At 40.8% G+C, this 57,671-nt stretch carries 49 protein-coding genes (1 of these 49 cut by a window edge); 24 read left to right on the plus strand and 25 right to left on the minus strand.

All coding sequences use genetic code 11. The annotated features are described in order from the left end of the window. From V7783_RS04765 to V7783_RS04775, 3 genes are all read right to left on the minus strand, one after another. A protein-coding gene (locus tag V7783_RS04765) for a hypothetical protein (RefSeq protein ID WP_335677717.1) crosses the window boundary here: on the minus strand, positions 1-108 show its beginning. Its footprint begins 318 nt before the window's first position; 108 of the gene's 426 nt are visible here — the first part of the coding sequence; the start codon lies at positions 106-108; its stop codon lies off the left edge, out of view. Between the two features lie 17 nt (positions 109-125). Next, positions 126-905 carry a hypothetical protein gene (locus V7783_RS04770; protein WP_335677718.1) on the minus strand — a complete coding sequence of 260 codons (780 nt, stop codon included), beginning with the start codon at positions 903-905 and terminating at the stop codon, positions 126-128. Positions 906-1,157: 252 nt separating this feature from the next. After that, positions 1,158-1,466 carry a hypothetical protein gene (locus V7783_RS04775; protein ID WP_335677719.1) on the minus strand — a complete coding sequence of 103 codons (309 nt, stop codon included), beginning with the start codon at positions 1,464-1,466 and terminating at the stop codon, positions 1,158-1,160. A 220-nt stretch (positions 1,467-1,686) separates the two neighbouring features. Between V7783_RS04775 and V7783_RS04780 the strand changes: the two genes are divergently transcribed. Continuing rightward, positions 1,687-2,919 (plus strand): Vgb family protein, encoded by a 1,233-nt coding sequence (locus V7783_RS04780; RefSeq protein WP_335677720.1) that lies wholly within the window; start codon positions 1,687-1,689, stop codon positions 2,917-2,919. A 262-nt stretch (positions 2,920-3,181) separates the two neighbouring features. Here V7783_RS04780 and V7783_RS04785 read toward each other — a convergent pair whose 3' ends face one another. After that, entirely contained in the window at positions 3,182-5,305 is a 2,124-nt protein-coding gene (locus tag V7783_RS04785; RefSeq protein ID WP_335677721.1) for a TonB-dependent receptor, read from the minus strand. 643 nt (positions 5,306-5,948) lie between these two features. Next, the gene (locus tag V7783_RS04790; RefSeq protein ID WP_335677722.1) at positions 5,949-8,534 is read right to left on the minus strand and encodes a cellulose-binding domain-containing protein; all 2,586 of its coding nucleotides are present in this window, start codon (positions 8,532-8,534) and stop codon (positions 5,949-5,951) included. 448 nt (positions 8,535-8,982) lie between these two features. Here V7783_RS04790 and V7783_RS04795 point away from each other — a divergent pair, with 448 nt between their 5' ends. The 3 genes from V7783_RS04795 (at position 8,983) to V7783_RS04805 (ending at position 13,354) form a co-directional block, all read left to right on the plus strand. Then, positions 8,983-11,052: a TonB-dependent receptor gene (locus V7783_RS04795; RefSeq protein ID WP_335677723.1), complete on the plus strand. Its 2,070-nt coding sequence runs from the start codon at positions 8,983-8,985 to the stop codon at positions 11,050-11,052. Continuing rightward, entirely contained in the window at positions 11,052-12,185 is a 1,134-nt protein-coding gene (locus tag V7783_RS04800) for a PepSY-associated TM helix domain-containing protein (protein WP_335677724.1), read from the plus strand. Before V7783_RS04795 ends, V7783_RS04800 begins: the two co-directional genes overlap by 1 nt. Before the next feature lie 167 nt (positions 12,186-12,352). After that, entirely contained in the window at positions 12,353-13,354 is a 1,002-nt protein-coding gene (locus tag V7783_RS04805; RefSeq protein ID WP_335677725.1) for a family 43 glycosylhydrolase, read from the plus strand. A 77-nt stretch (positions 13,355-13,431) separates the two neighbouring features. On the opposite strand, the gene V7783_RS04810 is transcribed toward V7783_RS04805, so the two are convergent. Next, positions 13,432-14,580 (minus strand): hypothetical protein, encoded by a 1,149-nt coding sequence (locus V7783_RS04810; protein ID WP_335677726.1) that lies wholly within the window; start codon positions 14,578-14,580, stop codon positions 13,432-13,434. A 153-nt stretch (positions 14,581-14,733) separates the two neighbouring features. Between V7783_RS04810 and V7783_RS04815 the strand changes: the two genes are divergently transcribed. Both V7783_RS04815 and V7783_RS04820 read left to right on the plus strand, forming a co-directional pair. Further along, complete coding sequence (locus V7783_RS04815) at positions 14,734-14,982, plus strand: hypothetical protein (protein WP_335677727.1); 249 nt, start codon at positions 14,734-14,736, stop codon at positions 14,980-14,982. Between the two features lie 192 nt (positions 14,983-15,174). After that, complete coding sequence (locus V7783_RS04820) at positions 15,175-16,002, plus strand: delta-class carbonic anhydrase (RefSeq protein ID WP_442961343.1); 828 nt, start codon at positions 15,175-15,177, stop codon at positions 16,000-16,002. Between the two features lie 35 nt (positions 16,003-16,037). Here V7783_RS04820 and V7783_RS04825 read toward each other — a convergent pair whose 3' ends face one another. The 3 genes from V7783_RS04825 to V7783_RS04835 all read right to left on the minus strand — a co-directional run bounded on the left by V7783_RS04825 (position 16,038) and on the right by V7783_RS04835 (position 19,827). Continuing rightward, on the minus strand, positions 16,038-16,715 hold the full coding sequence (locus tag V7783_RS04825; protein ID WP_335677729.1) for a response regulator transcription factor: 678 nt from the start codon (positions 16,713-16,715) through the stop codon (positions 16,038-16,040). After that, positions 16,715-18,271, minus strand: coding sequence for a sensor histidine kinase (locus tag V7783_RS04830; RefSeq protein WP_335677730.1), 1,557 nt, complete (start codon positions 18,269-18,271; stop codon positions 16,715-16,717). The genes V7783_RS04825 and V7783_RS04830 overlap by 1 nt, the downstream gene beginning before the upstream one ends. A gap of 194 nt (positions 18,272-18,465) precedes the next feature. Next, on the minus strand, positions 18,466-19,827 hold the full coding sequence (locus tag V7783_RS04835) for an MFS transporter (RefSeq protein ID WP_335677731.1): 1,362 nt from the start codon (positions 19,825-19,827) through the stop codon (positions 18,466-18,468). A 156-nt stretch (positions 19,828-19,983) separates the two neighbouring features. On the opposite strand from V7783_RS04835, the gene V7783_RS04840 reads away from it, so the two are divergent. Both V7783_RS04840 and V7783_RS04845 read left to right on the plus strand, forming a co-directional pair. Next, positions 19,984-20,319 (plus strand): zinc ribbon domain-containing protein YjdM, encoded by a 336-nt coding sequence (locus tag V7783_RS04840; protein WP_335677732.1) that lies wholly within the window; start codon positions 19,984-19,986, stop codon positions 20,317-20,319. A gap of 250 nt (positions 20,320-20,569) precedes the next feature. Further along, positions 20,570-23,077 (plus strand): DEAD/DEAH box helicase, encoded by a 2,508-nt coding sequence (locus V7783_RS04845; protein WP_335677733.1) that lies wholly within the window; start codon positions 20,570-20,572, stop codon positions 23,075-23,077. 12 nt (positions 23,078-23,089) lie between these two features. Here V7783_RS04845 and V7783_RS04850 read toward each other — a convergent pair whose 3' ends face one another. From V7783_RS04850 to V7783_RS04865, 4 genes are all read right to left on the minus strand, one after another. Next, the gene (locus tag V7783_RS04850) at positions 23,090-24,826 is read right to left on the minus strand and encodes a SulP family inorganic anion transporter (RefSeq protein WP_335677734.1); all 1,737 of its coding nucleotides are present in this window, start codon (positions 24,824-24,826) and stop codon (positions 23,090-23,092) included. An 88-nt stretch (positions 24,827-24,914) separates the two neighbouring features. Continuing rightward, a complete protein-coding gene (locus V7783_RS04855) occupies positions 24,915-25,433 on the minus strand; it encodes a tellurite resistance TerB family protein (protein WP_335677769.1) in 519 nt (172 codons plus the stop codon). Then, on the minus strand, positions 25,360-25,569 hold the full coding sequence (locus V7783_RS04860; RefSeq protein ID WP_335677735.1) for a hypothetical protein: 210 nt from the start codon (positions 25,567-25,569) through the stop codon (positions 25,360-25,362). Before V7783_RS04860 ends, V7783_RS04855 begins: the two co-directional genes overlap by 74 nt. Before the next feature lie 118 nt (positions 25,570-25,687). Beyond that, entirely contained in the window at positions 25,688-26,278 is a 591-nt protein-coding gene (locus tag V7783_RS04865) for a LysE family translocator (protein ID WP_335677736.1), read from the minus strand. Positions 26,279-26,378: 100 nt separating this feature from the next. Between V7783_RS04865 and V7783_RS04870 the strand changes: the two genes are divergently transcribed. From V7783_RS04870 to corA, 3 genes are all read left to right on the plus strand, one after another. Next, positions 26,379-26,828: an Lrp/AsnC family transcriptional regulator gene (locus V7783_RS04870; protein WP_335677737.1), complete on the plus strand. Its 450-nt coding sequence runs from the start codon at positions 26,379-26,381 to the stop codon at positions 26,826-26,828. Between the two features lie 346 nt (positions 26,829-27,174). Beyond that, on the plus strand, positions 27,175-28,842 hold the full coding sequence (locus tag V7783_RS04875) for a methyl-accepting chemotaxis protein (RefSeq protein ID WP_335677738.1): 1,668 nt from the start codon (positions 27,175-27,177) through the stop codon (positions 28,840-28,842). A gap of 172 nt (positions 28,843-29,014) precedes the next feature. Further along, positions 29,015-29,971 (plus strand): magnesium/cobalt transporter CorA, encoded by a 957-nt coding sequence (gene corA, locus V7783_RS04880; RefSeq protein WP_335677739.1) that lies wholly within the window; start codon positions 29,015-29,017, stop codon positions 29,969-29,971. A 111-nt stretch (positions 29,972-30,082) separates the two neighbouring features. On the opposite strand, the gene dps is transcribed toward corA, so the two are convergent. After that, on the minus strand, positions 30,083-30,595 hold the full coding sequence (dps, locus tag V7783_RS04885) for a DNA starvation/stationary phase protection protein Dps (RefSeq protein WP_335677740.1): 513 nt from the start codon (positions 30,593-30,595) through the stop codon (positions 30,083-30,085). Positions 30,596-30,932: 337 nt separating this feature from the next. Here dps and V7783_RS04890 point away from each other — a divergent pair, with 337 nt between their 5' ends. From V7783_RS04890 to V7783_RS04910, 5 genes are all read left to right on the plus strand, one after another. Further along, positions 30,933-32,300: an alkaline phosphatase PhoX gene (locus V7783_RS04890; RefSeq protein WP_335677741.1), complete on the plus strand. Its 1,368-nt coding sequence runs from the start codon at positions 30,933-30,935 to the stop codon at positions 32,298-32,300. 153 nt (positions 32,301-32,453) lie between these two features. Then, positions 32,454-32,939: a hypothetical protein gene (locus tag V7783_RS04895; protein WP_335677742.1), complete on the plus strand. Its 486-nt coding sequence runs from the start codon at positions 32,454-32,456 to the stop codon at positions 32,937-32,939. After that, complete coding sequence (locus tag V7783_RS04900) at positions 32,860-33,288, plus strand: GNAT family N-acetyltransferase (RefSeq protein WP_335677743.1); 429 nt, start codon at positions 32,860-32,862, stop codon at positions 33,286-33,288. Before V7783_RS04895 ends, V7783_RS04900 begins: the two co-directional genes overlap by 80 nt. Before the next feature lie 308 nt (positions 33,289-33,596). After that, positions 33,597-34,682 (plus strand): catalase family peroxidase, encoded by a 1,086-nt coding sequence (locus tag V7783_RS04905; protein WP_335677744.1) that lies wholly within the window; start codon positions 33,597-33,599, stop codon positions 34,680-34,682. Beyond that, a complete protein-coding gene (locus tag V7783_RS04910) occupies positions 34,669-35,202 on the plus strand; it encodes a cytochrome b (RefSeq protein ID WP_335677745.1) in 534 nt (177 codons plus the stop codon). The genes V7783_RS04905 and V7783_RS04910 overlap by 14 nt, the downstream gene beginning before the upstream one ends. 58 nt (positions 35,203-35,260) lie before the next feature. Here V7783_RS04910 and V7783_RS04915 read toward each other — a convergent pair whose 3' ends face one another. Together V7783_RS04915 and V7783_RS04920 are read right to left on the minus strand one after the other, a co-directional pair. After that, positions 35,261-36,040 (minus strand): DUF2189 domain-containing protein, encoded by a 780-nt coding sequence (locus V7783_RS04915; RefSeq protein WP_335677746.1) that lies wholly within the window; start codon positions 36,038-36,040, stop codon positions 35,261-35,263. Positions 36,041-36,121: 81 nt separating this feature from the next. After that, positions 36,122-38,278, minus strand: a complete 2,157-nt coding sequence (locus tag V7783_RS04920; protein ID WP_335677747.1) for an exonuclease domain-containing protein — start codon at positions 38,276-38,278, stop codon at positions 36,122-36,124. 640 nt (positions 38,279-38,918) lie between these two features. On the opposite strand from V7783_RS04920, the gene V7783_RS04925 reads away from it, so the two are divergent. Further along, entirely contained in the window at positions 38,919-39,104 is a 186-nt protein-coding gene (locus tag V7783_RS04925) for a hypothetical protein (RefSeq protein ID WP_335677748.1), read from the plus strand. A 107-nt stretch (positions 39,105-39,211) separates the two neighbouring features. Here the strand turns inward: V7783_RS04925 and V7783_RS04930 are convergent, their stop codons facing one another. Next, positions 39,212-43,174 carry a S8 family serine peptidase gene (locus V7783_RS04930; protein WP_335677749.1) on the minus strand — a complete coding sequence of 1,321 codons (3,963 nt, stop codon included), beginning with the start codon at positions 43,172-43,174 and terminating at the stop codon, positions 39,212-39,214. Positions 43,175-43,239: 65 nt separating this feature from the next. Then, positions 43,240-43,779 carry a hypothetical protein gene (locus V7783_RS04935; protein ID WP_335677750.1) on the minus strand — a complete coding sequence of 180 codons (540 nt, stop codon included), beginning with the start codon at positions 43,777-43,779 and terminating at the stop codon, positions 43,240-43,242. A 364-nt stretch (positions 43,780-44,143) separates the two neighbouring features. On the opposite strand from V7783_RS04935, the gene betI reads away from it, so the two are divergent. From betI to V7783_RS04960, 5 genes are all read left to right on the plus strand, one after another. Beyond that, positions 44,144-44,734, plus strand: a complete 591-nt coding sequence (betI, locus tag V7783_RS04940; protein WP_335677751.1) for a transcriptional regulator BetI — start codon at positions 44,144-44,146, stop codon at positions 44,732-44,734. A gap of 1 nt (position 44,735) precedes the next feature. Next, positions 44,736-46,199, plus strand: a complete 1,464-nt coding sequence (gene betB / locus V7783_RS04945; protein ID WP_335677752.1) for a betaine-aldehyde dehydrogenase — start codon at positions 44,736-44,738, stop codon at positions 46,197-46,199. Beyond that, complete coding sequence (betA, locus tag V7783_RS04950; protein ID WP_335677753.1) at positions 46,199-47,869, plus strand: choline dehydrogenase; 1,671 nt, start codon at positions 46,199-46,201, stop codon at positions 47,867-47,869. The genes betB and betA overlap by 1 nt, the downstream gene beginning before the upstream one ends. Before the next feature lie 132 nt (positions 47,870-48,001). Then, positions 48,002-49,219 (plus strand): BCCT family transporter, encoded by a 1,218-nt coding sequence (locus V7783_RS04955; protein WP_335677754.1) that lies wholly within the window; start codon positions 48,002-48,004, stop codon positions 49,217-49,219. 9 nt (positions 49,220-49,228) lie between these two features. Continuing rightward, the gene (locus V7783_RS04960) at positions 49,229-49,936 is read left to right on the plus strand and encodes a TorF family putative porin (protein WP_335677755.1); all 708 of its coding nucleotides are present in this window, start codon (positions 49,229-49,231) and stop codon (positions 49,934-49,936) included. A 55-nt stretch (positions 49,937-49,991) separates the two neighbouring features. On the opposite strand, the gene V7783_RS04965 is transcribed toward V7783_RS04960, so the two are convergent. The 7 genes from V7783_RS04965 to fldB all read right to left on the minus strand — a co-directional run bounded on the left by V7783_RS04965 (position 49,992) and on the right by fldB (position 55,841). Beyond that, complete coding sequence (locus V7783_RS04965) at positions 49,992-50,807, minus strand: substrate-binding periplasmic protein (RefSeq protein ID WP_335677756.1); 816 nt, start codon at positions 50,805-50,807, stop codon at positions 49,992-49,994. A gap of 175 nt (positions 50,808-50,982) precedes the next feature. After that, a complete protein-coding gene (locus tag V7783_RS04970; RefSeq protein WP_335677757.1) occupies positions 50,983-51,621 on the minus strand; it encodes a hypothetical protein in 639 nt (212 codons plus the stop codon). Between the two features lie 9 nt (positions 51,622-51,630). Next, complete coding sequence (locus V7783_RS04975) at positions 51,631-52,632, minus strand: 5'/3'-nucleotidase SurE (RefSeq protein WP_335677758.1); 1,002 nt, start codon at positions 52,630-52,632, stop codon at positions 51,631-51,633. Between the two features lie 119 nt (positions 52,633-52,751). Beyond that, positions 52,752-53,843 carry a hypothetical protein gene (locus V7783_RS04980; protein ID WP_335677759.1) on the minus strand — a complete coding sequence of 364 codons (1,092 nt, stop codon included), beginning with the start codon at positions 53,841-53,843 and terminating at the stop codon, positions 52,752-52,754. After that, on the minus strand, positions 53,840-54,682 hold the full coding sequence (locus V7783_RS04985) for a hypothetical protein (protein ID WP_335677760.1): 843 nt from the start codon (positions 54,680-54,682) through the stop codon (positions 53,840-53,842). The genes V7783_RS04980 and V7783_RS04985 overlap by 4 nt, the downstream gene beginning before the upstream one ends. 171 nt (positions 54,683-54,853) lie before the next feature. Continuing rightward, a complete protein-coding gene (locus V7783_RS04990; RefSeq protein WP_335677761.1) occupies positions 54,854-55,264 on the minus strand; it encodes a hypothetical protein in 411 nt (136 codons plus the stop codon). A gap of 55 nt (positions 55,265-55,319) precedes the next feature. Beyond that, the gene (gene fldB, locus V7783_RS04995) at positions 55,320-55,841 is read right to left on the minus strand and encodes a flavodoxin FldB (protein WP_335677770.1); all 522 of its coding nucleotides are present in this window, start codon (positions 55,839-55,841) and stop codon (positions 55,320-55,322) included. Positions 55,842-55,921: 80 nt separating this feature from the next. On the opposite strand from fldB, the gene xerD reads away from it, so the two are divergent. Next, positions 55,922-56,875: a site-specific tyrosine recombinase XerD gene (gene xerD, locus V7783_RS05000; protein WP_335677762.1), complete on the plus strand. Its 954-nt coding sequence runs from the start codon at positions 55,922-55,924 to the stop codon at positions 56,873-56,875. A 65-nt stretch (positions 56,876-56,940) separates the two neighbouring features. Further along, positions 56,941-57,669, plus strand: a complete 729-nt coding sequence (dsbC, locus tag V7783_RS05005; RefSeq protein ID WP_335677763.1) for a bifunctional protein-disulfide isomerase/oxidoreductase DsbC — start codon at positions 56,941-56,943, stop codon at positions 57,667-57,669. The last annotated feature ends 2 nt before the right edge of the window (positions 57,670-57,671 follow it).

Genomic DNA, 57,671 nt, shown 5'->3' on the forward strand with positions numbered 1-57,671 from the left:
AATCAGCACACAACCAATATTATTTAAAGGAAAAGATTTCGAAAATGAATAATCACTAAATAGTAATAATGACAGCACTATAAAGGTATTAATTTTTTTAATAAGCATGATTGAAGCCAATAATGTTAAGGGTAGAAGATGCCTTTTCCTGGTCGAATATCGTTCGCAATTTGCCAACGAAGAATTTTTTCTAACTCCCAGCCTTTTCTACTTATTTCACCAATAGTTGCATCTTCTATTTCCCTTAAAATTAGACCAAGCTTTTCAGTAATACTAAAATGCTCATCTAATTTATCTAAAGAGTAAGCTACCGCAAGACCAATAAATATAGCTACAGCCAATGGCAGTGCAGCTATCGTAGTTGTTGTTCCTATTGCTACTGCTGCAACAGCCGCAGCTATACTAGATATACCTATTTTTATTAAGGATACAGCCATATCTGCTAGTAAGTTACTAAGTAATATTTCATCCTCTAGAATATGTTCAAGTATCACAATAGGAACAGTAAAGAAGATAGTTAGTCTTGCGCCTGAACGAACATGTTTTACGATAGCTGAGGTTTTACCTATCGCCATGTCAACGACACGGGCGTTTTGTGCTGTCTTAGTAAATATTGTTCTAAATTCAAGTTTGCCTTTGAAAATAATGTATTTCTCGCCTCGAATATACTTCTCATAAACTTGACCATTAACTCCAAGGTCACGAACCATTTGAATGAGAGTTCTGGTATCTAAAGCTGCTGATGCATTACCCGCGACAACTCTACTGTTGGATATCGCGCTATTTTTGGTGATTTTATCATGCATCTCTTCAAGTTCATGGGGCTTTAATAAATAAATTACTTGATGATTTTTGCGGATGGCTTCGACTAACTTTTTATTATCCTTAACTTGTGAGCTATTCATGTTTTATCCTTTTAACATTATATATTGATAAATGTACCTAATGTAGAGTTAAAAATCAAGAGTCAGATAGTGAGCCGGTTTATAACCTTTAGGTTAGATGAGCATAATTCATAAAGTTTGAAAGCGGATGGCTAAGGTAAACATTTTATTCCACTTTAGGCCAAGCTTTAGTCTTATAATAATGTTTCTATGACTGAATCGATTATAATTGTCACTATGTTAAAAAATATACGAAAATGACAAAAACCTGATTTAATCATCAGGCCCTTTGAGGGTAAATACCAAATGCTTGCGCATGTCTTTTAAAATCACGCCTTTTTTAAGCATCGCACCACTTAAGCGTTTTTGCCATTTTAAAAGCTCTGGCTCTGCGGCGGCTAGTGCCTGTTCATCTTCAAACTGAAAGCACATAAGTAACGAACCCGGAAATAAGTGGTACTCAACATCAAACCAGCATTGCAGCATACCTGGGAGTTCATTGCGGCCTTGTTCTTCTATTGTGTCGGCAACATTCAGTACAAGTGCTTGTTGCTTGATTTGCACGGCAGAGAGTTTTTTCATTGTTGTGGGTCCAAGTTAGAGGCTAAAAATGTAGCTTTAAAGGGGGATTATAACTGAGCTTTTAAACTGGCAACAGTATGATAAGACTTGTGTAGTAAATGATGTTCAGGTGTGGCAATAAGTTGTTAATAGTGACAGCGATTATCGCTTTTACGCATAAATCTCGTTGATGATACCTGTTTATACCCTATGCTTTAAATAATAAAAGCATGGGGGCGTTATGAGTAAGGATAAATCTGTAGTTAATAAATATGTAGCTGTAATGGCTCTATCGGGAGTATTAATTTCACCAGTATCTGTTTTGGCCAAAGAACCGAAGCAATTAGTTGAGCAGTTATGCAGTAGTTGCCATAGCCTTAAGAATCTCGAGCGCAGTACGGGTTACAGTCAAGAGCATTGGAAAACGCTTATTAGCTACATGGTTGATACAGGCTCAGACACGCAATTAACTCAAGATGTAAGTGCTTATCTAGCAGAACATTATCCAGTTAACGCTAAGCGTGAGTCAAAGGTTGTGGCTGGTGATATAAAGCTGCAGTTTAAATACTGGCAAGTGCCCACACTTGGGCAACGTGCGCGGGATCCCGTACAGGGTGAAAACGGCATTATATGGTGGGTTGGCCAATGGGGGAATATTCTAGGTAGGTTAAACCCTAAAACGGGTGATATGAAAGAGTACACATTGCCCAGCGGTACGTATGCACACAGTGTCTCACTTGATAAAAACCAGACCCCTTGGTTTTTAGGCAATAAAAATGGCACCGTTGGCTACTTAGATTTAGCAACGGAGCAGTTTAAAGTTTATAAAATGCCTGATAAAAAAGCCTGCGATCCGCATACCGGTGTGTTTGATGATGCTGGGACGTTTTGGTTTACCCTACAACACAGTAATATGATTGGTAAACTCAATCCTAAAAGTGGTGATATTAAATTAGTTACTTTACCAACCGCGGGCTCGCGGCCTTATGGTATCAAGCTTGATTCAAACGGTACTCCTTGGGTGTCGTGCAATGGCAGTAATTGTTTGATTAAGGTCGATAAAAGCTCTATGAAACTGACCGAAATTAAACTACCTGGCGCGAATACTCATACCCGCCGACTTGCCATAACGCCGGATGATATGGTTTTTTACGTTAATTCGGGCATGGGTAAACTGGGTCGCTATAACCCAAAAACGACTAAAATAACTCAGTGGGATAATCCCAGTGGCGAAGAGAGTCACCCGTATGCTATTGAGTATGCAGATAATGCAATTTGGTTTAACGAGTCAGCTAAGCGGCCTGAAACCTTAGTTAGGTTCGACCTTGCAACTGAAACCATGCAAAGCTGGCAAATACCCAGTAAAGAGGGGGTATACTCGGGCTTAATAAGGCATATGCGAATGGGTAATAATGGGCTTATTATTCATCAAACAGCAACCAATCAGTTAGCTGAGATTACCTGGAGCAAATAATTTTACGATATTACTGACCAACCTATATGTAGACTCCTTTTGCTGTTCAGCTTTTGGGGTTTACACTGTTAAATAATTAACAGCATTCGCTTGCTAGCTAGTCACTTACCCTCAAAATTAGTTTAACTTTTATAAAGCTTAGTTATGTGTTGCTCAAAGCTTTTTAGCTAAACAACTACATTACTTATTAAACAAACCCCCGCATGTAAATGCGGGGGGGGGGGATTTTTGTTGTTAATTTAATCTTGTGGCTAAGCGTTTTTTAAAAACGCGCTCTTACGCCAAGGCTAACTGAGCGGCCAGGAAGAGGGGCTTCGTCTTTTAAATATGATGAATGCACTCGTGCTTCTTGGTCTGTTAGGTTATCGGCCTTTAAATACACTGTCATATCAACCTTCCCTAAATCAATATAGTAGTTGGCAGCAGCTGATACCATGGTATAGCCATCGGTTGGTGTTTCGTTAGCGGCTATCTTATTTTGTTTACTGTTGCGAATGACTTCAACTTCAGTGTGCCAGTTACCATACTCATAATGCAGTGATGAACCAACGCGTAAAGGTGGAATGCGTGGTACGTTTCCACCTTTATCCAACTTCGCACGGGTATAATCCGAAAACACATCTAATCGCCACTGTTCGTTTAAGTGCCAGTCTACTTGTGCTTCAAACCCATAGAGCTTTGCGTCTTGTTGGGCAAAGAGTACAACAGGTAAACCGTCGGTTTCTTCGTCAGAGCCTACGCCGTTGTTTAGTTGTTGTTGATAATCTTGCGCCGTAATAAACTCACCATCACTGAGCACAAGGTTGCTTACATCTTCGTATATGTAGTCATTCACTTGGTTTTGGAACAGGCTTAAGCTTGCATTCCAGTTATCAGCATTATAGCGATATGTAGCGTCTAAGTTGTTTGATACTTCTTTATCCATACTCTGGGCAACTTGAGCTACTGAGTAAGTACCATCATTGTTATTAACAACATCAAAAGCACCGCCTACTTCATATGTACCTGATCCTATGTGTGGGCCATAGGCATAAATTTCAGATGAAGAAGGCGCGCGTTGTGAGTATGCATAATTAAAGGCTAATGAGTGCTTATCCGTAAGACTCCAAACTACTCCAGCAGAACCAGATACTGCGGTATAATCTTGGTCTTCAAAAGATATACTGTTATCAACTGCTAGCTCATCAAAAAACTGGTTGTTTACTTTATGGGTAAGCTGTTCGACTCGTGTGCCAATTTGCCATAGTAAAGCACCTGTTTGCTTTTCTTCCATGACAAATGCCGCTAGGCTGTCTGTTTTTGTTGGTGGGGTAAAGGCTTCTTCGCCAATCGCTTCAAAGTCACTGTTGTTGTAATGCAAACCAACGATGCCGTGCCAGCCATATACCGCGCTGTGCTCTGCCCACAGCCTAGACTCGATACTTTCATTCTTAAACGTGGTGCCTATTTCTGTGCCTTCTATTTCTGAGTGCTGGTAATCAGTATATGCATTTTGCCAATGCACTGATTTTATAAAACCGTCAAGGTTATTCCAATCAACGACGCCTTGATAGCGGTCTTGTTTTAATTTAATAAATACGCCATCTTCACCTGGTAAACCGTATTCTGAATCCATTGAGCCATAAGCAAAAGCTACGCGTGTATCGTCAGTTATCCAGCCAGCACCTAAATTATAGCCATGTGCATCGATTGCTGAGTTTGAGAGTTTAGTGCTACCGCCATCTTCATTTATATCAGCAGGGACAGGTATTTTATAGTCACCGGTATTACGATTGTAGGCATCAATATGAACAGCAAAGTCACCTGATCCAGCATTTAAATCTGTGGATGTTGTTTTTGAATCTGCTACGTTATCGTACTGAGCAAATACCTCTCCACTAATACCTTGTTGTCTTTCTACAGGTAGGCGATTATCAACCACATTAACCACGCCGCCAATAGCACCGCTGCCATAAAGTAAGGTGGCTGGTCCGCGTAATACTTCAATTTGTGTTGCTGTTGATGTTTCCGTTGATACTTGGTGATCGGGACCAACGCGCGAGGCATCAGATGCACCTAATCCGTTTTGTACAACCTTGATTCGAGGTCCATCTAATCCTCTGATAATTGGACTGCTGGCAACAGGTCCAAAATAAGAGCTGTGTACGCCGGGTACATTTTTCAAGGTTTCGCCTAAGGTTGCGGCTTGGTGTTGATCAAGTTCTTCGCCACTTAAAATAGATACAGGTGTACTTGATTGAAGTACGGTACGTTTGATTGGGGATGCAGTAATAACAATTTTTTCTAAATCGCTTTCATCTTTTTGAATTTGTTTCTCTGCTGCCATAGCATGTGAACTGATAGCAGTTAATACCGCTAAAACTAATGGTGAATACTTAATTTTCATTATTTTATCTCTAAAATTTGCACTAAAACGGGCTGTTTGCCTGATGACAAACAGTCTGTGTAAAACGATTTTTAATAGTAAATTTTAAAGCGTACTCGGTGGATCGCGGTTTCCAGTGGTTACAACTGATCCGCCAAATAAAGAGGGCAGAACAGTTAAAACAGCACCGTATAGGTTTGTTTCAGGTTCAAAAACGCTGGCGGTAGGGGATAAAAAATCGTCAAAATCAAACGAATTTATGCAGAGTTGGCATTCAGTGCTATTTTGCACTGCGTGCACGGTTGAGTGCCACGGTGAAAAAACACTAAACAGCAGCAAACACACCATTAAATATTTTAAGAGTGTTTTATTATGTCTGAGCGAGTGTAAATTCATGTATTTCATTAGGTGATAGTATAACGTTGTTTTTTTTACAATGTCGAGGGAAGATATGATGAAATGTAAAAAACTGCAATTTAACCTATTTGTAAGTAGTCTTGAAGACGACCTTGCTGTGGTTTTTGAGTACCAACAAAAGGCTATAAATGGGTCATGCGATATTAGATATAACTCTCAAAGTCAGGGAAGGATAAATAAATATGCCCGCTAATTTTTAATTAGCGGGCATATTATTGTGTTGTTGTGGGATTGTTTAATGTTTCGCTTAAAGCGGGTTTAACCCCAGCTTTTGTAGTACTAGTTTAAAGTTAGCGCGGCGCTCTTCAATCGCGTGTACTTCACCACTCACTGGGCAATGATCATCAGGGCAACCACGGTTTACAATACCAGATACCGCATCCACAAAGGCGGTGCCTTGTAAGCCACCATCCACATAGTTTTTCAGCTCTGTGTAGTAGTCCCAACCGGCGTATGGGCCACCTGTATTGTCATAGGCTTGTACTGAATTAACCCAGAAGAATAAACCGGCAATCCACTTAATTTCTTTATGTTCTTCTGAGCTACAAACCAGTCCTGGGTTTGAACATAAATCTAAGTCTGCGTATAGCGGGCTTTCTGGTGCAGCTGCAACAGTTACGCCGTCAATGGTTGTGCCAATGGTATCAGGGTCAACATGTGAGCGGCCAACAAAGTGATTTAAAGTACCGAAGTTTTGACGGCCTGTGGTTTGAATTACACCACGACCCCACCAGCCACAGCCTTGCACACTTTCATCACTACCATCCCAAATAAAGCTGCCGGCTTTTTGACCTACGTATTGCTTACATTCGTCGCGCTCGTAAACTTGTTTAGAGGTATCGATAGCGGTTGGTACGGTATTACAGTGGCCGGCATTGGTCCAACGACCTACTTTGCCATTAACTAATAAACCTTGCTCTGCAAGTACGGCATCGGGAGCCACAAATATGGGGGCTGGTGCGCCATACCATTTAGCATGTGTGGTGGCTGTTTGCTCCATCTTTTCATCGCGTGGGCATGAGTATGGATGATCGTTTCCTGAAACCGGATTAGTACCGTAATCAGCATATTTTTGCCCTAATTGACCACAGCTGGCGGTCATTGGGTAGTCGACGGCTGCGCCGTATTTTACCTCTGACCAATTGTTCTCATCACAGGCATCGAAACGTATGGTTTCTTGCATGCTTTGTGATAAAAACGCTGCAATAGCTACTTTAGCGTAAATAGCATTGGTGGCATCGTCTGCTGAGCTGTCAATTAGCCAGAACTTTTCGCCAGCAACACCCACGTTATGCATTGAGTTTAAGCCCGTTAAAAAGTCAGCCCATTTATAAATAGTTGAAGGAACCCAAGTTGAATTGGGGGTTTCATACAAGAAGACTTCACTGTCCATCACTGTTTCAGCATTAGTTAAATCACTGTTCAATGATGCGATACTAGTTAGAGATGAGACATTAGCAGGTGTACCAACATAATAAAGAGGCACAGGGCTGCTCTGATAGCTGGCTATTTTATTTGTTAAATCAGTGCTGTCAGTATCAAATAAGATAGCAAATAGATTACTGTGCGCGGCTTTGCGGATATTACTTTCGCCTAAAGTGTTACCCATAAAGTAAGTTGCAGCCTGTGCAGTAGGTACTGATGACAGCATCGCCGGTGCTTGTACAAAATCGGTTACTTGTTTTACGTATTCAAGGGCGTTATGCCATTGATCGCTAGTTAAGCTTGCGGAGCTACTTGATTTAGTAAAGGCAATAAAATCTGCTTTAGATGCACCTTTATACAGCGATAAGGTATCAAGTAAGTCAGCTGTATCCTTTGACGCTGCATTCCATACTGAGCGCTTACCTGAATGAGTATCAAAAGCAAAGTCACCAATGCTTAATGACCAACCAAAAGTCGCATTAGGTGCGATTGCTGTCATGATTAAGTTTTGTGCCTGCGCCCAACCCATGGCGTCATCGGTTAAGGCGTCAATGTCGGCAACGTTGATACTGCCGCTTTTATTTGTTGTTGCTAAGGCATCAGTTAAAGCTTGTTTAACACTTATCGTCCCTAAAGAGACGCCTTTATCTAAGGTAATATTATCAAGAACATTGCTTTGTAGAATGATAGATGTAGTGCCAGCTTGTGCAGCTTGGCCAATGGCAGCAACAAAATCATTAGTAAGTTTAGTGATATCCGCTAAATCAGCACTGCTAATTAGATTAACGCTAAGATGAGCTGGCGCCGAAGATGCTGGGCTTGCAACCACAAAGTCACTAGGCCAACCAGGCATTTCTAAATTAACCGGATCATTGGCATTGGGTAATGAAAGCAGTGGTGCTGTGCCTTGTTCAGTACCGTCGCAATTTACTTGCCAGTTCCAGGTGTCATCGCTACCTGGGCGTGAAGATGTTTCCCATTTAGCGGTGTAAGCGATATATTCATCATTCACCAGTGTATCGCCAGCTTTAGCGACAGTACCTTGGCTCCAAATACTGTAGTCTTTACATATCTCACCTAGTTTCGGGTCTGTTGGAATGGTGGGATCTGTAGGGTCAGTTGGATCCGTAGGATCTCCACATTGATGTTCGAAGGCCCAACTACCATCACTCCCTGGAATTGAATTTGTATACCACTTCGCTTTGTAAGCACTGTTTTCATGCTGCATTAAATCCCCTGCGTTGGCGTGGCTAGGGCTGCCTTGCCAATCTAATTGTGGGAAGTCTGGGTAAGTGTTTATGCCGTCACAACTCGCTGCAAACGCGTTGCTTGAAATAACAGCGCTAGTAGCAAGTGATACAGCAATAAACGTTTTACTGGGTTTAAACCCAATCAGGTGGCTCTTCATTTTTACTTTCCTTACTTTAATTTTTTAGGGCAACGTTAGCGAGTTGGACACTCAGTTTTAAGTAACTTTTAGTTATCATTTATTTAACATTTAACCAAAGCTAGCACGCAGTTGACAACGCTGTCAAATGCCTTGAAAAATAAAATTAAGCTGGCTTATGCTAGGTTTTAAGTGCTGCTAAATCTTATTTCATTGATATTTAATGATTAATTTATCTATATTTGGTACGAAAACGGAGGTGATTAAAAAATTATTTTGTGAACAAATGTTAATTATTTCGTAAGTTTAATTTTATGACTTTAACTGTTTATGCGTTACTCGTGATGCTTAGTTATCTTTGCTGTAAATGAAGGCTGCGACAATATGTCACACCCTGTGAAACGTGCTTAGCTTGTATAATATTACGAATAAATTTTAATACTATCCTATGTTTATATTCGGAGTTGTCATGGCACAGCAATTTTTGCCTGTTGTTACTGTTCTTTCTTTACTCGTTACCTATTCAGCAAATGCACACGTCCAGCCGCAGGCAAAGTCTAATCCAACTAAAAAATTAGGAGACACCAGTTTTGTTGTGGGCGATACAATTAGTGTTGTTGGCACACGATTCATAGACAGCTCCAGAGCACTTACTTCTGTTGATAGAATGTCGGCAGAGGTCGCTCAAAATACCGATTTTGATTATGCATGGCAGTTAGTGGGTAAAATGCCTGGTGTTATGTTGACTGAGTTTAATCAAGGCACTACCAGCGGCAAGTTGTCGTTTCGGGGCTTTAACGGTGAAGGCTCTGTGAATGCAATTAAGCTGTTAATTGATGGCATTCCTGCCAACACTAATGATGGCATTCCTGCCAACACTAATGATGGCAATATGCCGTTCATTGACATGATTTTCCCTATTGAAATAGATGCGGTAGAAGTTATACGTGGTACTAATGATCCCCGTTATGGGCTGAATAATATTGCCGGTAATGTCGCATTTGCAACCCGTAGTGGTGGCAATTATATAGATGGTCGTCTAACTGCTGGCAGTTTTGGTGCGTATCAAGGAGAAGCTGCATTAGGCATTGAAAGCGACAAGTTTAAACAAAATTACGCAATAGGTTATCGTGAAAAAGAGGGCTATCGTGATCATTCAGCGCTTGATAAAAAAAGTATCTCAGGAAAGTGGGGGTATGATATTTCAAGCGATACAGAGGTCACTGCAAGTGCTCGTCATTATGAAGCGAACGCTGAAGAACCTGGTTATTTAACCGCAGATGTTGCTTACTCAACACCTGATGTTAGCAATGCCTACAATGAAACAGATAAAGATTCCCGCAGCATCAGCCAATACAGTTTAGGGTTAGAGAGCCAGTTAGCTGAAGAAACTCATTTTAATGCCCTTACTTGGTTAAATGAATATGAAGACGACCGGTTTGTTAAATTTTCAGCGCAAGCCTCGCAGCAAAACCGTTTTAGTAAAGAGAAACACTATGGTGCAAGCACATCGTTAACTTATACGCCTAAAGTCGCTGCTTTGAATACGCTTTTGTTTGAAGTAGGAGCAAGTATAGAGAAACAAGATGTGGTAACAAAACGGTATTTAACCGACGAGCGAGTGATTGTTGAGCAAACACGTGATCAAAACTTTGATCTGTCAGTACAAGGGCTTTATGTACAAACTATGATTGAGCCGACTAAGTGGTTACGTATTACGCCAGCTTTACGGGTTGATTGGATCGATGGTGGGTTTTATAACGCGTTAACCGACGAGCATGCTGAAATTAACGATTATGGCGCAATTAAGCAGCCAAAATTATCGCTCGCAATTATGCCTGCTGAACAACTAACCATTTTTGCTAACTGGGGGAAAACGTATCAGATTGGCACAAACTCTGGTGCTTATTTGATTGGTGCGAGGCAAAATGATCTAGACCCTTCAATGAACGAAGGGCTGGAATCTGGTGTGAAATGGAAGCCAAGTCGAGATAGTGAAATACGGATTGCTTTATGGCAGCAAACAGCGACTGGTGAATTTAAGCGTAAATTGAATGATCCGCTCGGGGATTTTGATAATTTAGGGGCAACTAAACGCAAAGGTGTTGATGTTCAAGCATCGTGGAATCCTACCAATAAACTTTCGTTATGGGGCGCACTTGCGTGGCAGCAAGCTAAAATAGACACCCCTGATCCAAGTACACCAGAGTATGCAGGTAATGATATTGATCATATTCCTAATCGCTTATTCACCGCAGGAATAGATTACCAGTTCACTAGTCAATTAAATCTGGCTGCAACACTGCGTGCGCAATCTGATTACGAATTAACACCAAGTAATAGTCAAGGACGCTATGGTGATTTTACTCAATTAGGCTTAAAAGCAAGGTATGAAGTTAACTCGGCGCTGATGTTAAGTGCACAAATTGATAATTTAACCGATGAATATTACGAATATGTTTGGTGGGATGGCTCGCAAACATTGCATAGTCCAGGACAAGGTCGTGCTGTATCTGCTGCCATCAAGTTTAAGTATTAATGCATAAGCAACGTCTGACATGGCGTAAACTTGCAAGGCGCGTGCACCTTTGGTTAGGGCTGAGCGTTGGCATTGTTTTTGTGATGCTATGCTTGTCTGGGGCTGTATTGGTTTATTACCCGCAAATTGATACTTGGCTACACCCCGAACTTGCAAGCTCAGTGCAGCAACCAGCGGATTATAATGCGGCACTTAGCACTTTACGCACACAATACCCTGATAAATTGGGGCCGTGGCGTTTTGAAGTAACACCTGAGCAGCAATTTATTCCGGCGCGGTATTATAACCCGCAGGAAACACAAGGGCAGGGATTTGCTCCTATGATGGTGTGGCTGTCAGCCGATGGCAATAAATTGCTTAGGCAGTCATTTTGGGGGGATTACTTAGTTACTTGGTTATATAACCTCCATTTTGCTTTATTACTCGGTAGCACAGGAACCATTATTGTCGGTTACCTTGGCCTTGGCTGCGTACTGTTATTGCTCAGTGGCTTAATTGCATGGTGGCCAAAGCCAGGCTTTTGGATCAAGCAATTACGTTTTAAACGCCGAGCGGCTTTGTTAGGGCTTTTATACGATTGGCATAAAACCATTGGTTTACTGGCATTGTTGCCGTTACTTGTTGTTACGCTCACAGGTGTAATGCTTGCTTTGCCTAAAGAGACCAATGCTATTTTGGGGTGGACGCTTGATGAAGTTACAACGGCTAATAGACCCACAGCAACAATAACGTTTCAGCAGCCACAAATCAGTGTTAGTCAGGCTGTCAACATAGCACAAACAAAACTGCCAAATGCACGCCTTGCATGGATAGAAACCCCTAGCGTAAACCAAGGCTATTATCGATTACGTATGCAAGTAGCCGGCGATAAATCAACTCGCTTTCCGCATAGTTATATTGATATTAACCCGCACTCAGGTGAGGTGGTTAAGCTATTTGATCTTAACCAGCAAGGAATAAGTAACCAAGTCAAAAACTGGTTACATCCACTACACAATGGCAGTGTTGGCGGTACGGCGCTGAAAATACTGTGGATTATCGTATCATTGGCAAGCTTAGCATTAGCTTGGCTAGGGTGTTACCGCTGGTATTTGCGCATAACAATGGCAAAGTCAAAATCAACTAAACCGTAACGAGCTGTTGCAAAATCAAGCTGCTTAATGCTGCTTTTTTGTTCGCCAGTGATTTGGCATTTTAGTTTATAATTGCATTCACAGTTTGTTAAAAATAGTGTTATATTTGTGTTTTACATTAAAAGTAATAAAATAATACAAATCAAAATTAACAATCAGGTTGAGTGATGACAATACAAACAAATAGTCCGTTAGTAGAGCAGCGTGCCGACCCATTTGTGCATAAGCACAACGATGGCTTTTATTATTTTACAGGTTCAGTGCCTACGTATGATCGTATTGAGCTGAGAAAATCAAAAACATTAGCTGGTTTAAAAGACGCAGAAACGGTTGATATTTGGTTTAAGCACGAAAGCGGTCCTATGAGTCGTCATATTTGGGCACCAGAAATTCATTACTTAGACGGCAAATGGTATATCTATTTTGCTGCTAGTGAAGAAGGTGATATTTGGGCTCTGCGTCCGTATGTACTTGAGTGCAAAGGCCAAGATCCGCTCAATGATGAGTGGGTTGAGCTTGGTATGATGCAAGCGGCTGAAGGTGATGATAAGTCATTCACTGATTTTTCATTAGATGCGACTATCTTTGAGAATAATGGCAAACGCTATTTTTGTTGGGCTGAAAAAACCGGTGGGCAATTTGCAGCATCCAACTTGTACTTAGCTGAGATGGAATCACCAATCAAGTTAAAAACAGTGCAGTTTATGCTTACAACCCCTGACTATGATTGGGAACGTGTCGATTTTTGGGTGAACGAAGGCCCGGCGGTATTAAAACACAACGGCAAAATCTTTATTGCATTTTCAGCCAGTGCCACAGGCGCATGTTATTGTATGGGTTATATGGAAGCAGATGAAAATGCTGACCTACTTGATCGTAACTCATGGACTAAAACACGCATGCCAGTGCTTGAAACAGACGTTGATAAGAAGATTTTTGGCCCAGGTCATAACTGTTTTACTGTTGCAGAAGACGATGTAACGCCGCTATGTATTTATCATGCACGTGATTATGAAGATGCTATTGGTGAGCCAAGTGTAGTGCCAAAAACAGATACTCGTCCGCTTGCAGAAATAGTTAAAGATCCGCTTTACGATCCAAATCGTCATGCGCGGGTATTTGCAGTGAAATACGATGAAAACGGCAAACCTGTATTTGAACTGTACTAAAAAGTATAAAAAAGCCACCGAGTAGGTGGCTTACTAACGGCTATTAGTTTACTAATAGCCGTTTTTTAATGTCGGTTTTATAGTGCGACTAAACTTTGCTCTAGCATTGCTTTAATTTGCTGCACTATTTTGGCCTCAGTTGCGGGGTCAAATTGTGCGATACGCGGGGTGTGGATATGGCCAGTTGGAATATCCGAATTAAGCTCATCACGCAGGCGAATACTGCGATACGAAATTTCGTTCGACAGATAACCACCGCCGCCACCTTTAACAGCTATAGCTCCTTCAAGCTCTGCCAGTGTTTTTGCTTCAAACGCTTTCTCAAGGGTTATTACTTTGTGGTTATCGTTTATCTTGAATTGCCCTTGGGCTTGCTGCATTTGCGAGACAGGTAAGCTAAATTGCACAAACTCACTACCGGGTAATGGGCGGTCATTAAGACTTGGCACCAACGGTGCTGTTGCTGTGCCACCGTAAACGATATTAGCATTATCTGGCGCTGTTACGCTGCGGCGCTTACCTGGAAACCGCTCAAGATCAAATTCTTTACCGCCCATGCTTACAGTAACAACCATATCTACATTATTAACTGCGTAATAAGGCGCAAGCAGCTGCTCAATAATACCTTGATCAAAGTCCTCATAGCGTACAGGCACCATCACGGTATTAATTTCAGCGGTTATACCATTGTGGGTGATCACTTGGCCATCGAGTAATAATGCCGCTACGCCTGAAGGATTGCTTTGATTGATATTTCTATCCAGTAAAAACGGATCAAACCCCGTTAGTAAAATCTTTTTATTAGTGTTTTGCGAGTAAGCTAAATCGGTGCGGCCACGACTGCCATTTTCAAGCAGTGTTAGCAATGTACTTTGCTCTGCTGATGTAATTGGAAAATCAGGTTTTGTGGTGCGGATCGCTTTACTTGAAAGTAACCGTGCCCAGTAAAGCTCGCGATCATCATAGCTTTTACTTGTTATGATACGTTGCTTTGCATCCAGCCATAGTTGGCTTGAATAATCATGGACTAAATCAGTCGCCTGTTTATAGCTTTTTAGGTTTTTCCAGCGTTGCTCAAATTGAGTTATCTCTTTAGAAAATGCGGCTAAAACCTCTGGCATGGCGGTGCTGGCTTTTTCAATGCGCTGTTCTTCAACTGTTAAAGAGGCACTTATTGTTGAAAAGGAGGATAAAAGTAAGCTCGTGCTTAAAATTAGTTTGATCATGTGTGTCCTAAAAATATCTGCTAATGAGTAGGCTTTTGCTTACTATCCTACTGTTATAATGTGAGTGCAAATTAAAACGATAGTTGGCTAATCCTAGAGGCAATGCTAGCAAACTGTTATCCTTCACGCATTAGAAGTAACAGAGTAAATAATATGATCAACGATAACGATTTAATCGACACCCTTGAAGAGCTAGAAGCATTTTTATTACTGATTGATAATGGCGGCCTAGGTTTAAAGAACGTAGCGGGGGTGGCGTTAGCCACCAATAACACTAACGGTCGCCCGTTTGTCGCGGTACTTGATGATGACCATAAGTTGCTTTTAGGGCGTTGGGTAACGCAAGAGGTGTTTGAAAACGGCAAGGACTTAGTGCGTCGCGGCCCGCAGAAAACGCATTAAGGTTCAGTGTTATATCAAATAAATGGCTCAGTGCTGGTGGTTTACTTAAGCTCACTTTTTTAATCTTATTTTAATGTTGCTGATAAGTCTTTTTTAGATACTTTCAATACTATGACTTTATCAATTTTATTAAAGGCATAAATGAAAGTGAAACAAAAAAAAGCAGCAATTTTTGCAAAATGTGCATGGTTAATGAGTGTGTCTACAGTGGTTGTAACCAGCGCAGTTGTCAGTGCTGAGACTATTAATGATAGTGCGGTTGCTGAGCAGCGAGCTGTGCTTGAGAAAAATACTCATGGTAAAGGCTTTGGGCCACAATCTCCGCGTGATATCGACCAATATTATGGTACCAACTTACGTAGCTTTGCAAAGGCACCCAGTCGTAGTGATCTTAATTTATGTAATATTCATTTTCATAAAAACGCTGAACATAAAGGCGGTGAGTTTACTACCTTTGCAGGCAATGGTGATGGCAAAGGGCATAATACTGGTTACGTCTACGATGGCATGTTGTCAGCAGCACAACTAAAGCCTGTTGAGGGTAAGGTATGCGCTGCAAAAGCTGATTCATTAAAAGTGGGTGATACTCTAGAGGTACACTTTGTGTATTCGTCAGCACAAGTAAGCCCAGGGCCGACTTTAGGTGCTTGTTTGGCGGATAGCACGATGAACCCTGCTTTTCGTGTCGAAGGACAGGTAATTGTGCTGGCTAATGATAAACAGGCTGTTAACTTTGGTGAGCTTGCTGAAATTGAGCAAGTTAATGGTTATTATCAAGCACCCAATATACCGACAAATATGGGGATCCCGGTTGAATATCTAGGCTCAACCACGGGCCCTGCTTACAATGAAAAAGCATCACCAATTCAGGTAAGTTGGAGTGTGCGGCCACTTGTCGCCGTGGTAGATATAAACAGTGTTAGCGAGTGGTGTGATGATAATGTATTTAATGAAGATCACGCCCATGGTGTACGTAACTTAGTACAAAACCCTAAATTATTGTCACCTATCTCTCAGTAATCATAAAAAAATTATGCGCGAGCACTCGGCTCGCGCTATCTTAAGCTCATTCGGTAGCCATTGCCGCGCAAGGTTTGAATAGCTAAATTGGGCTGCGTTTCTATTTTCTTTCTGAGTCGGCTGACATACACATCAATAATATTGGTATTGGGCTCACTGTAAGTTTGCCAGACCCTACTTAGTATCCGCTCACGGGACAATACCTTGTCTTGGTTTTCAACAAAATACAGCAGTAGCTCAAACTCAATTTTAGTCAGTGGTAATTCTTGCTCGTTAAGTAAGGCAATACGTTGCTGAATATTCAGCGTCAATGAGCCGATATTTAGCGTTGTTTGATTCTGCTGTTGTGGCGCTGTCATACGCCGTTTTAAAGCGAGGACACGGGCTAATAGTTCATCAAAATCAAAAGGTTTGCACAAGTAATCGTCAGCGCCCATTTCCAGCCCTTTAACCCGCTCGGGTACTTCATCTAATGCGGTTAACATCAAAATCATAGGAGGATTAGGAAGAGTTTTGAGTACCTCAAGTATTGTTAAACTATCTTGGTTGCCAAATAGTCTATCGAGTATCACTATATGCGGCGAATTTTTTTTAATAAATGGCAGTACTTCATGTAATTCATTAATGCTGGTGCATTCATAGCCTTCGCTACGTAATCCTCGTGAGAGAAAATTTAACAGCGGTTGCTCGTCATCTGCGAGTAAAATATTCATTATGTGTATCCCAGTGGTAGAGCAACAGAAAATACCGAACCTTGGCCTTGCGTTGAGGTAACACTGATTGTGCCATCGTGAGCCTCAACAATGGCTTTTGCGATTGGTAGGCCAAGCCCTAAGCCCTCACTATGTTTACTAAAACGCACAAAGCGCTCAAAAATATTGTCAACTTCAGCTGCTGAGATCCCTTCGCCATAATCTTTAATGGCAATGGTGAGCATTGAGTTGGCCTTAGCTAGCGTAATTTCGATTGGTTGATCTGACTTTGAATACTTAATTGCGTTATCAAATAAAATCGCCAGTACTTGTTGGATCCTTTGCGTATCAATAGTCACAAGTAGTTCGTTTAAGTTTGCATCGGCGTCGAATGTGATCGTTCGAGTTACATTGAGTTTTTGCCATTTGACAACCTCTGACTCAACCAAGGGTATGATTGTGGTTGGTGTAACCTCAAGGTTTATTTGGTTCATTTCAGCCCGCGTTAATAGCAATAAATCATCTACTAAGCGGCTTAAACTGAGTGCTTGCCCAAGTATTGACTGTAACGTTTGGTTAAAGTCATCAACCGACACAGACTGCATGCGCAGTGTTACTTGTGCCTCGCCACGAATGATGGTCAGTGGTGTACGCAGTTCATGTGATACATCAGCAATAAATTGGCGGCGCCTTGAATCAATTTTAGTAAGCAGCAGGTTGGCTTCAGTGAGTTCACTGGTACGCTGTTGAACTTCAAGTTCTAATTGTTTTCTTGATTGTATTGCGTTTTTTTCGTGCTCTTGCAGGCGCAGCGCAAGTTGGTTTATCGATGTGGCGAGTTCTTCAAATTCATCATCGAGCGTTACTGAAATTGGCTTTTGATAGTGGCCTAACGCAATCGAGTTGGTTGCGTTAGCAATTAGTATTAGTGGTTGATAGAGCTGGTTAAACAACCAATAACAACCGTACAAGATTAACGGAATAGAAAGCGCACCTAAGCCAATTGCAAACCATAAAATGGTGGTGTTGAGCATCTCAATTTTGGCATTGAGTGCTGCAACTACTTTGCTTTGCCGTGCTACAGCAGAGTTGATTGCTTCTCTAAATTGATCATCAATTGTGACCTCAAGTAAACGCTTTAGCTGCGCTTGCTGATTTAAAGGGGCTGTATTACCGCTACTAACTACGGCTCTAAATTCAACGGTGATTTCATCAATGAGTCGTACCAGTTCATCGGTGTCTTCAATGCTACCTTTGGTAAAAGATAAGCCGAGCGCGTTACGCTGTTCGATCTCTAGTTTTTTAATTTGACTGATTGATTGTTGGATCAGGTTTTGCTTTTTACGAACATAGGCTTGGTTAGCATTTTGGCCAAAGATAATTTCATCGGTTAATTGCTTAAATAACCGGTAAGAAATGCTCGAGAGCTTTTCATGTTCGACCAATAATGACTGAGCAATATTACTTTGCTGCAAATTTTCGCGAGTTAAATGAGCGGAGATTGCGGTGCTCAGTAGCGCCAAAAATAAAATAAAAGCGGTGGTTAGACCAAAGTAAAAAAGTTTGCGCTTGTACATAGAGATTGACTGAGCTAAAAAGGTTAACAAAGGGTACATTGAAGGCTTTTGCTAAGCAATAGAGCTTACACTTAATAGCACTGAGGAGTTATTTGAAAATGAAGCTGAAACAGGTAAGTTAAAACAGGTAAGTTAAAAAATATAAGTTAAGCAGGTAAAAACTATTACCTGCTTAACTGGAGCAGAATACATCGCTATTTTTTCAGCTCATTGGCTAGCTCTTGCTCGGGAAAATCTTTAAAAAGATCACCTTGTGCGTTGTCTTTCGGTGCGGCATCGTTATCTTCTTCATATTCATCATCAATGTCATCGACCACCAGCATTTGTTCATGAGCGGTGGTCTCTTCAATCCGTGGATCCATGGTTGCAGCCAGTGGTGAATTGGTGACATCAGACGTACCGACCACGTAATCACTCGACTCTGGTTGCTCTACTTTTTGCTTTGAGTTTATGAAGGTAAGTAATAAATACATCACCACAGTTAATGAAGCAAGTGACGCATATAACGCTTGATGGCCAAAATAACTCATGATCTGCGCATTTGCGGTTGAACCAAGGGCTGCGCCTGCACCAAAGGCAACCAACAATGCAGAAGATACGCCAACGCGCTCTTCATCTTCAACACGGGAGTTAGCCAACGCTGATGATAACGGGTATAAGGTAAAAGCAAATAAGCCGAATACAAATGTCAGTATAAAGGCGAGTGTTTGCGAAATAGGCAGTAAAAACAAGGCAAGACTGACCACGCAGATAGCAACTGCATTACTGCGTAATAACACACTGCGACGTACTCTATCTGATAGCATTCCCATGGGCCATTGGGCTAATAAACCGGCTAAAATAGTGGCGGACATAAAAATGGCAATTTCCGACGAACTAAAGCCTGATAGCTTTGCAAAAGTAGGCGCAAGGCCGTAAAAGCTACCATTAATAATACCCGCAAAATGCACCGCAGTCATAGATTGTGGTACTTTTTTAAAGTAATCAAACAGGCTTACTTGTATTGGCTTTAATGGCTTGGGGTGGATTCTACGCGTGATGGAAATTGGAATAATACCAATAGCCAGCGCCATACAAACTAAAAACAGTGGCGCATAACCTAACTCTGGAAATTCAGCTAAAGCAAATTGGCCTAAAATAGTGCCTAAATATGAGGTGATCATATAAAACGAAAACACTCTACCACGAGACTCAGGAGCCGCTTGTTCGTTAAGCCAGCTTTCCAGCACCATGTAATTGCACATCATACCCAGGCCTACACAAAGTCGTAGGCCAAGCCAAACATAGATGTTATCACTTACCCCATGCGCTGCTACACACGCTATTACAGCGGCAGTGCTGGCAGTAAAGGTTCGAATATGACCGACCGACTTTATAAGGTGATAGCCAAGCTTAGCCCCCAATAATAAGCCGAGGTAATAACATGAGGTTATCAAACCTATCCATAAGGTTGACGTACCATGCTGCCCTAAATAAAGGGCTAAATAGGTGGTTAGTAGGCTGGTGCCAATAATTAAGAAAAGGTTGGCAAAATATAACGAAGGAAATGATTTCATTTATATACAAATTATTAGCTTGGACAACTAGATACTAGAATAATCAAAGGGATTTTCCAAGTAATAAACACCAGCGTGCTCATCGGTGCATTCAGTTAGACAAACTTTGCTTGAGCAATTACCATAGCCGCAGAATGATTTTTACAGAGTGCTATTATGTCGTTGCCTGCTTGCCCTAAATGCCAATCTGAATATGTGTATCAAGATCTAAGCTTATTGATTTGCCCTGAGTGTTCGCACGAATGGGACCCTAAAAGTGATAGTGATGAAGACACAGTTATAGTCAAAGATGCTAATGGCACCTTATTGGCAGAAGGCGATAAAGTCACTGTTGTTAAAGATTTAAAAATTAAAGGCAGTTCGCAAGTCATTAAGATTGGCAGCAAAGCCGTGATCCGTTGGATCAAAGACAGTAAAGACCACCAACTTGATTGCAAAGTTGATGGTGTGGGTGAAATGATGGTAACAGCCAAGTTTGTGAAAAAGGCCTAACTAATTAATTTATAGCTCATTTCAAGGCCTTTGCATGGTTTAACTACAGCTCGTAGATGGAAATTAAATGTGAGTAAGCAAAATGTACTGAGTTACTATCGCGATTGCTACAAAGAAGATAGCGCTGATCTAAACCTATGGGATTTGAGTAAATTAAAAAAAACAAGACCGCCACGTACTTGAAGGAAGAGATGACTTAGGCTCGGGCTTTTTACCCAGATTGCCAATACCGCAACAATTTGCAGAGCCAATGATGAAGCGTGTGGAGGTTTATAAACGTGAGCGTATTTTATTGTACGTACGGTTTTTATTGGTCGCAAAGCTTGAGATCAAAGGCGAGATCAAACAAGTTGTATCCCCGATTTTGTTTAACGAAGCTGTAATAGAAAAAGACAATGACGAGGACTATTATTTTTCGGTTGTCGACTCTCAAGCTGAAATTAATGAACCGCTTACTCAGCTATTAATGCCTGAAGCTGAACTTCTCGATGACACAGCAGATATACAATCAGCCTACTTTTGGACCTCATTACTTAAACAAAGCCCCGTTGAGTTAAATTTATTAACGCTTTTAAATTACCCTGAATTAGCCAATCTAGATGAAATTAAAACAGCTTTAAAAAGTAGCACAGCAACCTTGTTACCGGCATCAATGTTGGTGTTTGTAGAACGCTCAGCCAGTAGTCGAGGTGTACTTCACGAGCTTGAAGAAATTACTGGCTCTAAAACGCTTTCACCACCAATTAACGCGTTAGTTGCAGGTGATGAGATGCCCAAAAGTACTAAAGAGTTAAAGTATGACTATTTACCAGGGTTATTATCAGCGCCGCAAAAGAAAGTCATTTCGATAGCTGCTAACGCCCATTTAGGCTGTGTATCAGGGCCGCCGGGGACAGGGAAAAGCTACACCATTGCCGCAGTTGCAGCAGAGCACATAGCGCGTGGTGAGTCAGTATTAATTGTTGCAAATAATGATCCTGCACTTGATGTGATCGCAGATAAACTGGATGAAAATTTTGCGTTAAGTGATGTATCAATTCGGGCTGGACAAAAAGAGTTCTTAAGAAAACTAAAAGATTATATTGCTGACTTATTATCTGGTTATTTAACAGATGAGCAGGAAAAATCCCCAGCTATTTTTGAGTCAGAGCTAAGAGCACAAAACGCACTACTGCATGATTTAGAGCAACGTTTTGATAAGTTTTGTCGTAACGCGATAATCCGAGGACAACGGCTTAAAAAGCTTGAAGATAAAAACATTCAATGGTTAAGCAACTTATACCTCAAGTGGGCTCAGCGCAGCATTAAAAAATTAGCCAAACAGTGGTCAGCCTTAGATCAAATTAATGAGCAACAAACAAAAAGAGAGATGCTGGCTAGCCGCTATTTAACCGCGTTAAAGAATAATAATTTGCGGGCATTAGTTAAAACTGAACGTAAATCGTTACAGGCATTTAATCAGGCTATTCGTAGCCGTACTTCTAAAAGGCAGTTTGAGTTATTTGATAATATAGAATACCCATCATTGCTAGCGGCATTTCCGGTGTGGTTAGTGAGTTTAAATTCGTTATATCGAGTATTGCCCTTAAAGCCGCAAATGTTTGATTTAGTTATTATCGATGAAGCAACGCAGTGCAATATTAGCAGTTGTTTACCAGCTCTTTATCGGGCAAAGCGAGCGTTGGTGGTTGGAGATACTAAACAACTACGGCATTACTCCTTTTTAGCCAAATCTAAAGAGGCTCAGCTTCGTGCTAAAAATCACTTATCGCTCTCAAGTGAAGGGGTCGTTAGTTATCGTGATAACTCAATTTTAGATTTGACATTAAATGCGCTCAACAGCGATCAGCAATTAGCCTTTTTAGATGAACATTTTAGAAGCAAACCTGAGTTAATTCATTTTAGTAACAGCTATTTTTATCAATCAAAATTAAAAGTAATGCAACACCGTCCCTGCACAAGTAGTGGCCACTTATTTATACAGCGTGTTAATGGGGTAAGAGATAAAAATGGCGTTAATCAACTTGAAGCAAGTGCCATAATAGCGTGTATTAAGCAGCAAATGAGTGATGATCGAGATAGCGGGGTGTATCACAGTATTGGTGTTGTTTCGCCATTTCGAAGTCAGGCCGATTTTATAGCCAAGCAAATAGACAGCCACTTCAGTGAAACCGAAATAACTAATCACAAGCTCAGAGCTGCCACCCCTTTTGGGTTTCAGGGGGAAGAACGCGATATTATGCTGCTTTCTTTTGCCGTGGATAATGATGCAAAACGCGCGGCCGTTTATTTAAATAAAGCTGATGTTTTTAATGTGACGATAACGCGGGCAAGACAAGCACAGCATTTATTTTTATCTATTGATGAAACACAGCTACCAGAACACTATTTATTAAGGCGTTATTTAGGCTCGATAAACGAGTTTGCCGCTGCTCATAGTTATTTGTCTGATATTGATAATTTTCAACGCGATGTTATACAAGAGCTGCTCAAATTACAGATAGAAACATGGCCGGGTTACTCTGTAGCAGGTACCGAGGTTGATATTTTGTGTCGTTACCAAGGCCACTACTTGGCAGTTGATCTAATTGGTTACCCGGGGCCTTGGGCTGAATTTTTTGAGTTAGATACTTATAAATTATTTAGCCGCGCTAATATAGAAATGCTACCCATAAGCTATGGTTTATGGGTCGTTGATAAAGACACCTGTCTACAAGCAATTGCAAGTAGGCTGAAAGTGAGCAGCAATAAGCCTTAATATCGATTAGGCTTATTGCCTGCAGGTATCTTGAACTTCTTCTGTCTCAAACAAGTTTACTTCTGCACTTGATCGACTGACGCTGTTTTTTTGTAAGGCAATATACAGATCTGAGTGCACGTAGATGCCTTCTTTACCGGATGTCATACCGGCAACCTCAAACCATGATAGTAGTTGTCGCTTTCTGCCTGCGATTTCTAACCTTATATTACGTTTTTTAAAGATCACGTCTAAATCTGCGAGCATCGCCATCACGCTTAAATCTAAATGAGTAAAGCAGGGCACAGCATCAATAATAACGCATTGGGTGTCGTCTTTTTGCCGTGCATATTGTTCTAGTAAGCGTCGTTTAAAGTAACCGGCATTAAAGTAAGTTAACGGTGAATTAAAGCGATAAATAAACACTCCTTGTACTGCTTTTGCTTTATCAGTGGCATCTAGGCTTCTTACGACCCCGTTAATATCAACACCTAATATAGTGTCTGTTGGGCGCATTACAGTACGAATAAATTGAAATAAACCCAATAATACCGCGAGCGTAATGCCCGGTATTACGCCAATAAAAAGCACGGCAAATAAGGTTGCTAACGCAAGATAAAAGGCGTGTTTATCTTTACGTTTTAATTGCCATACGGCTTTTAAGTCTAATAAGTGAATTGACGCAATTATTAGCACAACCCCTAATGCGGCACTGGGGATAAACTCAAGTGGCGCTGTTAAAAACAATGCAATAATGGCGATGATCCCTGCTGCAATAATAGAGACTAATTGCGTTTTACCGCCAGTCGCATCATTAACGGCAGTGCGCGAATCAGCGCCACTGACAGCAAAACCTTGCGATAAAGCAGAGGCAAAATTCGCAATACCTAAGGCTCTAAACTCTTTATCTGCATCGATATCGTAGCCATTTTTAGCGGCAAAACTGCGGGCTGTAAGCATCATGCTAACAAAGCTAACGATTGCTAAATTAAGCGCTGGTACAACAAGTTCACGAATAATACCGATATCATAAATAGGCGTGTTAAACACTGGCAGACCACCACTTACAGTGCCAATGGTATTGATATCAAACTGTTTTAAGTTGAAAAGCCACACTAATAAGGCGCCAAATGCGATAGCAAACATAGATGCGGGCCAGTTCGGTTTAAGTCGTTTCATTGCAAAGTAAACAGCAACAGTGAATAAGGCCATCAATAAGGTGGGGATATGGGTTTGTGCTAAGTAAGTGGGCACGCCACCGAGTCGTTCGAGTAAATATTTATTATCAAAAGTAAAACCAAATACTTTAGAAAATTGACTGACAATAATAGTGATCGCCACCCCGTTTAACAGGCCCATTAAGATTGGTTTAGATAAAAAGTCAGCCAGTACACCTAATTTAAATTTGCTGGCAATTAAGCACCAAAAGCCAGTCATGGCGGTCATAGTAACAACGAGTTGCCAATGCTTGACAGTGTCGCCTGCTGCAAGGGGAGTGACTACCGCAGCTATAACGGCGCAGGTTGCGGCATCAGGGCCAACAATGAGTTGTTTGGAGCTGCCAAACAGAGCATATAGGATCATCGGTAGTATGCATGAGTACAAGCCAACGGCGGCATTTACCCCGGTAAGTTGTGCATAGGCAATAGCAACCGGCAAAGCAACAGCGGCAACAGATAGTGCGGCTCTGGCATCATCAGCAAACCACTTTCGTTCATAATGAAATAAAGTGTTTAAACCCGGCATAAAATCATACAAACGCGACAGCACACTTGTTTCCTTGTTGGTTGTGAGCACTGGGATAGTATAGCTACCCCTTTGTTATTTCGATAGATACAAAGGGGAGTGGAGATGTTATTTAGCTTGCAAGCTGCTGGTGAATATTGCTAACTAACTCTTTTGGTAAACAAAGTTGATTGGCAAGTGCTGCCAAATATTGTTCTGACACGGATTGTTGCAAATCAATAGCACTGGCACTGGCGGCGTATACTTCGATACCTGTTTGCGCATCTGGTACGGCTTGCACTAGCTCTGCAAGCTGCATTGGTTTGCGCAATTCATCAAACAACATGGCTTTTTCTTGCATTGAAAGCTGCATATTCTCAACAGCAGCAAATATTTTTTGTCGCTCTGTTTCGTCTATATGGCCATCAGCATATGCCGCAGCAATCATTGCCCGCATTAAAATTAGTTGGCCCGCTCCACTCTCATCTTCTACAACTTGCTGAAAAGACTGCTCTGGCATTGTTTCTGGGGCATAATCAAAACTACTCGTTTGTTTAGTCGTTTGACTTTGTGTGCTGTTAGTTTGTGCTGAGTATTGTTTGTAAGCCTTCCACGCTAAGCCGCCAACAGCTGCAAGTGCGCCATATTTTATGGCTTTTTTTACCGGTTTTTTTACTGCCTTTACCGCTCACTAAGCTGGTTAAGCCGCCCCCAGCTACACCACCCAAAAAGCCACTTAATGCACCTGATTTATTTAGACTGCCTACTAATTTTTGTAAGTCTTCCATTATTGTCTCCTATTTGCACTTGTTCCCAGAATATGTGAAAAGTGATGTAAATAAAACCAGATCTTTGTTACTCACTATTTATACGTAGCGCGCTTTATCATTTGTGGCAGTTGTCTTATTACATACTAAACAATACCGAGATGATTAATAGCAAAGCCATTGTGATATTGAATAGCCGCAGACGACGTGGGTCGTTTAAATAGTTTTGTAGCTTTTGACCAAGCAGTGTCCATGAGCTTACACAAGGCAAGTTTATTAAACCAAAAACTAAACCAACAAGGAGTATTGCATTGAACGTTTTTGATGGTGCGTAAATACTTATGGCACTTAATGCCATGGTCCACGCTTTAGGATTTACCCATTGAAATAATGCTGCTTGTACAAACGTAAAAGGTTTAGTTTCATCCTTACAACTGCTATCCGGAGCATTGCTGGTGGCAATTTTATAGGCAAGGTAAAACAAATAGCTGACGCACAGCACTTTGAGTACTTGATAGCTAATTGGAAATAAATCAAATAATTGCATTACCCCAAGACCAACGAGCACCAACATCAATACAAATCCCAGTGCAACGCCCAACATATGCGGTACTGTGCGCTTAAAGCCGAAGTTAGCCCCCGAGCTCATTAACATAAAGTTGTTAGGGCCCGGAGTGATGGAAGAAACCAGTGCAAATAATGCCAGTGCTGATAATAGTTCAATATTCATTAATAGTTGCTCAGAGGATGATTGTTATGCAATTATATTTTTATTCTCGCGCAACTTTCGCGCTAACTCCGTTTTAAATTATTTATTTTGGCAACTTACCATGAAAAAAGATCGAATTAACGACAGAATATTGCAAGAGTTAAAAGTCAATGGCCGCATAGCGAACGCAGAACTTGCTGAACACGTTGGTTTATCACCGTCAGCTTGCTTGCGCCGTGTACAAGAATTAGAAAAAGCAGACGTGATAAAAGGCTATCGCGCCGTTATTAATAATCAAGCATTTGGCTTAGGGTTTGTCGCTTATGTAGGTGTGGGCTTAAATGAACACTCCACGAAATCGCAACGTGCATTTGAACAAGCGCTGGAATTTATAGATGAAGTAAAAGAGTGCCACAACGTGACAGGTTCATTTGAATATTTGTTACGAGTAGAGACGGCCGATATAAAATCTTATAAAGCGTTTCACGCTGATGTATTAGGAGCAATACCGCAAGTGCGAACTATTACCTCCCATATAGTAATGGATTCGCCAAAAGATGAGCGAGCATAAGTTTATTTATCACGCTTATTGCTGATTTACAGTAGGTACAAAACCCGTACAATACGAGACATGAGAGAAGGGTAATGTGCTTGGTGCCCGAATCATTTTATAGTTAACCTTTAAGGCAGATATCTTTAGATTTTTTATAATTGAAGTTTGCCATTCAATTTTTAAAAACATCAACTTCTATACGTTTGTCTTATATCTACAATATGTTTATATGCTAAACATAGTTCAAGATTAGATTCTTAATTCAAAGAACTACTTTTATTGTGATTGCCAGTATGATTTCGATTAATAAGCTCTCGATGTATCAATACCATTGAGCTTTGACATTGCTACACGAGGGGAAAAAATGAGTAATTTAAGTCTTAAACACAAACTACTGTTATTAGCTATATTGCCGCTTACGCTGCTGTTAATTAGTTTAATGGCCAGCTCATACTATTTAGAATATCAAAATCAACAGCAAAACTTTGTATCATTTAAAACTAAATTAATTGCTGATAAAGAAAGCCTGTTAGCGACTGAGGTTGACATAGGCCGACAAATAATTAGTTATGAATTATCTAAAGGAAGCAAAGAAGATGCAAAAAAAGCGTTGCGCGATCTTACTTTTGGTCAAGATGGTTACTTTTTTATCTATGATACAAAAGGCATTAGTATTTTCCATGCGCTTTTGGGAGATGCAATTGAAGGGCAAAATAAAATAGCCATGACAGACCCCAATGGCAAAAAAATAGTTGTAGGGTTGCTTGAACAAGCAAGACAAGGTGGTGGTGCTTTTTATTATGATTTTCAAAAGCCTAATACAACTGGTTTAGTTGAGAAAATGGGTTATGCAATGATGGTTCCTGGTACAGATTGGATGTTAGGAACAGGTGCTTATATGGATGATATTGAAGCCGAGTTAACAAAATATCAAGCCACAATACAAGCGCACATGAATGAAAAAGTAACTACCCTGTTATTAATTGCATTATTTTGGCTGGTATTGACCGTGTTCTGTGCCTTGATCGCGGCTAACAATATGATAAAACCTATCCAAAATATGGTGCAAAACTTAGATGATATTGCAAAAGGCGAAGGTGATTTAACTAAGCGCTTAGAGGTGCATAGTAACGATGAAATTGGTCAACTAGGTAATTCCTTTAATGTGTTTGTGAGTAAACTACATAGCATTATTGCCAATGTGGCAGACGTAACTCGCGATGTAAAAGACTCATCAAATAATATTAATACACAAACTCAGTTAATTGAAAATCAATTACTAAACCACAATCACGAAACTGAACTAGTGGCTACCGCAATCACTGAAATGTCTGCAACCTCTCAGGAAGTTGCCCAGAATACTACGCAAGTGGCGGTTTCGACTCAGTCTGCCACACAAGACGTTGCCAATGCCCAGCAGTGTGTTGATATCTCTTTAGAGGAAGTGTCAAACTTAATGAGTGAGATCAATCAAGCAGCTGAACAAGTTAATTCATTAAGTGAACAATCTAAAAAAATTAACAGCGTACTTAGTGTTATTGGTGGTATTGCAGAGCAAACGAACTTACTAGCCCTAAATGCAGCTATTGAAGCGGCAAGGGCTGGCGAGCAAGGCCGTGGTTTTGCGGTTGTTGCTGATGAAGTGAGAAGTTTAGCCAGTCGTACACAAGAAAGCACGTTAGAGATTAATGAAATGCTGAATGAGTTACACACTTTGGTTACAGCCGCGGTAAAGGCAATGTTAGCAAGTCAGCAGAGTTGTAACCGTTCAGTTGAGTCATCTCGCGCAATTTCTGAAAGTTTAGGTGCGGTCACCAGCTCTGTAACGACAATTAATGATATGAGCACACAAATAGCCACCGCTGCCACAGAGCAAAGTAGTGTTACAGAGGAAATTAATCGTAACGTATTTGCAATTCAAGAGATTGTGAACGAGCTTACTCGTTCAATTAAAACTACTTCATCAGTAAGTCACCACTTAGCTGACCGAGGCGAGAGCTTAGGTGACTTAGTTGGACAGTTTAAAATTTAATATACTGCTGATGCTAAAGTTTACATTTTAAAGGTCAGGCTTTATAAAGTCTGACCTTTTTTGATGGTTTAGAGGTTTGGTTAATAATAACTGTACTGAGCATTGTATTGTCATTGTTGATTAATGGTCTGTTACATATACTCAAGCTATCTTGTTTTTATTGGAGAAGTGTATGCTGAGATTTTTTTCTATCGAGCAGGGAGTGATCAATGAGTTAGAGCCTTCTGCTGATACTCCTCTAGAGACATCAATAAAAAACGCACATTGGATTGACACAATCAAACCCACTGAAGATGAGCGTAATATCCTGGCAAAAACACTCGACATAACGTTTCCTGAGTCTGGAGATGTTCAGGAGATTGAGGCTTCATCGCGATGCTTTATCGACAATGAAGGCTTGCATGTACATGCATTATTTATGTCGCCAAACGAAGGGCGTTTTAATACGGTTACAGTGGCATGTTTACTTAAAGATAACTGTTTACTGACTATTCGCGATGATGAGCTCGCTGACTTTCGACTATTACGTTTAAGAGCGCGTAAAGGTCAGGTAGTGTGTGATACACCAAAGCAATTACTGGTTACGTTATTTGACCAAAAAGTCGAAAACCACGCCGATATGCTTGAGGATATGCATCATCAGTTAGAGAAGCTCAGTGCTTATGTACTGGAAGAAGATGATTCTGATTTAGAAGAAGCGGTCAGTCGTATCGCACGTTTAGAAGATGCCAATGGTAAAGTACGGTTATGTTTGATGGACACTCGGCGCAATATTTCATTTTTGATACGCCGATTAGGTGTCCAAGGTGAGGATCGCGAGTCATTAAGAGAAATCGTACTTGATATAGATACTCTAATGTCACACTGTACCTTTTTGTTTGATAAAGTTAATTTCCTTATGGATTCCACCCAAGGCTTTATTAATATTGAACAAAACCAAATAATTAAAACTTTCTCAATTGCTTCAGTCGTGTTTTTACCGCCTACTGTGGTGGCCAGTGTTTATGGTATGAATTTTAATAGCATGCCAGAGCTTGAGTGGGCGTGGGGGTATCCGTTTGCGATTGGGGTGATGCTGCTATCTGGATTTGCACCTTACTTGTTTTTTAAACACAAGGGTTGGTTGTAGTGCTCAGTTTATGTGACTTTAGTTTTGTTTGTGATCACCACCGCACTTAAAATAATACTATAGCCCAAGCAACTAAGTTACTTGGGCTATAGCTAGTGTGGTTACAGTATATTAGCTTTGTAATTCACCAGTAGATGATTCTATGTGGGCACGTACAAACCACTGAAACTGCTCAAGTTCAGCCAGTTGTGCGATGATCATATCTTCTGATACTGGGTCAAGTTCAGACAGTTTTTCAAGTGCTTTGCGGTGATCGCCATTAACCCCGTTATATACTTTATCTAAAGCAATTAAATGATCTTTTGCTAATCCCTTACCAATTGAATAATCGTGCCATGAACGGCGATCAACAATCGATTTCGGTGTTCCTACTGGCACACCACCGAGCGTTGCAATTCGCTCTGCGATAGTATCGGTCATTTCCTGTACTGCTGCCACTTGTGGGTCGAGCATTTCATGGACGCCAATAAAATTAGGGCCAACCACATTCCAATGAATGTGTTTTAAAGTAAGTTGTAAATCAATTAGCGCTACCATGCGGTTGTCGAGTTGTGCAATTGTTTGCTCCGCAGATTCACTATTCATGCCTGGGGCGGTAAATTCAGCGACTTTACTATTACTCATACTTCCTCCTAGATTAAAAACTGGACGCTTAGAGTTAATGAAATTCTAAGCGTGTATGTAATTAATAAAGCAATGGCTATGCCGAGATGTGTATCGGCTTAATTCTTGTTATTTATCAGTATTTTAATTTTTTTATTTTGATATGAGCAAGCGTTTATCACAACGCTGATATGAAAATAGTGCAGGGCTTTGTAAATTATTCGCAGCGGAAATCGCCACTAGTGAATAAGTGTAAAATATGACAATTGCGTGAATTTACTGCTCGGCGCCATTTTTGTTGCTCGTTTTAATTTATGATGTTGGCAAATTTAGTCAGTCATTATAAATAGAGCAGATTATGGTTAGCAGAAGACAGTTTTTATTTAGTGCGGGAACACTCGCGTTTGTTGGCCTATCACGTAGTGCGTTTGGTAAAGTGCCAGTCACTGATTTAGGTAGTAATTTACCTGCGTATGGGCCTTTAATCGCCGATATTAACACGTTATTAGACTTACCAGAGGGCTTTAGTTACAAGGTTATTTCTCAGCTCGGTGATAAAATGTCTGATGGCTTTACTGTACCAGATAAAGCCGATGGTATGGGCTGTATCGCCCTTGATGATGAACGTGTCGTCTTGGTGCGTAACCATGAATTAAAACCCACTGATTTAGCAAAAGCTCACGCAAGTATTCAAGCCCATAAAACACCACTCGCTTATGATGTTGATAATAAAGGTGTTGCTTTACCAGGTGGCACTAGCCATATCGTATACAATTTAAAGACTGGTAAAAAAGAACAAGAGTATTTGTCACTGGTTGGCACTATTCGTAATTGTTCTGGTGGTGTGACCCCTTGGGGAACTTGGCTGACATGTGAAGAAACAACGCAAACGAAAGCGGATGGCTTGGGGCAAGATCACGGCTATATATTTGAAGTACCAGCAGACGCCACAGGTTTGGTTAAGCCTCAGCCGTTAAAAGCTATGGGGCGCTTTAACCATGAAGCTGCCGCGATTGATCCCAAAACGGGGATTGTTTACCTTACAGAAGATAAAGGCGATAGCTTGTTTTATCGCTTTATTCCCAATGAGGTTGGTAAATTAAATAAAGGCGGGAAATTACAAGCGATGGTTATCAAGCAACAACCACAATTTGATACGCGAAATTGGGCTGGTGCGAAAATGCCATTACACGCCAATATGGATGTAGAGTGGATTGATTTAGATAACCCTGAAAGCCCTAAAGATGATCTGCGTTTACGTGGTCATGCTAATGGCGCTGCATTATTTGCTCGTGGTGAAGGAATACATTGGGGCGAAAAGGAATTGTACTTCTGTTGTACAAATGGCGGTAAAAAACAACTTGGCCAAGTAATGAAGTATCAACCATCACAGTTTGAAGGAACAGCAAAAGAGCAGACTTCGCCAGGACAAGTACAGTTATTTGTAGAAAGTACCGATGCATCGCTGTTTAACTTTGGGGATAACCTGACCGTTGCACCTAACGGCCATTTAATTGTCTGTGAAGACCAATACACAGACATCGTTGATAACCATTTACGTGGTGTTACGCCTAAAGGCGAAGTGTATAACTTCGCAAAGCTACAAACACAAACAGAGTTAGCAGGCGCATGTTTTTCACCCGATGGCAGCACGTTATTTGTTAATATTTACAAACCCACCAAAACACTTGCTATCACAGGACCATGGGATAGTTTTCAGCGATAAAATAGGCGCTTAAGTGAAGTCAGAGGCTTCACTTAAGCATCCTGCATTGAAGCGCGCCGCTCGCTTTCTTTAAATCATATTTTACCCGACATGCAGTTGATAATTTATTTTTGTACCCATTGTGGTTGTAAATTAAGCTGTTAAAGGGAAGTTATGCGCCATTATCCATTATATAAATTAGAGCAAGAGGGCTTAAACCGCTTAGCTCAAGGAGTTTTAAATAGCTATAAACTGGACACCATATCGGACTTAGATGTTGGAAAAGCCATAGCTAAAGAATGCGAAGATTTACTTGCTTTAGATGAAAACTGTACGCCAGCAGGCATTAGGGAAATTCGCAGTAGGCGTCAGATCAGTGATGATGTTCCAGATGACGATATTCATGCGCAAGTTGTTGAAGATGACAACGGTAACTTATTTATTATAAGTGTTTGTCGCAATGATGATGACGAAACCATGTTTGAAATCTTTAGTGAACAGTCAATATCAGAGGTTGTCGTTAAAGAAGTCATTACTTACATTCGTAAGGTGTTTTGCTGGTGCACACCGGTGCACACCGGTGCACATTTGTGTTTGGCCAGCGCCAGATTCACCACAAGCACAGCAATTACTGTCATTATCAGGTGCTCGCGCCGTTGATTCTTTGTTAGGTAGCCAAACGCCACTTCTTGATGTACGTGATGATTTAAAAACGGCTATCTCTTTGCAGCCCTTTGAACTTGATAAGCATTGGGCTTGGTATGAGCATGAGTACAACCAGTTTCTAACTAAAAACCCAGCGATGGCAAATATAGTACCAATCAGCGATAACGAAGAGCTGAGTGAGTCTATTGAAGAGGGCTTATGCAGCATGGCTTTTTATCAAGGTCAGCCCCTAGGTATGATTATGGGCGAGCAAAGTGAAGAGTTGGGCTTTGATGGTTTATTGGTGAGTGATATTTTTATTGCTAAGCAGTTTAGAGGCCAAGGTTTTGCATCACCCATGTAGCGTTTGTACTATCAGCTGCATGAACCAAATTTTGAGTTCTTTTTTGGTTATATCGATGCGACTAACAAACCGTCTTATTACAATGCGCTTAAGCAAGGACGTAAGTTACTTCGCCAAGAGCTATACCTGCCAGCTCAGCTATTTATTTGATTTTAGATCACTAGTTCTGCCCGTAAAGCGACTATCATTTAGGTGCTATGAACCTAAATGTAAATTCTTTTTAATTTATTGAAATAGTTTCCTTCTTTCGTCGGTCTTTGCAGGGGAGTATTGATAATAAATAATGGGATAGAAGGGCTCGCTATAATATGACTAAAGATAAACGCAGTACCAAGAATGGCTCCTCAGTCGTACGTAAATGTTTATTGGTCGCCTCGCTTGCATGTTTTGCAACTGCGACTTTGTATTTTGCTGGCGCATTTAATGGCGATACAGTGACCGCACAAAGGTTTGTCGATTTACAGCAAGGTGAACAGCCTCACCTTGGCTTTCGCCGTGCTCATGCGAAAGGGATGTGTGTTTCTGGTCACTTTGAATCGACTGGCGCACTAGCTAGTTATTCCACCGCAGCAATATTTGCTCAGGGCAATACTGAATTTATGGGGCGTTTTTCAATTGCGGGCAATAATCCTACGGCACCTGATTTAAAAGCACCGGTGCGCAGTTTTGCTTTTGTGGTTAACAGTGCAACTTCGCAGGAATGGCGTGTGGCGATGAATACTCCACCGGTGATGGCTGTTGCAACACCTGAGGCATTTTTTCAGCAATTGCAGGCGTTAGCGCCCGATCCAGTCACCAAGCAACGTGATCCTGAAAAAATTAAAGCCTTTTTTAACGCGCACCCAGAAAGTAAAGCATTTAACCAGTGGAAAGCCAGTTATGTGCCGAGCAATAGCTTTGCTACAGAGTATTACCATAGCATCAATGCATTTTATTTACATAATGAGCAAGGCAAGCAGCAAGCTGTGCGCTGGCAGGCCGTCCCTCATGATGACTACAATGAGTTCGCAGAGCTTGATAAAAAATCGAGTGATGCCTTACAACAGCAGCTTGCGCAGCAGTTAAAGCACCAACCGGTAAAATTTGATTTGCTGTTTACCTTGGCAAATAGCAGCGATGATGAAAATAATCCGACAATACCATGGCCCGCAACTCGTAAAACAGTTAATGCTGGCACATTAGTGATCACTAATTGGCGCCCCCAAAATGAAGGGAAGTGTGACGCTCAAAACTTTGATCCACTCGTTTTACCTGAAGGAATGAGTGCGACAGCGGATCCTATTTTGCGTGCCAGAGGTGCGGCGTATGCGCAGTCTTATCGTCGTAGAGCCACTGAAACACTGCTTGATGCTAAATCAGAAAATCAACAAGGAGCACGTAATGGCAGTAAATAAAGGTTACTCAGCAACCAGTCGAACTTTGCATTGGACTATGGCGTTACTTTTGATTTCGATGCTCTTTTTAGGGTTATCAATGGTGCAAAGCTTGGCTGTTTGGCAAGTTGAAGCTGTCGCACTGCATAAGTCATTTGGCTTTTTGGCATTGTTGCTGGTGGTTGTAAGGCTGATAAATAAAGCGTTTAGTGTCACACCTGCATTGCCTAATGAGCTACCAGCAATCCAGCGGTTAGCAGCATCGATAACTCATTTGGGCCTTTATATCGCGATGATCCTCATGCCGTTATCAGGTTGGTTGATGCAAAATGCTGATGGGCGAGTAATTCAAGTATTTGGGCTTTTTACTTTACCTAACTTAGTTGATGCGGATATTAAATACTTTGCGTTTTTTCGAGAATTACATGGGATAACTGCGTGGTTATTTTTAGTAATGATCTTTATGCACATCAGCGCGGCGTTATATCACGGCTTGATTAAGCAAGATGGCGTAATGAGTAAAATGCTTAGCGGTAAGTAATAACTGATTTATTAGAGCTAATAAAAAGGCCAGCAATGCTGGCCTTTGGCTTTTTAGTTTACTCATAACCTCTCGCTTTTTTGGTTTTGATTACTGCAATATAACCGTGCCAACTGGCGTAACTAAGTAGCGGCATAATGACAATAAACCCGGTAGCGCCAGTCATAAAACCAATGGCAACCAATACAAAAATACAGCCAGACCAAACAATCATCGCGCTAAAATTAGTTTTTACCGCATTCATAGAAGACATAACAGCGGTCATTATATCGACTCGTCTTTCCATCATAATTTGCGGCGTAAATGCTGAAATGGCAAATACAGTGACGAGCAATATTCCGCCAATGATGGTGCCTAAAGTTAAAAATGCCGAGAGTTCTTCAAACGTAGGGTTTGCATGACTTGGGTATAATGCGTGTACTAAAGCTGCTAGGCGCATCCAGATAATCATGATCACCATAAGTAATACTGCAAACCCCCATTCACCCGCAGGGTTTCTGAACATTGATTTTAATGAGTGCAATAAAGTAGGGGAGTGACCTTTTTCAAGCTCCCAAGCAATATCGTATAAACCTACAGCAAATGCAGGCCCTATTAGAGCAAACGCGACTGTTGCAGGAAGTATAACAAGGTAAGTGCCGGCATAAACGCCGCTGTAAATAATGGCCAGTGGGATTATTGTAAAAATTAATCCATAAATTAAGCTCAGTATAGGGGCTCGCATCATGTCTTGAAAAGCAAGAGCTAACCAATGAAAAGCTGCAAAAGTACTTACTTTATTGCACTCTAAACAACGTGCAAACTCAGTGTTTTTATTAAGTGTGTTCGATGACGGCATAAGAGTCTTCCTGTGTTAGGCTACTCTTTAGGTTTAGAACAAATCACTATTATTTACAAATTTCAACTAAACTATAGCTCTTTACTGATAAGCCTTTTGTTGAATAAGTAAAAGCAACTCAGCGGTAGCGCTAGCATCAGCTAAAGCACGGTGATGGTTAGTTAATGCTAAGCCAAAATGCGCGGATAAGTTACCAAGCGAGTAAGACTTAAGCCCTGCAAAGGCTTTACGTGATTCAACCACAGTACACAGCTTGGGCATTTTAAAATTAATGCCTGCCATTTCACACTCTTTACGGATAAAGCCATAATCAAAATTGACATTGTGGGCGACAAAAATACTGCCTTGTAACTTGCTCACTAGTGTATCGGCAATGTGGTTAAAGCTAGGTGCAGACGCAACCATGGCGTCGGTGATCCCCGTTAACGACACAATAAATTTAGGAATACGCATTTGCGGATTCACCAGTGTTGACCAAGTTTCGATAACCTTGCCGTGCTGCATTTTCACAAGGCCAATTTCAGTGATCCGATTGCCGCCTTTTAAATTACCGGTTGTTTCAATGTCGACCACACTGTAAATACGGTTAGGGTCGTTAACCCAATTCACGGCTGCAATTTGTACGTTAAATCTAGATTGTTTCAGGTTATCGATGGTGGTTAGCTGATTACGCCTAAGTTTATCACCGGGCGCTTTAACCTCTTCAAAATAGACGGTGCTGTCCTTTAAAATCATTAGATCAGGGTAGCCGTCTTTTAGTTCTAAAAAGCGCATGCTCATGTTTTTTAAGTGGCTTTTTAGCGCTGTAACAGGGCTATTTAAAATAAGTACTTCTAATGGTTTTAACAGCTCAGTGTGCCAACGAAATAAGCCATTTGGTTGCTCAAAATAGCGCGCCGCGTTTTTGCACACATGCTTTAGTAAATCATCAGGTGTTTGCCACTGCGCAAGTAGTGCATCAATTTGCTGCTGTTGTGTGTGATAAAAGCTATTCGCGCGCAATACGTGTGGAAATAAATCAAATTCATTACACGGTGGGTGAGGCGTTTCTACGTAAAGTTCGTGCCAAAATACCAGGCCAAACAGGCTTTGCCATAGCGTGTTCTCGGTGTTAAATGCTTGCAGGCCTTGGTTTGCATAATACTGTGCCACTCCTAGCTCTACATCGCCGCGATAAATCTCATCTATTTCAATTACACACTGTGTATCCGCAAGCATGGTGCTTAATCGAGAGCGGGTTTGTTTATTGAATTTACGCATTAAGAAATCATCGGCAAAATAGAGCTGATCATCGGTCAGTGGATCTTCAATAATGGTTTCAAGCTTTGCTTTAACCCAGTCCTTATTACCTTGGCGATATTGCTCGCGTATTTGTATTTCTGTGGCTTCAGGACTATTTTCACAGGCGTTTAATATTTTAAAACTGAGTTTTTCATCTACTTTTTTTAGCTGCTGGTAGAGCCTCAGTAATAGCTTATTTTTAAGATTAACTGCCAGTGTGCCTTGTGCTTGTTGCGTAATTACCTCGTGAGCTAAACTTGGGTATTGCTCGTCATTTTTTATGTTCTTAAATGCCAAACGAGAGCGGTTTAACGTATAGTTCGATTTTGCCTCATCTAAAGTATCAAAGCGCGCCAAGCTCTGTTCGTGACTTTGCCTTGTTGCTCTAACGCCTAAATCACGCAGTACAAAACTATTTTGATGATTGATATCGCCACTACTTAAACGGCCAATGTATAAAAACTCAAAGTACTCATAAATATCAGCGCGGTTGTTAATTATAAATTGGTGATACAAAGGGGTTAAATACTCAAGTTTGCAGGCAAAAAAATCGCAAGCCTTTGTTACTAATGTCGCTTTGGCAGCACTTTTTTTAATATTCAATGTAGTCGTAAACGGCGATAGTAGCTCAAGTAATGCTGGTTTTGTTAAATGAGCAAGCACGTGTTGGTAGTCGCTGTTGCTTGGGTGTGCAATTAGGCCCGCGTGTTCTAATTCTGTAATTGCCTGTGCCGGACTAGGTATTTCATCATAATCGAGAGTGTGTATTGCCACTAACAAGGGCTTTCGTGAATAAATACGCGCAAGCATGCATTGGCCTTGCTCACTTAGGTTAGTAACTTGTGTAATAAAATCAAAATGCTTTTGCTCTAACAAGTGATTGCATTGGGTGTTTATAAATGCGAGTAACTCATGAAAATGAGCTAAATAATATTTCGCTGGAAGCGCTTTGTGCATCACGTTTATCATTTACTAGTGCTGTATATATAAACAGTGTACTGTAATTTATTTAGCTAGGCCATAAAAATAAAAGAACAACCTGAGTGATGTTAATTTATGGTCGCTCTTGCTACTTTAATTGGATGATTATAGCTAAAACGTCTTTTAAAATTAATTGCTTAAGGTATTTAACGTTGAATTATTGCTTGGTACTGATCTGTATCTCTTAAGTGTTGCAAGCCTTGATTAAAATCGTCACGTAAAAAGTTATCTTTAAAGCTTACTTAGTGATGCGTTTCAATGGGAAAGATATCATGGAAATCTATTTGTTTAACTGTGTCATATGTAGAGGCTAGTTTGTTTATAAGTTTTTGAAATATATATTTATCTACAATTCCACTGCCGGTGGATTTTACGCTCACGGGTCGTGCATATAAAAGCTAAACTTTAATTACCTGTTATTATACCAATCGGCTTAAATATTTAACCATTCTAGCGTGCTAAATAAAGCGCTAACTGCGTTATAAATTTCTCAAGTAGAACAACTACATGTCGAAATTTATGCCTTGTTATCACTCTATTTATCTATCGCTATAAATGGCTAATAACTTGACACGATTGGTATCAATTATCCGCAAGTACAGAACAAGATTGCCAAATGTTGCATAAAGGTGGTTTAACCACTTGTATGGATGCGGCAATTATTTTTAATGATCGTTGTTATGGCACGTTAAATGTTGCGCGAATTGCAGGGCGCTTTAGCGAGCAAGAAGCTATTCAATTGTTTTGTATCGCGAGTATATTGGGGTTAAGTTTTAGGGCTTGTGATAGTCGCTCAGCATAGCTGACAAGTGCAGCTTATGTGCTCATGAGCTTAGCGTGGTTTATGCGGGGGAAATAAAAGCAGGTGAGTTAGCTCACCTGCTTTTTAATTACTAAATTAACAACGGGTTAATCTAGCGAGTAAGCACGTAATACCGATTGATCAGTGCTGTTGTTTTTAGCATCAGTCACAATCACACGTAAGTGAACAAATTGACCAGCCTCAGCGGCATTTGGAATAGTTGCATACCATTGACCACCAATATTCTCAACTTTTGCTACTTCTGAGATATCCTCAGGTAGTACGCGGTCATTAAGTGTCGGATAGCTAGTGCTTTCGTCTTGACGACATCTGCCATAGCCATACATTCTACATTCACGGCCGTAGCTGTAGCTTACTTGTACATTGGTTAAATCAACAACGCCGTCAGCTTCAGATACAGCACCAATTTTGATTTTTACAGGTGTATTTGCAGTCGCCGTATTTTGTAAGTCTAAAGGCACATCAATAGAAGGTATTAACATTGATTGCGGCCCTTGGCTATCAGCGCTGGTGGTAAACGTGTGAGTTACGAAAAGTTCTGCACTTAGCTGTTCATTAGCTTGGTGAGTTGCACCTACTGCACGCTTAGAAGTATTGATTGAATATTCGACTACGGCCGGTTCATCAGGTAGCTCTAAGTAACCATTACTTAAATAAACTTGTTCACCGTTGAGTGTTAAACCATAAGATGAACTTAGACTGTACCCTAAACCACCATCATGACCATTACTATCACCATATGCAGCATTTGCAATGTGCAATAGATTTGTATCGCGATAAGCGCGCGAGCGACCACTGGTTAGTAAAGCGGCGCCCCAAGGTGCTTTATCCCAGCTTGTTGCTGTGTGGCTACCAATAACATGTTCTCGAGAACCATCAAATAAGCCACCATCGGTGTTAAAGTAAATACTTGGCATAACTAGATTAGTCCAAGCGACCCTTGGTAATGCTTTATCTTTACCTTTTAGTGGTTCTGCCGCTTTAGTTGCCGTAAAGTACTCAGTACGCACGCTTGGTGTGGCAATTAGCTGTGGGCTGCCCGTGGCATAAAACTCTCCTGTGCTTGGTAGATTTGCATAAATATCAGAATACTTAATGCGGGCTTCACCTTGTGTATAGTGGGTTGTTTCGATGGCTGATAAATCTTTGTTTTTAACTTTAATGGTGCCTGTCATGATTTTACCATCATTCAAGTGCGCTAAGTTATAAACATAAGGTGAATGCTCATGCGCAATACCTGACCAGTTAATTGTTAACTCTGGATTTTGTTCTAACTCTGCATAGATTTTTTCCATTTCACTTTGCGCAATTGCTGCCACTGGAATATCGTAGCGGCCAGATATGTTTGGTTTATAGCGGCCAGTACGATTATTAACAGAACCAATTACACCTACAGCGCCATGCTCTTGTGCATTTTTGATTTGCGTGCCAGTAATATAAAAGTCTGCATCGACGAGAGCAATTTTACCTGCGACATCAAATTGACTCCAATCAGTTGAGTAACCACCATCACCGACCGCAACAACCTCAGCGCTGCCTTGGCCATTAAATGATTTTGCAGCACCTGCTAAAATGTACTCAAGTTGGGTGCCGTTTTCAGTGGTGATAACGGGTTTTGGCGCAAAAGCACGGGTTGTTAAAAAGCTTCTAAAACGCTCATCATAGCCAGTTGATTTTGTATAAAAACCAGTTACATAGTCAGGCGCAAGTTCCATTGCAGCGAGCTTCAGTGTGTCTTTTTCGCTTAACGCATAAGTGAAACCAAATGAGAAACCTTGCATTTGTGAAGGTTTATCCGTTTTAAAGGTCACAGGCTCAGCGGTGCTTGCATCAAAACTAATACTGGTATCTACGTCTAAATCCACACCTAATTCGGCCATCATAGTTGCAGATTCTACTAAGCCGCCAAAAGGGGTTGGATTATCATAAGTCATAATATGACTGACAACACTGTATTTACCTTTCGGTAGTTCAACAGTCGCTGTACCATTGGTAAATTGACCTGATTGACCCCAAGTATCTTCACCACTCATGATATAAAACTTAGATGGGCTTGCTGCCGGAAGGCCTAAACGGTCATTGGCATTAAGTATTAGGTTCATTGTTGGTGGTTCAATCCAGAAGGATACAGGCACGGTAATCTTTTGTAAGTCGTCAAACTTACCATTTTTATAATGGCCTTTCTTTTTGCCATTGTGAGATTTTACCTCCGTCCCTTTAATACGACCTGTTATCGTACCGTAAGCTGCGTTTTCTAGTGCTACAGTTGGGTTGATCCACACCGGTACTTCAACGCTGCTGTTAGCTCCAATTGTAACGCGTTTAGCATCAAGACCTGCAAGGTTGTAGGCTGATAATGGCTTGTCGTCTTCACCGACAAAAGTCACCTCTAAATCAAATGTCACATCTTCATCACTGATATTTTCTAAAGTAACACTGCTTTGGTGACTTTCAACCGGGTTTTGTGAGTCAAAGAAACCCAGTTCAAGGTTTGGTTGCGCAATTACAGATTGCACCATCGCTTGGTTGACGTCCATTGGACCCGCGCCTTGGTCAAGTACATGGGCACGGGTTTCGGTGACAGATGAAGTTAAAACTGCTTTTAATTGCTGTGGCGTAAGCTCTGGGCGAGCTTGTAATACCACTGCTGCACCGCCTGCAACGTGTGGTGCAGACATCGAAGTTCCTGAGTTAGCACGATACGCATACTCGCCTTTACCACCTGATGCTGCCGCGATAACGTTCACACCTTGAGAGGTAATATCAGGTTTGGCTGAGTGCCCATCTGGTGAAGGACCTCGGCTTGAGAATTCAGCGGTTACATTTTCACGATCTGCGGCGCCAACGGTTAAGGCATATGGTGAACAACCTGGAGAGCCAATAGTTTCACGGATAAAATTGTTACCTGCAGAGATGACGAATAACGCTTGATCTTTTAATGCTTCAACCATTTCAACCATAGGGCCGTCACAGGCTGTCACTGAGCCACCTAACGACATATTAACGATATCAGCACCATTATCAACGGCCCACTGCATACCAGCAAGAATGCCAGACGTTGACCCTGAACCATTGTCAGCCAGTACTTTAGCAATCAACAAATCAGCACCTGGTGCCATACCAACATATTTACCATTACTTGCAACACCAGAACCTGCAACGGTTGAAGCGGTATGCGTACCATGGCCATTTAAGTCATCAATATTTGGCGTGTTGTAACTGCTGAAATCTTGATACATGAAAATGTTAGTTTGCAGATCTGGGTGATCGGTATCAAAGCCAGTATCGAGAACGGCAACTTTGATCCCTGTACCATCGTAATCTACAGCGTATGGGCCATAAGCACCTGTTAGTGGCACAGTTGGTGATGTTTCATCTGCCGCTATTTGATTTTTCCACCAGTGATCTTTATCTTTTTTACCTTTGCCCTTATTGTGGCCTGGGTTGTTTTTAGCTGGGTGTTTATGAGCGAATACCATGCCATCTAGCCATACGCCTTCAACTGCAGTATTTGCTGAAAGGCCCTCAATTACGTCTTCGAGGTTATCTTTGTTGACTTCCATTACTACACTGTCGATAACTTTGAATTGTGCTTTGACTTTGGCACCAGGCATCGCCATTGAAAAAGGCTTTTCATCAAAGCTGTTGTCACGATATTCAACAATGATTTGCAGAGAGTCAGAGCTGGCATCATCAAAGCCTGCTTGATAGAGCTTATCAATATTGAAAAGCTCCATATCTAAGGCGCCAGAGTCAACTTTTGCTTGTACAGATGCCGGGATCACGTAGCTCTCACCGCCACGTTTAAATAGACTGGTAAATGTTTCTTGACCGTCTTCAGCAAGTAAACGAATGCCACCAATAGTGCCATCGGTATTTAAACGGGCAGCAACTTTATCACCGGTGATTAGGGTAAAACTAAGGTTTCTTTCAGAGCTCTCAGGTTGTGCGTCTGCAAAGGCATGGCTACTGATGGTAGATAATAATCCAACATAAAGCGTTTTTCGCAAAGCACGCGTTAAAGTGGAAAGATTTGGTTTTTTTTTCATTATTTATCCTTAGATTGATGATTTATTGTGTTTTTGTATTTAGTCGTTCTGATGGTCGATAACCATTAGTGGTGAGTGATTTGCTTATCTAATGTGACGGATTTAATTGTTGGGTCGTTACTTATCTGTAGCCACGTTTGAGTTAATTTAGATTTATCTAATCGAATAAACTGTGTGTTGATAGCGGGATAAAATTGACTGTCTATTCCTGCTGTTAGGCGTTGCTGTGGAACTGAGTATTTAACTAACACAGGCAGGTAGTTGCTATTGCGATCATCAAGTTTTAGTGACACCAGTTTTGATAAGTTAAACAGCTCAACATTGACCCTACCTTGCTTTATAAGGGATTGTGTGTGGTTGGGAATTAAATAGGTCTGTGCATTTTTTACATAAGCAATAAATGTGCTAGTAGGGTCGTTTAATCGAGCGTGGGCAATCGATTGCGTTTGGCTAATATCGAAAATCGCGACATCCCCCGTGATCAGGGTTATTTGCTGCTGCGCAATTTTATTAGCTGAAACCACAGGGCGCACAAGCGCAGCTACGTGAGTACTGGCAATACCCATCAAAATAATTAATACAACCAGTAATAGTTTATTACTCAAATCTATAATTCCAATTCTTTATCATTATAAAATTAAATTCTGCTAATTATTTATGGTTAATCATTTGGTATGGAAAACCAAGCGCACAAATGTAGCGTTTTGTAGCTTCAGTTAACTATTTAGAAATATAATTAACAGTAAAGTTAAGCGGTGATAATTGACGAAAACGATGGAATGTTGTTATTTAGGGTCTCTTTAGGCAGTTTTTTTAATCTTTTTTCTAAGCCATTTTATAAAAGCTAATACAGTTACTTACAGCTACTTAGCCGCCACCAATTTAGGCTGTTCACAGTTTGTCAACCTTGAATTATCAGTTCACTTACTCTAACCTTTATTTTTATTGAACGTTCAATTAATAAAAATTATGCCTAAAGTTGGAATGGAACCTGTCCGTCGTCAGCAGCTAATTGACGCAACAATAGAGTCGGTTGCTGAGCTTGGTTTACAAGGCACAACGATTAATAGCATCAGTAAAAAAGCCGGTTTGTCGTCAGGCATTATTAGTCATTACTTTGGTGGCAAGCAGGGACTTATTGAAGCAACGGTGCGTTATTTATTAACCAACTTGAAGCGAGAGTTGATTGAACGTGTCACAGTAACGACTACGCCAGAGCAAAGGCTGATGTTTATAATTGAAGCAAACTTTGCACGCTTACAGCTGCAAAGCGATACCACTAAAACCTGGTTAAGCTTTTGGGCGCAGTCAATGCATGATGTGCAATTGCATCGCCTGCAAAACGTTAATAGCCGCCGTCTTTTTAGTAACTTAACCAGTTCATTCAAAGCATTAATGAATGATGATGATGCCAAGCTTGCAGCTGAACTTTGTGCGGCAATGATCGATGGGCTTTGGTTAAGAGCGGTGTTGAGTAAGTCAGACGAAAATCAATTTGAACATTGCGAACGCTTAGCCAAAGGCTATGTAAATTCACTTATCAAACAGTATGGAGCTTAATGTGACAACGCCTGTTTATCAAAATTTTATCAACGGTCATTTTTTAAAAAATCAAAGTGGCGATACTTTCGCAGTTAAAAACCCGGCCACTGATGAAGTAATTTATCATGTAGAAGTCGCCGATGCGTTTGTACAAAATGCAGCAATTGAAAGTGCTAAGCAAGGTTTTGCTACGTGGTCAGCAATGGCACCCATTGAGCGTAGTCGTATTTTATTAAAAGCCGTTGAATTACTACGCGCACGTAACGATGAGTTAGCAAAAATTGAAGTACTCGATACAGGTAAGCCTTGGCAAGAAGCAGAGTGTGTTGATGTACAAACAGGTGCTGATGTTATTGAATATTTTGCAGGACTCGCTCCTGCGCAAGTTGGCCAGCAGCAAATGGTTGGCGAAGATTTTTATTATACCCGTAAAGAGCCATTAGGGATTTGTGCAGGGATTGGCGCATGGAACTACCCATTACAAATAGCCTGCTGGAAATCAGGCCCTGCGCTTGCTGCGGGTAATGCGCTTATTTTTAAACCTTCAGAAGAGACGCCGCTTGGCGCAATTAAACTGGCAGAAATATTTTTTGAAGCGGGCGTACCTGCGGGTGTGTTTAATGTTGTACAAGGTGCGGCTGAGGTTGGCCAGTGGTTAACGCAAAGCGATGATATCGAGAAAGTATCGTTCACAGGTGAAGTAGGCACAGGTAAAAAAGTGGTCGCTAGTGCCGCAGGTTCACTTAAAGACGTGACCATGGAGCTCGGTGGTAAGTCACCATTATTAGTGTTTGATGATGCTGATATTTCGCAAGCGGTAAGCGCGGCGATGCTGGGTAACTTTTATACGCAAGGCGAAATTTGCACTAACTGTACCCGTATTTATGTTCATAAGAACGTCTATCAGCAATTTATTGATGAGCTTAAAGCGCGCACAGAGCAAAATATTATTGCTGGCGACCCAATGGATCCTGAGGTGAACTTTGGTGCGCTTATATCAAAGAAGCATCATGATTTAGTGATGGGTTACATCGACAAAGGCATTAGTGAAGGCGCAACTTTGCTTACTGGCGGTAAGGCGCTTAACCCAGAGTCTGCCCCGAACGGTTATTTCGTTGCCCCAACCGTATTTATTGATTGCAACGACGACATGACTATCGTTAAAGAAGAGATTTTTGGTCCAGTGATGAGCGTGCTGGTGTTTGATGATGAAGATGACGCAATTCGCCGTGCTAATGATACTCACCTTGGTTTAGCCGCTGGTGTATTTACCAAAGATATTAAGCGTGCACACCGTGTTATTCATCAGTTGCAAGCGGGTATTTGTTGGATCAACAGTTATGGTAATTCACCAGCCGAAATGCCGGTTGGTGGCTACAAACAATCGGGTATTGGCCGTGAGAATGGTATCGAAACCCTAGATCACTACACCCAAACTAAATCAATTTATGTTGGTATGACAGATATAGAGAGCCCATTTTAATGACTGCACATACTTATGATTACATCATAGTCGGTGCAGGCTCAGCAGGGTGTGTATTGGCTAATCGTCTGTCAGAAGACAACAATAATCGTGTTTTATTGTTAGAGACTGGCGGCAGCGATAAAAGTATTTTTATCAAAATGCCTACAGCCTTGTCTATTCCAATGAACACCGATAAATACGCATGGCAGTTTCACACTCAAGCGGAACCCTTTTTAGATAACCGCAAAATGCATTGCCCACGCGGTAAGGTATTAGGTGGTTCATCGTCTATCAATGGCATGGTTTACGTACGTGGCCACGCCAAAGATTTTGATGAGTGGCAACAACATGGTGCGAACGGTTGGGATTATCAATCATGTTTACCGTATTTTCAAAAAGCCGAAACCTTTTATTTAGGCAAAGATACATACCGTGGCGGCAACGGCCCGCTGGGCGTTAATAACGGTAATGAAATGGCCAACCCATTGTATAAAGCCTTTATTAATGCCGGTCAGCAGGCAGGTTATGCGACTACAGATGATTACAATGCTGGGCAGCAAGAAGGGTTTGGGCCAATGCACATGACTGTTAAAGACGGTGTGCGCAGCTCTGCAAGTCGTGAATATTTAGACCCAGTTAAATCGCGCAGTAACCTTACTGTAGTCACAGGTGCGCTTGCTGAAAAAGTATTACTCGAAGGCAAAAAAGCCACAGGTATTGAGTACAGTATTAATGGTCAAAAACAGCAAGTATTTGCAAATAAAGACGTTATATTGAGTGCAGGGCCAATCGGTTCTCCGCATTTACTGCAGCTTTCAGGCATTGGTGATAGTGAAACCCTAGCGGCAGCGGGTGTTGAGGTTAAACATCATTTACCGGGTGTGGGCCAAAACCTGCAAGACCACTTAGAGTTTTATTTTCAATATAAGTGTAAGCAGCCAATTACTTTAAATGGCAAGCTGGGGCTTATTTCTAAAGGGCTAATAGGCGCACGTTGGTTATTAAGCCGCAGCGGTTTAGGTGCGACCAATCACTTTGAATCATGTGCGTTTATTCGTTCAAAAGCAGGGGTAGAGTGGCCAGATATTCAGTATCATTTTTTACCGGCTGCTATTCGCTATGATGGTAAAAGTGCCTTTGCTGGCCATGGTTTCCAAGTGCATGTGGGCCATAACAAACCTAAAAGCCGCGGGGCGGTGACGATTACGTCTGCTGATCCTACGGTTGCACCAAAAATTCAGTTTAATTATTTACAGCATCAAGATGATATTGAAGGGTTTAGAGCGTGTGTACGTTTAACCCGTGAAATCATTGAGCAAAACGCATTTGATGACTATCGCGATGATGAAATTCAGCCGGGTAAAGACATCCAAACCGATGAGCAAATTGATGCTTTTGTGCGCCAAGCGGTTGAGAGTGCTTACCATCCATCTTGTTCATGCAAAATGGGTGAAGATGAACTGGCAGTCGTGAACTCAAATACGCAAGTTCACGGTATTGAAGGGCTGCGAGTGGTTGATTCGTCAATCTTCCCAACGATACCAAACGGTAATTTAAATGCGCCAACCATTATGGTGGCAGAAAAAGCGGCAGACTTAATTTTAGGTAAGCCATCACTTAGTAAATCGCAAGTAAAGGTTGTCATTGCATCACAATGGCAAACTGTGCAGCGTAGCTCGGAGATTTAACTCGGCCACCTGGAGTGCATGGCACTTTGGGGCTTGCAGTGGCGCGCATCATAAGTAGTTTGTGGTGCGTTAATGCGAGATTAAAACACGGAGATACAATGACCTATTATCATTTATTTTGGGGGGCAAATTATGACCTTATGGCTTAGTGCTGGCATTATTTTTACCCTACTGGCAATTATCGCAATTTTAGTAAAATGGGGAAACGTAAAGTGTGTAGGCGTCACACCGGTTAGAACATTTACCTTTATCGCAATCTTATTTACATCAGGCCTAGACGTTGGCTTGATCATGTTTCCGCTAACAGAGTTTGCAGGTTATGCAGACATAAAAGCAAGCCCAGAATATGCGTTTGCCAATCCACTGGCCATTGAGTTTGGTTATTGGGGCTTTCTTATCTGGGGATTTTATTTCCTTACGTGCTTTTATTTCTGTGTAATAGAACCTAAAGTAAAATTTTTCGAAATTCCTTTGGTTAAATTAATCAATAATATTGTTATTATTGGTACTTGTGCATTTACTGCTTTTTTATTGCTGTCTAACTTACCTTGGTACTTGCCGAGTCTCGGCGATGGTGAATCGCTCATTCCTTCGTTTTATTTAATCGTCTTTGCAGCGATTTGCTTTGCTGTGTATTCCAGCACTGATATTAAATATGTACGCTTTTTAAGTATCTCAACGACTTGGCTATTCATTGCCTTAATTGGCTTTATGTGGGTTGGTGCGTTTATGGGTGAAAACGGGCAAGTGTCTGACTTTACAAATAACCTTGCATCTATCGGTAATTACTTTGGCAACATTAATGAGTTTGTTTTACCGCTTAATGATTACCATGAGTTTTACTTATTTTGGTGGTTTGCGTGGAGTATTATGATTGGTCAGTTTACCTCTCGTTTTGTGGGTGGCTTAAAAACTTATCAGGTATTGGGCGCGATGCTTATTTTCCCGTCAATCCCAATTGCGATTTGGTTTAGCGTGCTTTATCAATATCACGAAGCGGGTTTACCAACGCAAGGTATTAAAAATATCGCCATGGTATTTGTTGGGGTGGTGTTTGTGATCAATTCACTTGATTCGCTGATCCGTTTATACACTGACAATATGAATATCACCGTTAAGCGATTAGGTAAATTTAACTATATTGCACTAAATATAGTGGCTCTTTCATTGTTAACTTTGTTATTTAAACTAAACTTTTTACAAATACAATGGGTTGGGGCACTGGTAATTGGCTTGTTTTTTGGTTGCGCAGCATATATTGCATACAGCAAGTTTAAAACAGTGAGCAACATTGATAGCTCGCCAAAAGATAACAAAATTGACTATACAAAAATTGAATCAGTAAGCTAAGGAATTAACATGACAACACAAAAAACATTACTTGCAGTTGCACTGCCAATGGCACTTTTTTCGGCATCTGCACTAGCTGACTGGTCAACGACCATCACGGGTGTATCTGACTATACCTTTAACGGTGTGAGTCAAACCAACAATGATCCTGCAATTCAAGGTAGCCTTGATTATTCATTTGGTGAGTCGGGTATGTACGCCGGCACGTGGGCATCAAATGTGGATTTTGGTGATGATACTAATATTGAATGGGATGCTTATTTTGGCCGTTACGCGCAGTTAAACGATGCATTTAGCGTTGATTATGGTTTAGCGTATTACAGCTATCATGGGCAAAGTAATTCAAGCGATGGTAATTATTTTGAAGCCTACACAAAATTTGGTTATGTCAGTGAATTGGGCCAAACCGAGCTTAACTTTTGGTACAGCTGGGATTACTTTGGTACAGGTGCAGGCCATGTGATCTCTATGGTTGCGCATACGATTGAACTTGCGCCAAATCATGCACTGCGTGCCAGCTTTGATATTTCTAATTCACTTGATGGCGATAAGTTTGCATGGGATACCGATGGTAAATCATATAACCACTACCGTTTAGCGTATCAAACAAGCCTAGCTGGTTTTGATATAGAAGTAGCGGGCGAGAACACTAGCTTAGATATCGATACTGCCGATGAGCGTATAGTGTTATCTGTTGGTCGTACTTTCTCACTTTAATTTATAAAAGTTTGTTTAAGCACCAAAGCGGCCATTTGGCCGCTTTTTTATGTAATTACTTTATACTAGGTTTGCTAGGCCGGTAATCACCTTGCTCTAAGCCTTTAAAGTAAGCTTGGTAACGACCATCTTGCTTAAATTGTGCTAAGTGTACATTAAATATTTCCAGCAACTCGTTACTTTGCTCTGCATTTTTGGGAAACAATAAAAAGCTGTTATTAAGCAGTATCGGTTGTGTGTGATGAGTGATCGTGTCAGCAAGTTCAGGGTGTTGATTATAAAGGGTGTGGTAGCCAATATTTATCTCCTCAGCAAATGCATCAATGCGACCTGCTGATAAACGACGAAAGTTTTGCTCTGTACTACTTACTTGCGAGAGGTCGAATATACCGTCGGCAACAGCCTTATCGAATTTAGGGCCATAGCTATAACTCAGTCCGCCGCCTATTATCAGACCACGTAAATCATTAAAATTGTGCCATTCAAAATGGTTATCCTTTTTATAAAAAAACACGAATTTTTCACTAAGCACTGCATCGCTGTAATAATAATTTTTAACCCTTTCTTTACTATGCATCCAAACCGCAGTTGCTGCATATTTACCGTTGTATGTGTCATGATAAGCGCGGCCCCATGGTAAAAAGGTGAAGTTAGCTTGGATCCCCGCCTCACTAAAAATATCCTTGATAAGGTGAGCTGCAACACCTTGATAGGGGAGAGATTCACTTAAAAATGGCGGCCATTCACCGGCACTTATATTGATGGTTTTTTGATTGGGGTTTGACTTCATTGGTACGGCGAATGCACTGGTTATGCTGCAGAGTAACAACCAAGTAAAGCATAATGGCACTATTACTCTAGTATTAAACATTTCGTGCCCCTTGGCTTATGGCTTAAATTGTTAACGAATTGTTTTGATATTACCTCAGCAAATATTGAAAAGCGAATTTCAGCAGGAGTCGTTGTAGGTAGTGATTAGAGTTCTATTTTTAGTAAATACTGCTTGTAAGCATAAGCTGTTGTTACAACAGCTTATGCTTACGCTATTACATCTTTATCCATTCACCAGAAAGTGCGTTGCCTGGCAGATAAACCTCTAAACCTAGATTGTCGTTGTTGATAAAAGCAATACCAGCTAGATTCTCAGTAGCGCAAACACTATTAAACGGTGTAATGCTAAAGTAAGTATCTTCATTGCCAATAGAGCCTGTAATATTACACCCTTGATATTGAGCTACATAGGTACCCTGATTATCTAAATTTACATCAATAACTAGATTATCCCCAGCCACGTTGTAATCACCTGCCAGCAGGTTGACTGCTGTGTAATGACGCGGCTCGCTCTTAGTTAAATTCACCGGTTGCGAATCAATAATGCAATTGAAGCCAATGTCAGCGCTTTGGCAATTGGTTTGCGAACTAAATACAATATTTTTCTTGATAACCGAGCCTGTGTGCGCCGTAGATACTTCTCTGTCAGAAGTTAGCACTAACGTAACACCTAGTTCATTGATAGCAAGGCGAGCTAACTGTGCTGTGCCATCTTTTTCATAGGCGCTAGTATATAAACCGGCATGCTTTACAAGGTAGTTTTGTAGTTGTTGTTCACTTTTATCGTTATCTAAATTGCAGCCAGCAAGTAGTAAGCTCAATGCCGCTGTGCTCAAAAGCAGTCGTTTTTTCATTAGAACACCTTACTTAACTAAGTTGTTTAGTTTGATTTGTGTAACGGCTGCCTTGGCTCGGCTTGCTTGCACATTCGCTTCAATAGTACTGATGGTTATATAGCCTTGCTCAAGTAATACGCCTTCACTGAGTTCACTTTCGTCATCCACTAAGCCCTGATCACGAGCGATGGAAACCCCAGCTTTGCCTTGATATTGCGCTTGCGCCATCGCGAGTGCCTGTTCATATGTTGCAGCATAACCTTTTGCTAAAATACCTTGTGCTACATAGGCCATGACTAGCTGATCTTGTGACATATCACCTGCAAATTTAACTTCAAGGCCGCCTGCATTCCAGCCTACTTGACTAAACTTATAACCTAAGTGATTACTCATGTCCTCAGGTGTATTAACGTTTAAACCAGTAAACTTAGGTAATAAAGGTTGATTTACTTGTTTGTTAGTTACCAGTTCACTAACAATTTTTACGATAACATCAGCAACCATAGGTGCTTTTGTTTCATCAGCATCAAATGCACTCACTGCTATGGCCGGAATTCCACGAGCTATAACGACATTTGCAGCGCCAAGCGTACCTGAATTATTGGTCATATAACCTAAGTTGTTGCCTTCATTAGGGCCTGATATCACTAAGTCTGGAAATTGCCCCCATTTTTCTTGAGCCAGTACATCGATACCGTAAAGTGCGGCCATAACTGGCGTACCTTCAACAAAATCTGAAAAGGCAACGCTTTCATCAGTATCACCCACACACACTTGATTTTGCTCTACTTTTGAACGGTCTACATTAACAGGCTCCATAAAATGAATAGCGCCACCTTTACCGCTTTGTCCGGTGCACGGTGCTGACATAACAACGCTATGACCGGCTTCGGTCAATTTAGAGAATAAGGTTTGGATGTTACCGGTACTCCAGCTGTCGTCATTGGTAAGCACAATATTTAGTGCGCTTGCTGGCATAGATAGAGTGGCGGCTGCGATTGCTGCGGCTAATAAAGAGTAACTTTTCATAATACGTCCATTGAGTTTGGTTTGAATGCAAACACCATAGGAAGTTTTATTTACACTTTTGTGAATTAGATATTTCCGTCGTTTTAGAGATATCTTTTATTTTAACTTTATGTTTATTCTTATTTTATTGTTTTTCCTGCGCTGTTCAATCGGTATTTGTAACGTGCTGTTTTCGGGTCACGCTCGCTGATAAATAGATAATCATCAGCAAGGTCACCAATTGTCTTTTGTAGCTGAGCTTTAATTTTATTACGGTTTTGATCCAGCGTTTTACCTTTGAGCCCTTCTTCAGTTAAATCACGAATAGCCTTTTGGTGGCCGTTATAAGCTGTCATTAATTGGGCTAATTGTTCACCACTTTCTCTATCAGGTTTATTAGTTGGCGGGTTGGTGTAGGGAGGAAGTTTATTAATTTCTCGTTGGGCGTACCAATAATAGTAAAATAGCGGGGTTTTAGCTAAAAAAATTGTCAAGCCATGAATAACAACCTGTTGTTGTGAAAGGTTAAAAACGATTGCTTCAGGGGATCTTGCAACAGCAATCGCAGCTGTTATTTTTAATTGGTTATTAACAGCAACAATAAACCATTTTAACTGCACTTCACTAAGCGAGTTTACTTGCTCATTGCGACACAATGCGTTTACCTCATCAGCTGTTAATTGCGTTTTTTCAATGAGTTGTTGATATAAAATCGACTCTATTTGCTGATGACTATCAGCTAAATTGACACCGAGACTGTGGTTATTTACTTTTAACACAATGTCAGTGATGAGTTTATTTAACAGCCTATGAAATTGAATAACGAATAAGCTCAGCAATAAACTTAGCAGTAGGGTATTAGCAATATTAAAATGAGGTTTTGTTGTCAGCTGCAGTGAAATACTGCCTTCACCGTATGGCCAAGTAAAGTCACTGACTGGTTTATTTGCTGTGTTGTTGATTAATTTAATCTTCGTAACTTCAAGTTGCTTAAGTAGCTCGAAGAATAGGGGATTAGTAACGTCAACTCGACTCAACACTTCCAGTAAATGGTTGCTTATACGGGCTAATTCATCATCACTACTTACCGCGTTTTTTAGTGAGGCATTAGTTAGTGTTGGCAGCGCTTGCTTTAAAAAAAACTCTAATGAGTTAGCCGCACTGTACCATGCGTGAAGGCATAAACATGTGCTTATTAGCACGCAAAGCAGACTATGTTTTAATTTTATCATTGAGTGAGTTCAGTTTGGGTTGTTTTATGCTGAGTGACTTTGCTAAATAATTGCTGCTGATAGTGGATGATAAGATTTTTAATTTTTGCTCGTAGCTGGGGCTCAGTATTGTTACTTATAATCCAGATAACTTTAGAGTTTGTTTCTTTAAGCGGTCGTTTTTTATCTTTTGGCCAGTTTATCAAGGCACTATAACGGTCAACACTGGGTATCACATCAAGCTTCTTTTTTATAAAATCAGCAACTAATGCTTCCCTGCTTGGATACAAATGTATTTGTTGCGAAGTTAAAGAGATACCTGCTTGACTAAGCTGACTCATTGGCGAGAGGTAACCTGAAGCACTGTTTTTATCTGCTAATAAACCAACTTGTTTATTTGCAAAGTAATCTGCAGTAATTGCCATGTTACTTTGATGAGAAAACCAGTAAGTAGAGTAATTGGGCAAATTCAATATTACTTGATAAAAATCAGTCCAATTAGGTAACAGTCCCACTAGAGCATGCTCTCTGTATAGCATGACATCAAAATTTTGTGCCATCATCACATCGCTGTTTAGAGATCCCCTTGGTTGCCAAGAGATGGTTACTTTACTGTATGCAGTATTTTTCAGGGTGTTATTGCATAGCTCTTGCGCAAGCGTAGATACTTGCCAATTAGTTGGGATATAGAGATTAAAATTGTTTTTTCCATTAGGGTTAACAACATCACATTGATAGGTATATAACTGGCCAAGTTCAGGGTTTTTTATTTGTGGAGATGAAATAATATAAATCAAAAAAAGAGTGAATATACCGAGCAATAAGTATTTAGTTAAAGTTAGTAAGAGTCGGTATTGCATAGCCTGAGTAATTAGATGAAATAATTGTTAAATTTATCTTATCTACATGTCAGTTTCATGACATTTATTGCACTCTCAGTTGTTTCCCCTAAGTGGTGGCACTGAATCTATGCTACTGGTGCGCTTTGCTACAATAATCTTGGGTGTTTTACTTAAATTATAAAATAGGAGTTAGCAAAGCTGTTTTACTTCATCAAGTTGTATATGCTCTATCACAGGGTCATTTAGTAATATTTTAAACACGTTAGCTGCTTGGGATTTTTCAATATTGGCGCTGCTAAAATTAATGATTTTGAACTGCCGCTTGATGGTTATGCCCGTAATCAAATTAAGCGGCTGTTGATGCTTGATTAGCACCGGTAATACTGTTTTTGTATCATCGTATTTTGCTAAAGCAAGTTTTGATACGTTAAATAAATCTTTAGCGAGTTTACCTGCATTAATAAATGGCACGACCGTATCAGGTATAAAGAATATATGCCCAAGTCGGTCACAACTTTGGCTTCCTGTGCAGTTCAGTGGCTTGACGATGTTATTACTGAACTCGATGACATCGCCATTGATCAAAGTAAATTGTGCCATTGCGCGTCTCGTTTATCGATTATTATTTATCATTTATTAGAGTCACAAAGCGAGATCATAAGGTCTCGCTGTACTCAGTCATGATTTGTTCAACCCAGTTGGCTATTCGCTCATCACTGTGTTCGTATTGGCTGTCTTCATCAAGCGCTAAACCAACAAAGTGTTTGCCGTCTTCGGTGAGTGCTTTCGAGGCTTCAAATTCATAGCTACTGTCATTAGGCCACATGCCTAATAAAGTAAATTGTTGGTCGCTTATTTCGTCATGCAACATGCCGAGTGCATCTTGAAACCATTGGCCGTAACCTTGTTGGTCACCCATGCCAAATAAAGCAATGGTTTTGCCGTTAAGGTCAACATCTTTAATGTCATCCCAAATTGATTCCCAATCTTCTTGTAACTCACCAAAATCCCATGTCGAGATACCAAAGATGATAAAGTCGTAATTCTCTGCGTTTTTTAATGGTTCATCTTTGATGTTATGTAGGCTGACAATGTCTTGACCGATAATATCGCGGATTTTTTCTGCCGCTATTTCTGTATAGCATGTGGTAGAACCATAAAATAAACCAATTTGCATCGTATTTATCACTGTGTATTTGCCTGATATGATAGGCTGAAGTTTACCGTAAGGTATTATTAATTGATACCTTGATAACTATGAGAATAACTGTGACAACGTTACCTGATCATGAGTCATTAGACTCAGCCAATACAGATCACGACGAATTACTCAGTAATAGTGATTACCTTGAGTCTTTTTTAGATAACCTCTATTTAGAACAACACGTAAGCGATAATACGCTATCAGCCTATCGTAGTGATTTAGATAAGTTTTGCCGATTTTTAGAAGGCCAAGATCTATTGACGGTCTGCGCTCAAGATATCGAAAGTTACTTAGCTCATCGTGTTGATTTAGGTTTAAAGCCACGCAGCACCGCGCGTAGTATTAGCGCATTAAAGCGTTTTTATCAGTACTTTGTGCGCGAAAAACATATTACCGATTCGCCAATGGTGAATATTGCCCAGCCTAAAGCGGGGCAGTCACTGCCTAAAACTTTGTCTGAAAACGAAGTTGAGGCATTACTTGCAGCGCCTAATGTTGAAGAGCCTATGGGGCTGCGTGATAAAGCCATGCTGGAATTATTATACGCCACAGGATTGCGGGTCAGTGAATTAGTAGGGCTTAGGATGGAGCAAATTAATTTGCGTCAATCGGTGGTTTTTGTAAAAGGTAAAGGCAATAAAGAGCGTTTAGTACCGCTTGGTGAAGAAGCCATGTATTGGTTAGAGCAGTTTTTAAAAGTAGGCCGAGCGCAAATGATCAAACATGCCACTGATTTTGTGTTTCCGTCAAAGCGTGGAGTAGGCATGACTCGACAAACTTTTTGGCATCGTATTAAACACTATGCTATTTTGGCAGCAGTTGAATCACCTTTATCGCCCCATACGTTGCGTCATGCGTTTGCAACACACTTACTAAATCATGGTGCAGACCTGCGGGTTGTGCAGATGATGTTAGGGCATAGTGATTTATCAACCACACAAATTTATACCCATGTTGCTAATGAAAGGTTAAAGTCGGTACATCAGCAACATCATCCGCGCGCTTAGTGAGAATTTTTTCGTGCTTCGGCGGTCTGAGTAGTTAAGAATTATCAGGATATAAGAGAACAATTATGAAAAAGTTAGTATTAGCCGGTGCAATGTTAGGCACCAGTTTAAGTGCGTTTGCCAATGGCGTAGTAGCCATACCTGATGCCAATGATCCAATTGTTACTAAATTTGCGGAACTAGGTGTTACTGTAAAGCATATTAACCCAAGCCCAGTGGCTGGTTTAAAAGAATTGATCACTGATAAAGGCGTGCTTTATGCAAGCGCAGATGGTCAATACTTAATGCAAGGTACATTAATTGATTTGAATAATCGTAATAACTTGACCGAACAAGCGCTAAATGGCGTACGTAAAGAAGGTTTAGCGCAGTATGAAGATTCAATGATTGTCTATAAAGCTAAAAATGAAAAACACAGCATCACAGTGTTTACCGACATCAGCTGTGGTTATTGCCGTAAGTTACATCGCGAGCTGGATGATTTACTTGAAGCAGGCATTACCGTTAAGTATTTAGCATTTCCACGAGGTGGCTTACAAGGTTCAGGTTACGCTGATTTAATGAATGTATGGTGCGCGAAAGATCAGCAAGAAGCGATGACTGCCGCTAAGTCAGGGGCCGATACTAAAGTAATGGCAGGATGTCATGCACCTGTGGCAGAGCATTATCAGCTTGGTCAAAGTTTTGGTATTAGTGGCACACCAGCGATTATTTTAGAAGATGGTACGCTGATCCCTGGTTATCAACCAGCAGCAGCATTAGCCGCTGCACTAGAAGCAAATAAATCATCATAACG

Origin of the sequence: Pseudoalteromonas sp. (assembly GCF_036960685.1) — a bacterium.
Classification (GTDB): domain Bacteria; phylum Pseudomonadota; class Gammaproteobacteria; order Enterobacterales; family Alteromonadaceae; genus Pseudoalteromonas.

Coding starts and splice junctions, on each gene's coding strand:
- V7783_RS04770 (WP_335677718.1), bottom strand. CDS start 905: ATGAATAGCTCACAAGTTAAGGATAATAAAAAGTTAGTCGAAGCCATC.
- V7783_RS04775 (WP_335677719.1), bottom strand. CDS start 1,466: ATGAAAAAACTCTCTGCCGTGCAAATCAAGCAACAAGCACTTGTACTG.
- V7783_RS04780 (WP_335677720.1), top strand. CDS start 1,687: ATGAGTAAGGATAAATCTGTAGTTAATAAATATGTAGCTGTAATGGCT.
- V7783_RS04785 (WP_335677721.1), bottom strand. CDS start 5,305: ATGAAAATTAAGTATTCACCATTAGTTTTAGCGGTATTAACTGCTATC.
- V7783_RS04790 (WP_335677722.1), bottom strand. CDS start 8,534: ATGAAGAGCCACCTGATTGGGTTTAAACCCAGTAAAACGTTTATTGCT.
- V7783_RS04795 (WP_335677723.1), top strand. CDS start 8,983: ATGGCACAGCAATTTTTGCCTGTTGTTACTGTTCTTTCTTTACTCGTT.
- V7783_RS04800 (WP_335677724.1), top strand. CDS start 11,052: ATGCATAAGCAACGTCTGACATGGCGTAAACTTGCAAGGCGCGTGCAC.
- V7783_RS04805 (WP_335677725.1), top strand. CDS start 12,353: ATGACAATACAAACAAATAGTCCGTTAGTAGAGCAGCGTGCCGACCCA.
- V7783_RS04810 (WP_335677726.1), bottom strand. CDS start 14,580: ATGATCAAACTAATTTTAAGCACGAGCTTACTTTTATCCTCCTTTTCA.
- V7783_RS04815 (WP_335677727.1), top strand. CDS start 14,734: ATGATCAACGATAACGATTTAATCGACACCCTTGAAGAGCTAGAAGCA.
- V7783_RS04820 (WP_442961343.1), top strand. CDS start 15,175: ATGAGTGTGTCTACAGTGGTTGTAACCAGCGCAGTTGTCAGTGCTGAG.
- V7783_RS04825 (WP_335677729.1), bottom strand. CDS start 16,715: ATGAATATTTTACTCGCAGATGACGAGCAACCGCTGTTAAATTTTCTC.
- V7783_RS04830 (WP_335677730.1), bottom strand. CDS start 18,271: ATGTACAAGCGCAAACTTTTTTACTTTGGTCTAACCACCGCTTTTATT.
- V7783_RS04835 (WP_335677731.1), bottom strand. CDS start 19,827: ATGAAATCATTTCCTTCGTTATATTTTGCCAACCTTTTCTTAATTATT.
- V7783_RS04840 (WP_335677732.1), top strand. CDS start 19,984: ATGTCGTTGCCTGCTTGCCCTAAATGCCAATCTGAATATGTGTATCAA.
- V7783_RS04845 (WP_335677733.1), top strand. CDS start 20,570: ATGATGAAGCGTGTGGAGGTTTATAAACGTGAGCGTATTTTATTGTAC.
- V7783_RS04860 (WP_335677735.1), bottom strand. CDS start 25,569: ATGGAAGACTTACAAAAATTAGTAGGCAGTCTAAATAAATCAGGTGCA.
- V7783_RS04865 (WP_335677736.1), bottom strand. CDS start 26,278: ATGAATATTGAACTATTATCAGCACTGGCATTATTTGCACTGGTTTCT.
- V7783_RS04870 (WP_335677737.1), top strand. CDS start 26,379: ATGAAAAAAGATCGAATTAACGACAGAATATTGCAAGAGTTAAAAGTC.
- V7783_RS04875 (WP_335677738.1), top strand. CDS start 27,175: ATGAGTAATTTAAGTCTTAAACACAAACTACTGTTATTAGCTATATTG.
- corA (WP_335677739.1), top strand. CDS start 29,015: ATGCTGAGATTTTTTTCTATCGAGCAGGGAGTGATCAATGAGTTAGAG.
- dps (WP_335677740.1), bottom strand. CDS start 30,595: ATGAGTAATAGTAAAGTCGCTGAATTTACCGCCCCAGGCATGAATAGT.
- V7783_RS04890 (WP_335677741.1), top strand. CDS start 30,933: ATGGTTAGCAGAAGACAGTTTTTATTTAGTGCGGGAACACTCGCGTTT.
- V7783_RS04895 (WP_335677742.1), top strand. CDS start 32,454: ATGCGCCATTATCCATTATATAAATTAGAGCAAGAGGGCTTAAACCGC.
- V7783_RS04905 (WP_335677744.1), top strand. CDS start 33,597: ATGACTAAAGATAAACGCAGTACCAAGAATGGCTCCTCAGTCGTACGT.
- V7783_RS04910 (WP_335677745.1), top strand. CDS start 34,669: ATGGCAGTAAATAAAGGTTACTCAGCAACCAGTCGAACTTTGCATTGG.
- V7783_RS04915 (WP_335677746.1), bottom strand. CDS start 36,040: ATGCCGTCATCGAACACACTTAATAAAAACACTGAGTTTGCACGTTGT.
- V7783_RS04920 (WP_335677747.1), bottom strand. CDS start 38,278: ATGCACAAAGCGCTTCCAGCGAAATATTATTTAGCTCATTTTCATGAG.
- V7783_RS04925 (WP_335677748.1), top strand. CDS start 38,919: ATGTTGCATAAAGGTGGTTTAACCACTTGTATGGATGCGGCAATTATT.
- V7783_RS04930 (WP_335677749.1), bottom strand. CDS start 43,174: ATGAAAAAAAAACCAAATCTTTCCACTTTAACGCGTGCTTTGCGAAAA.
- betI (WP_335677751.1), top strand. CDS start 44,144: ATGCCTAAAGTTGGAATGGAACCTGTCCGTCGTCAGCAGCTAATTGAC.
- betA (WP_335677753.1), top strand. CDS start 46,199: ATGACTGCACATACTTATGATTACATCATAGTCGGTGCAGGCTCAGCA.
- V7783_RS04955 (WP_335677754.1), top strand. CDS start 48,002: ATGACCTTATGGCTTAGTGCTGGCATTATTTTTACCCTACTGGCAATT.
- V7783_RS04960 (WP_335677755.1), top strand. CDS start 49,229: ATGACAACACAAAAAACATTACTTGCAGTTGCACTGCCAATGGCACTT.
- V7783_RS04965 (WP_335677756.1), bottom strand. CDS start 50,807: ATGTTTAATACTAGAGTAATAGTGCCATTATGCTTTACTTGGTTGTTA.
- V7783_RS04970 (WP_335677757.1), bottom strand. CDS start 51,621: ATGAAAAAACGACTGCTTTTGAGCACAGCGGCATTGAGCTTACTACTT.
- V7783_RS04975 (WP_335677758.1), bottom strand. CDS start 52,632: ATGAAAAGTTACTCTTTATTAGCCGCAGCAATCGCAGCCGCCACTCTA.
- V7783_RS04980 (WP_335677759.1), bottom strand. CDS start 53,843: ATGATAAAATTAAAACATAGTCTGCTTTGCGTGCTAATAAGCACATGT.
- V7783_RS04985 (WP_335677760.1), bottom strand. CDS start 54,682: ATGCAATACCGACTCTTACTAACTTTAACTAAATACTTATTGCTCGGT.
- V7783_RS04990 (WP_335677761.1), bottom strand. CDS start 55,264: ATGGCACAATTTACTTTGATCAATGGCGATGTCATCGAGTTCAGTAAT.
- fldB (WP_335677770.1), bottom strand. CDS start 55,841: ATGCAAATTGGTTTATTTTATGGTTCTACCACATGCTATACAGAAATA.
- xerD (WP_335677762.1), top strand. CDS start 55,922: ATGAGAATAACTGTGACAACGTTACCTGATCATGAGTCATTAGACTCA.
- dsbC (WP_335677763.1), top strand. CDS start 56,941: ATGAAAAAGTTAGTATTAGCCGGTGCAATGTTAGGCACCAGTTTAAGT.